The sequence below is a fragment of the Pseudomonas bananamidigenes genome, assembly GCF_001679645.1.
GTDB lineage: Bacteria > Pseudomonadota > Gammaproteobacteria > Pseudomonadales > Pseudomonadaceae > Aquipseudomonas > Aquipseudomonas bananamidigenes.
Genome location: NZ_LRUN01000051.1, coordinates 1 through 54,820, shown reverse-complemented (window position 1 = coordinate 54,820; position 54,820 = coordinate 1). Strand labels below are relative to the sequence as shown.

Genomic DNA, 54,820 nt, shown 5'->3' with positions numbered 1-54,820 from the left:
GAGGCGCCGTTGCCCGAGACGATCAAAGAGGCTGCTTGAATGAGTATTCCGTTCTGGTGTGTGTTTATCAGTGCGTTGTTGATTTACGTGGCGCGCATGCCGGTGGGCAAGGCCATGAAAGAGCAGGGCGGTTACAACAACCATCTGCCGCGTCAGCAGCAGGCGCAGCTTACCGGTTACGGAGCCCGGGCACTGGCGGCGCATCAGAACAGCATCGAAGCATTCATTCTGTTTGCGGTGGGTGTGCTGATGGCGCATACCACTCAGACAGTGGGTTGGCTGATCGATACCCTGGCGATCATCTTCGTGATCGCCCGAATTCTCTATTTGTGGTTTTACCTCGCGGATATCCCCAAGCTGCGCAGTCTGGTGTGGCTGGTCGGCCTGGTGTGCTCGCTGTTGCTGATGGTCAGTCCGACTTTTAGAACCGCACTGCTCTAAGACGGCACTGCCAAAAAATCGCAGGCAAAAGAAAACCCGCACTTGGCGGGTTTTCTTTTTTGGGCTTCCAGAAGCGGCTTATTGCTTCTTGGCAGCTTCGTCCGCAGCGGCTGCGTTCGATTCGGCCTGATCTTTGGCGGCTTCGGCGTTTTCTTTCGCCGCTTCGTTCACTTTATCCTGTGCTTCATTCATTTTCTGCTGAGCTTGTTCAGCATGTTGATTGGCATCTTGAGCTTTGTCCTCGGATTTTTTATCGCAGGCAGCGAGACCGAGGGAAGCGGTCAACATCAAGGCAATAGCTAAAGTCTTACGCATGGGGTGTTTCTCCTTATGGAAAATAACTACTGGCCTTAAGAACGCGACCCCCAAGATTAAGTTCCTCGTTTCCATCAGATATATAAGTTTGTTATCCAATGGAACTTTTGCCGTTCCGGTCACTACCGGAAAGAGCGATTTGGAAGAGTAATTATCACATGGCCGAAAACCCTGTTTTTGAGCGTGCGACCCGCTTTCTTTCGGCACTGCGCCATTGTCAGGTGTTAGGCCTGAAAGTGCACAGCGCCAACAGCGAAGGCCTGACGGTGGTCTTGCCGTACAGCGCGCAAATCGTTGGCAACCCGCTGACCGGCGTGGTTCATGGCGGCGCGATCACGTCGCTGATGGACACCGCATGTGGCATGGCCACCTTGTGTGTTTTGCCCGAATTCGAAGTCTGTCCGACCCTGGATTTGCGCGTTGACTATATGCACGCGGCCGAACCGCACAAGGATGTGTATGGCTTCGCCCAATGCTATCGCGTCACCACGGACGTGATCTTTGCCCGGGGTTTTGCCTACCAGGACGATCCCGGACAGCCGATTGCCCACGTCGTCGGCACTTTCATGCGTATGGGCAAGGGCCTCAAGGGGACCAAAGGCTTTGCTGGTGCGATCAAGGGAGAAAGCCCATGAGTGATGATTTCAAACGGCAACTGCAAGATGCTCACGAGAAGGGTGACTACGCGCCGTTGCTGAAGCTGATTCCCTATGCCGGCCTGATCGGCGTCGAGTGCTCGCGGGTCGGTGATGACTTGCTGTTCAAGCTGCCGGCGAACAAGGACAACATTGGTAACCCTTTATTGCCGGCCATTCATGGCGGGGTGATTGCCGGGTTCATGGAGCTGTCCGCCGCCCTGCACCTGCTGATTTTCACCGGCGCGCCCGGTGTGCCGAAGATCATCGATTTCTCCCTCGATTACCTGCGGGCCGGGCAGTTTCGCGATACCTGGGCCCGGTGCCAGGTCTGCCGTCAGGGGCGGCGGGTGGCCAACGTTGCGGTCACGGCCTGGCAGAGCACCGAAGGCGAGCCGATTGCTACTGCTCGTGCCCACTTCAAGATCGACGAGCCCTTGAAATCCTGAACACCGTCCCCAACTCAATGAGCAACCCGTCGCAGACCATCAGGGTCGCGGCCAATGCCATCTGATTGGAGTTTGATGACCATGAGTGTGGAAACTCAAAAGGAAACCCTGGGCTTCCAGACCGAGGTGAAGCAACTGCTGCACCTCATGATCCATTCGCTGTATTCCAACAAGGAAATCTTCCTTCGCGAATTGATCTCGAACGCCTCTGACGCCGTCGACAAATTGCGCTTCGAAGCCCTGGCCAAGCCTGAGTTGCTCGAAGGTGGCGCTGAACTGAAAATCCGTGTGAGCTTCGACAAGGACGCCAAGACCGTCACCCTCGAAGACAACGGCATCGGCATGAACCGCGACGATGTGATCACCCACCTGGGGACCATCGCCAAATCCGGCACCGCCGATTTCATGAAAAACCTGACGGGCGACCAGAAGAAGGATTCGCACCTGATCGGTCAGTTCGGCGTGGGTTTCTATTCCGCTTTCATCGTTGCCGACCAGGTTGACGTGTACAGCCGTCGCGCCGGCACTGCTGCCAGCGAAGGCGTGCACTGGTCGTCGAAAGGCGAGGGCGAATTCGAAGTCGCCACCATCGACAAGCCGGAACGCGGTACCCGCATCGTCCTGCACCTGAAATCCGGTGAAGTCGAGTTCGCCGATGGCTGGCGTCTGCGCAACATCATCAAGAAGTACTCCGACCACATCGCGCTGCCGATCGAGCTGCCCAAAGAAGTGGCCGCTGCCGAGGGCGAAGACAAGCCAGCCGTTGAATGGGAAACCGTCAACCGCGCCAGCGCCCTGTGGACCCGTCCTCGCACCGAAGTGAAGGACGAGGAATACCAGGAGTTCTACAAGCACATCGCCCACGACTTCGAAAACCCGCTGTCGTGGAGCCACAACAAGGTCGAAGGCAAACTCGAATACAGCTCGCTGCTGTACGTGCCGGCCCGCGCACCGTTCGATCTGTACCAGCGTGAAGCACCGAAAGGCCTGAAGCTTTACGTGCAGCGCGTGTTCGTGATGGATCAGGCCGAGTCGTTCCTGCCGCTGTACCTGCGCTTCATCAAGGGCGTGGTCGATTCCAACGACCTGTCGCTGAACGTGTCGCGGGAAATTCTGCAGAAAGACCCGATCATCGACTCGATGAAGTCGGCGCTGACCAAACGCGTGCTGGACATGCTGGAAAAACTGGCGAAGAACGAGCCTGAGCAATACAAGGGCTTCTGGAAAAACTTCGGTCAGGTCATGAAAGAAGGCCCGGCAGAAGATTTCGCCAACAAGGAAAAAATCGCCGGTCTGCTGCGCTTCGCATCGACCACCGAGGGCGACGGCGAGCAGATCGTCGGTCTGGCCGACTACCTGGCCCGCGCCAAGGAAGGTCAGGACAAGATCTACTACCTCACCGGCGAGACCTACGCGCAGGTCAAGAACAGCCCGCACCTGGAAGTCTTCCGCAAGAAAGGCATCGAAGTGCTGCTGCTGACCGACCGCATCGACGAGTGGCTGATGAGCTACCTGAGCGAATTCGACGGCAAGAACTTTGTCGACGTCGCCCGCGGTGACTTGGACCTGGGCAACTTGGACTCGGAAGAGGACAAGAAAGCCGCAGAGGAAGTCGCCAAGTCGAAGGAAGGTCTGGTCGAGCGCCTGAAAACCGCACTGGGCGAGTCCGTTGCCGAAGTCCGCGTTTCCCATCGCCTGACCGATTCGCCAGCCATTCTGGCCATCGGCGAGCAGGACCTGGGTCTGCAAATGCGTCAGATCCTCGAGGCCAGCGGGCAGAAGGTGCCGGATTCGAAGCCGATCTTCGAATTCAACCCGACTCACCCGCTGATCGAGAAACTCGACAACGAGACCAGCGAAGATCGCTTCAGCGACCTGTCGCACATTCTCTTCGATCAAGCTGCACTGGCGGCTGGCGACAGCCTGAAAGACCCGGCTGCTTACGTGAGCCGTCTGAACAAGCTGCTGGTCGAGCTGTCAGCGTAATCAAGATGCAGAAAAACCCGCTTCGGCGGGTTTTTTCATTCTGGGATTCAATCCATCAGGAGTCAGAAATGAGCCAAGTCACTGTACGTTCCGTGGTCTATCAGATTGACGGCCAGCCTTATGAAGGGCGCCTGGCGTTCGACGCCGAGCACAAAGGGGCGCGCCCGGGCCTGCTGATGGCACCGAACTGGATGGGGGTCAGCGCTGGCGCGGAAGAAATCGCCAGGTCCGTGGCGGCCAAGGGTTATGTCGTGCTGATCGCCGACGTGTACGGACAAGCCGTGCGTCCGCAGAATGCCGATCAGGCTGGCGCGGCGATGATGCCACTGAAGAATGACCGCGCGCTGCTTCGCAAGCGTATGCAGGCAGCCTTCGAACAGTTGCAGAAGCAGGGTGAAGCGGCAGTCGATACCTCGAAACTGGCGGTGTTCGGCTTCTGCTTCGGCGGCTGCTGTGCGCTGGATCTGGCCCGTACCGGTGCGGCGGTGAAGGCCGCTGTGTCGTTCCACGGTACGCTGGATTCGCCGAACCCGGCGGACGCGAAGAACATCAAGGGCTCGGTGCTGGTGCTGCACGGCGCTTCCGATCCTCTGGTGCCGAAAGAGCAACTGCCGGCATTCGAGGAGGAAATGAATGCGGCTGGTGTGGACTGGCAGTTGCTGAGCTACGGCGGCGCGGTGCATTCGTTCACTGACCCGCACGCCAATGTTCCGGGCAAGATGATGTATGACGCGAAGACGCTGCGCGGGCGTTCAAGTCGATGCATGACTTGCTGGAGGAAGTGTTCAAGGGCTGATTCGGTTGAAAGCACTCCCACGCCTGGCGTGGGAGTGTTCGTTTACAACGGTGTCGGCTCGCTGCGGGATTTCGGCAGTTCGATCCGCTCGACTTCCCCCGGCACCGTCGGCCAATCCCCGGCCGCCCATTTGCGCCGGGCCTCATCGATGGCCGCCGGATCGCTCGCGACGAAATTCCAGTTGATCCGCCGGGGCCCATCCAGCGGCGCGCCGCCGAACAGCACGGCATGACTGTCGCTCTCGGCGAACAGACTCATTTCTTCTCCGGCCGGTAACACCACCAGATCGTGGGGTTCCACGTTTTCCCCATTCAACTGCACATCACCGCTCAGCACATACAGAGCCCGCTCTTCATGTTCGTTCGGGATGAGCAGTGTGGTCGCCGTTTGCATCTTCAGTTCGGCGTACAGCGTCGGAGAAAGCACTGGCACCGGCGATTCCAGGCAAAAGCCTGACCCGGCGATCATGCGGATCTGTACGCCGAGGTTATCGCTGACCGGCAATGTCGATGCCGGGTGATGGCTGTAATGGCCAGGGCCCCGTTCGTGCTCCTTGGGCGAAGCGAGCCAGATTTGCAGCCCGTGCATTGTGAAATCTTGTTCCCACAGTGGTCCGGGCGTGCGCTCGACGTGAGCGATTGCCGTGCCGGCGGTCATCCAGCTGACATCACCGGCGTTGACCACCTGATCCGACCCCAGGCTGTCCTTGTGCTGGATCTGTCCTTCGAACAGATAGGTCAAGGTCGACAGACCGATGTGCGGATGCTGTCGGATGTTCATCCCTTTGCCTGTGGGATAAACCGTTTCAAGCATGTGATCGAAAAACACGAAAGGCCCGACGCTGCGGCATTTGGCTGACGGCAGCGGGCGCAGGATCGGCTGCCCTTCGACGTCTTCGGCGCGCGGGCGGATGATCAGAGGTTGGGTGTCCATGGTGCGTTCCAGGCTGGGCGGGTGATGCGCGAAGCATAACCCGCCAATGTCATCGTGGTGATTACTGGCTGTCGAAGCCTTGTGGAGCGTGAGTTTCGATGGTGACTTCGCTGGTGGTCATCAGTTTGTGAATCGGGCAGCGATCAGCAACCCGCAGCAACTCTTCACGCTGGGCATCGGTGAGCACGCCTTTGAGTGTCAGGGTGACGTGCAGGGCGTATTTGCCTTTCTGTTCCTGACTGTTGTCGCGCTTGACCTCTACACCGACGCCTGTGAGCGGGATGTCTTTCTTCTTCGCGTACAGCTTCAGGGTCAGGGCCTTGCATGCGCCGAGGGCGGCGTCGAAATAATCGTGGGGTTCAGGTGCGGAGCCTTCGCCGCCCGCTGTGGTCGGGACATCGGTAAACAGTTCGTGCTCATCGATCTGCACGGTGTGACGGAAACCTTCGGCGGACACGGTATTGACGGTAACGGTCATGTGAACCTCGCAAACGGTAGGAAATGTCATTCGATCAAATAAGACCCTGCAGGTATAGAGCATTCCCGCAGGGGCGCGTTCCACTTTCTTGCCGGCGTTAGGCAGGGCGTCAGGTTATGCCGCAATGTCGAAGAATTCTTGTACCTGTGTATTGCCTGCAGGGTGCTTCAGCGTTTTGCAATCTTCCCGTTGATCGTGCTGCGAACGGCGCTCAAGTCCGGCAAACCATCGCTGAATCGTTAATGCCGAAGGTTCGAAGTATCAAGGCCTTTTGATATCACCTTTTCGTCTTACGCAAATTTTCGCCGGGCCGATACCTTCTAAAGCAGCCAGCTGCAGGGTTGATGCAGCGCTTTTGGAAGGAACCAGAGCAATGAGTATCCGCAGTCTCAATATTGCCCCCCGTGCCGGGTTGGGCTTCGGCCTGTTGGCGTTGATGGTGTTTGCCCTCGGAGCGTTCGCCCTGTTGCAGATGTCGAACATGCGGGCGCAGTCCGATGAGGTCGACAAGAACTGGCTGCCCAGCGTGATGGCCGTGGGCGAAATGAGTCAGGACATGCTGCGTCTGCGTGCGCTGACCATGCGTCTGTTGCTCAATCGCGATCCGCAGGCGCTGGATCAGAATGTCGCCAAGCTCAATGAGCTGCGCGGGGTGTTGAGCGAGGCTCAGCAACGCTACGACATCTTGATCGTGCTGCCCGAAGAGCGAACGTTGTTCGATCGCTTCAAGGTCGCCGAGCACAAGTATCTGGAATTGCAGGCGCAGGTGATGACGTTGTCCGCCCAGGGGAAGGTGGAAGAAGCGGCGACCATTCTCAATACTCAGATGAACCCGTTGGCCGATGAAATCGCTGTCACCCTCAAAGAGCTGGTGGAACTGAACAAGCACAACGCCAACCTCGCCACCGAGGCGGCGCGACTGGTGTTCATCAATTCACGGGTCTGGGTCGGGGTGATGATCGGCATCACGGCGCTGATCACTATCGGCCTGGCGTTGTTGCTGACCCGCAGTATCGTGGTGCCGCTCTCGCAGTCGCTGGGGGTGGCTGAAGTGGTGGCCGGCGGCGATCTGACCGGTGATATCAGCGTCACCGGCAAGGATGAACCGGCCCGTCTGCTGCATGCGTTGAAAAGCATGCAGCACAATTTGCGCGACACCATCCGGCAGATCTCAGAGTCTTCCAGTCAGTTGGCTCGGCCTCGGAAGAACTGAGCTGCGTCACCGAAGATGCCACCCGCGGATTGCATCAGCAGAGCCTGGAGATCGAGCAGGCTGCCACGGCGGTGAATCAGATGACCGCTGCAGTGGAGGAGGTCGCCAGCAATGCCGTGGCGACTTCCGAGGCATCGCGTGAGTCGGACCGCATCGCCCAGCATGGCCGGGAGCAAGTGCAGCAGACCGTATCGTCCATTGAGTTGCTGGCGGATGATGTCACCGCCAACGCCGCGCAGGTGGAGGATCTGGCGCAGAAGGTCTACAGCATCAGCAAAGTGCTGGAGGTGATCCGCTCGATTGCCGAGCAGACCAATCTTCTGGCGTTGAACGCTGCCATCGAGGCGGCCCGTGCGGGCGATGCCGGACGTGGCTTCGCGGTGGTGGCCGATGAAGTCCGGGCATTGGCCCATCGCACCCAGCAATCGACTCAGGAAATCGAACAGATGATCGGTGGCATCCAGCAGGGCACCGATTCGGCGGTCAGTTCGATGCAGCAAAGCAATGTTCGCGCGCGCTCGACCCTTGAGCTGGCGAAGGCTGCCGGCATGGCGCTGGAAGAAATTGCCTCGGCGTTTACCTTGATCAACGAACGCAATCTGGTGATCGCCAGCGCTTCGGAAGAGCAGGCTGCCGTAGCGCGGGAGGTGGATCGTAATCTGATGAACATCCGCGATCTGGCGATGCAGACCTCTGCCGGGGCCAACCAGACCAGCGCCGCGAGTCAGGAGTTGTCGCGACTGGCGGTGGATCTGAACAACATGGTGGCGAAGTTCTCCGTCTGATCAGCGAACGACAGGCGAAAAAAAGCCCCGCGTTTGCGGGGCTTTTCAGTGGGTCAGCTGCCTTTGACCGTCTTGCCGTTGACCGTGCCGTCCTGGAGCATGATGTTGTACTCCTTGCCGTCGGTCTCGACCTGTTGCAGGCGAACCAGCAGGTAATCCCAGTCCTTGGCGAACCACATGACGGTGGTGCGCTTGCTTTGTGTCGGATCACGCACGCGCTCGACCTTCACGGCGTCGATCCTGCCGGCCTTGGTCTCGACCTTCTCGGTACCCAGGACGCGGAAGTCATAGGTATCGACGTCGCTGCCATCGACCACCTGGTAGCTCATGGTCTTCTTGCCGGAGGCGACGTCATGCTGCAGTGCCAGCTGGTAAGTCGATTTGTCGACCATGCCACGATTCAGCGGGACTTTGACCGCATCGCCACGGTCGGTGCCGGTGACGAGTTTGTTGTTCCAGTCGAAGTCCAGATCGGCTTTCTTCGCTTTACCCAGACCGCCGCGTTCGAAGTGGTAGGACTGAGGAAGCAGTGTGTCCTTGTCCAGGGTGAGGGTACTTTCCTCGGACAGGCTGGCGATCATCATCGAAGCCTTGAAGCTGAGCTTCCAGACGCCGTTGGCTTCCTTGGTCAGGCTGCGTTCGGCGGTGCCGCTCATGGGCAGCTGTTTCCAGTCGGCGGTGTAGCTGGCGGAGAACGGTTGAAGGTCTGCCGCCTGGGCGAAAGGCAGGGCGAGCAGAGCGCAAGCGAAGAGCAGGGCGCGACGCATAAAATCTCCTAGTTTCGAATCAAGTGACCGCTGGCCCCGAGTAACTGGCCATCCAGTAAAGCACCTTGTTCGCCGAGGGTAAGCCGTCCTTCGGCAAACCAGCGTACGGCCATCGGGTAGATCAGGTGTTCCTGAACGTGAACCCGCTGCGCCAGACTCTGCGGCGAATCGTGCAACTCTACCGGTATTACTGCCTGTACGACCAGTGGTCCGCCATCGAGTTCCTCGGTGACGAAATGCACGGAACAGCCGTGCTCGGCGTCGCCGGCCTCCAGCGCGCGCTGATGAGTGTGTAACCCTTTGTATTTGGGCAGCAGCGACGGATGGATGTTGAGCAGGCGACCCTGATAGTGCCGGACGAAGTCGGCGCTGAGAATGCGCATGAAACCGGCCAGTACCACGAGTTTCGGATTGAATTCGTCGATCAGTTCGATCAGGGCGGCATCGAAGGCCTCGCGACCTTCAAAACCCTTGTGATCCAGAGAGCGGGTAGCAATACCCGCGTCACGGGCGCGCTGCAGGCCGTAGGCGTCAGCGCGGTTGGAAATCACCGCAGCGATGCGAACCGGGCTGTCGCCGGTCCGCGTGCTGTCGATCAGGGCCTGCAAGTTACTGCCGGTGCCGGACAGCAGCACCACGACATCACAGGTATTAGGCATCAGTGAGCCTTGAGGTTTTTCAGCTCGACCTGGGCAGCGCCTTCGGCGGCGACACCGATCTGGCCGATGACCCAAGGCTGTTCGCCGGCTTCGCGCAGGGTGTTCAGGGCAGTTTCAACGTGCTCCTGAGCCACGCAGATCACCATGCCCACGCCGCAGTTCAGTACGCGGTGCATTTCGGTCTCGTCGACGTTGCCTTTCTCCTGCAGCCAGTCGAAGACGGCCGGGCGGGTCCAGCTGGCCACGTCAACCACCGCTTGTGCGCCTTTTGGCAGGACGCGCGGGATGTTGTCCAGCAGGCCGCCACCGGTGATGTGGGCCATGGCCTTGACGGCGCCGGTGTCCTTGATCAGCTTGAGCAGCGGCTTCACGTAGATGCGGGTCGGGGCCATCAGCAGCTCGGTCAGCGGCTTGCCGTCGAGCTGAACGGTTTCGATGTCGGCGCCGGACACTTCGATGATCTTGCGGATCAGCGAGTAGCCGTTGGAGTGCGGGCCGGACGATGGCAGGGCAATCAGGGCGTCACCGGTGGCGACTTTGGAGCCGTCGATGATGTCAGCCTTTTCCACGACGCCGACGCAGAAGCCGGCCAGGTCGTAGTCTTCGCCTTCGTACATGCCAGGCATTTCAGCGGTTTCGCCGCCGACCAGCGAGCAGCCAGCCAGTTCGCAGCCTGCACCGATGCCGGTGACGACGGTGGCGGCGACATCGACGTTCAGCTTGCCGGTGGCGTAGTAGTCGAGGAAGAACAGCGGCTCGGCACCGCACACCACCAGATCGTTGACGCACATGGCGACCAGGTCCTGGCCGATGCTGTCGTGCTTGTTCAGGTTCAGCGCCAGGCGCAGCTTGGTGCCGACGCCGTCGGTGCCGGAAACCAGCACAGGCTGTTTGTAGCCGGCCGGGATTTCGCAGAGGGCGCCGAAACCGCCCAGGCCGCCCATGACTTCAGGGCGCGCAGTGCGCTTGGCGACGCTCTTGATGCGTTCGACCAATGCTTCACCGGCGTCGATGTCTACACCGGCGTCCTTGTAGCTCAGGGAGGGTTGCTTGCTCATGATCCAGGCCTTTAGGGGAGGGGATTCAGGGGTAACGACCGAGTTCAGCGGGAACACTGAAAGCGGCGGGGCGATTGCCTCACGCGAATTTCGGTGTGCCCGGCTGCTGCCGGTCTGCGAAGGCGCGCGATTTTATCAGGCTTGAGGGGCAGCGGCCATCCTCGCGCCGACGGGCAGGGGCATATCGGCCGAAAAATTTTGCAATTGAAGCTGTGGACGACATCGCGGGTGCCTGTATAAGGAAGCGTCTATCGTTAGGGCTGTGCAAAAACTTGGCGCCTGGGTGTGAATGTTTTGCAACGGCCAGTGGTCACAGGCTTGCTCAATCCGGTTCTTGCGGCCTGTTCCAGCCGCCTTTGTCGACGGGAATTCTCCATGCGTTTGTGTAAATTGCTGTTTGTGGGCTGCTTGTCTCTGGTCAGCCTGGCGAGCCAGGCGGAAAACCTCAAAGGTCTTTATCAGGTGCGCGAGCCGGTCAGCGGCCAGTCGCCGCAAGAGCGTGATCGCGCCACGCAGGCGGCGCTGGATACCCTGGTGCTGCGTCTGACGGGCGACCCGAAGGCGCCGCAGAATCCCGGTCTTGCGCCGATCCGCAAGGATCCGCAGCAGATCATCAGTCAGTTCGGTTTCGATGCCGGACCGCCGGAAGTGTTGAAGGTCGACTTCGACCCGGCGACCACCGAGCAGGCGCTGCGCCGTGCCGGGTTGTCGCTGTGGGGTGCCAGTCGTCCGTCGATTCTGAGCTGGTGGCTGAACGATTCCACTGAAGGTTCGAGCCTGGTGGGGGATGGTCAGGCCAGTGCCGCGCCGCTGCGTCGAGCGGCCCAGCATCGCGGGTTGCCATTACGCCTGCCGCTGGCGGATTTGAGCGAGCAACTGGTGGCCACAGCGCCGACTCTGGAAGGCAATGATTCAGCGCCGTTGCATGCGGCTTCCGAGCGCTATGGCGCGGATGCGCTGCTCGCCGTGCATGCTCGTGAAGAAGGTGGTCAGTGGCAGGCCAAGTGGCATTTGTGGCTGGGGGATCAAAAAGAAGCGGGAAGCGTACAGGGCGCCGATCAGGCTGCGGTTGCCGATGCGGTGATGCTGGCGGTGGCCGAACGCCTGGCGCCGCGTTTTGTTGCCAGGCCGGGTGCCGCGGGGCAGCAGACCCTGGAAGTGCAGGGCATGAACCTGGAACATTACGCGACCTTGCTTCGGATGCTCGAGCCGTTTGGCGTACGTCTTGAAAGCGCCGATGCCGATCGTATCGTCTATCGGGTCAATGGCAGTGCCGATCAGTTGCGGGCGCAGTTGTCGCTGGCGAGGTTACAGGAGTTGCCGGCCGAAACACCGGCTCCTGTGACACCTCAGTCCGGGGTGGCGGGTGCAGCACCTGCTGCGGCCCCGGCGCCGACGGCGCCGTCGCTGCGGTTTCGCTGGTAAGTCTTTCTTATATATAAGCAATGGAGTGTTACATGGCCGATACGCGGCGTTGGTTCTGGCTCGGTGGGGTGCTCCTGCTTTGCACGTTTGTCTGGTTGCTGCATCCGATCCTCATGCCGTTTCTGGTGGCGCTGTTGCTCGCGTATCTGTTCGACCCGCTGGTGGATCGGCTGGAGCGCCTGGGTCTGTCCCGTACCTGGGGCGTGATTGCGGTGTTTGCCTTGTTCACCTTGATTGTCACCGCGCTGTTGCTGGTGCTGGTGCCGATGCTCGCCAAGCAGTTGCTGCGTCTGTATGAGCTGGCGCCACAGATGCTCGACTGGCTGCAGCACACGGCATTGCCTTGGGCGCAGTCGAAGCTGGGGTTGTCGGATGGTTTCTGGAAATTCGACAAGGTCAAGGCGGCGATCAGCGAACACATGGGGCAGACCACCGACATCGTCGGGGTGGTGCTGAGTCAGGCCACGGCTTCAAGTCTTGCGTTGATCGGCTGGCTGGCGAATCTGGTGCTGATTCCGGTGGTGAGCTTCTATTTGCTGCGCGACTGGGACGTGATGATGGCCAAGATCCGCAGCCTGTTGCCGCGGGACCGCGAAGAGCGCGTGGTGGCGCTGGCTGGCGAGTGTCACGAAGTGCTCGGCGCTTTCGTGCGCGGGCAGTTGCTGGTGATGTTGGCGTTGGGCGTGATCTATGCGGCGGGGCTGATGATTGTCGGCCTGGAGCTGGGCCTGTTGATTGGTCTGATCGCCGGACTGGCGGCCATCGTGCCTTATATGGGTTTCGTGATCGGTATTGGCGCGGCGCTGATTGCCGGGTTGTTCCAGTTCGGTGGCGACCTGTACCCGATGCTAGGGATCGTGGCGGTGTTCATGGTCGGTCAGGCTCTGGAGGGAATGGTGCTGACGCCGTTGCTGGTCGGCGATCGAATCGGTCTGCATCCGGTGGCGGTGATTTTCGCGATCCTGGCGGGTGGAGAACTGTTCGGTTTTACCGGTGTGTTGCTGGCGTTGCCGGTGGCGGCGGTAATCATGGTGCTGGTGCGTCACGTCCATGATCTGTACAAGGATTCCGATATGTATAGCGGAGTGGATGATCCGAAGCTGTAATGGGGCAGGGCCGCCCGGTGGATCAGCGGGTTGGCCCGTCCCGTGCAGACGATGCCGGCGCGCAGGTGCCAAAGAAACTGTCATGAAACCAGTGTGTTAACGCAAACCTTTGATTTTGCTTGGAGTCTGTCGCATTGTGCGCTCCGCTTCACGGGTATAAACTTCGCACACTTTACACAGAGGCCACTAACGGTTCCTTGAGAACTGTTCAGTCAGCATGAAACCGATTCAGCTGCCCCTAGGTGTGCGTCTGCGTGACGACGCCACCTTCATCAATTACTACCCAGGCGCCAACGCCGCTGCACTCGGCTATGTCGAGCGCCTTTGCGAAGCCGACGCCGGCTGGACCGAAAGTCTGATCTATCTGTGGGGCAAGCACGGGGTAGGGCGTACGCATCTGTTGCAGGCCGCTTGCCTGCGTTTCGAACAGATGGGCGAGCCGGCGGTGTATCTGCCACTGGCCGAATTGCTGGATCGCGGCATCGAAATTCTCGACAACCTGGAACAATACGAACTGGTCTGCCTGGATGACTTGCAGGTGATTGCCGGCAAACCCGATTGGGAAGAGGCGATGTTCCATCTGTTCAATCGCCTGCGTGACAGCGGTCGGCGGTTGTTGATTGCCGCTTCTACCTCGCCTCGGGAGCTGCCGGTAAAGTTGGCGGACCTGAAATCACGGCTGACCCTGGCGCTGATTTTCCAGATGCGTCCTCTCTCCGATGAAGACAAATTGCGCGCCCTTCAATTGCGCGCATCCCGTCGCGGTCTGCACCTGACCGATGAAGTGGGGCATTTTATTTTGACTCGCGGCACCCGCAGCATGAGCGCGCTTTTTGACCTGCTCGAGCAACTCGATCAGGCCTCCTTGCAGGCTCAGCGCAAGCTGACCATTCCCTTCCTCAAAGAAACCCTGGGCTGGTAAAACCGGGGCTTTCAGCGAGTTTTGGCAAATTTCAGGCGCCAGAAAATCCGCTTTCCTGTGCATTGCGCAGGCCGCGTCTCGATTCAAACAGGCTTAAGCGCTTAGATGTAAACGAGGAACCGGGAAGTCACAAAAAGATCGATTGAATTTGCAAATGAGGCTGATAGCGGGCATAGTCTCGACTTCTTTACAACTAACAGCCACGGTCGTGCCCATGCTAAAGCGCTTCGCACCCCTCGTGCCTCTCGCACTCGTCACCCTGTTGTTCGGTTGCGCTGCTCATTCACCTGTCAATCAAGAGCAGCAACAACAGGTTAAAAATTCTGCTACCGCCCAGTCTTCCGTCATTTACCAGGAAGAGCTGGACACCGAAAAGGAACTGGCTGCCTTCAACGGCAAGAAGCCTTACCAGCTTCCGGTTCTGGCCGACAGTATTCTTGAACGCGGCATGTCCCTGATCGGCACCCGTTACCGTTTTGGCGGCACCTCCGAAGCCGGGTTCGATTGCAGCGGTTTCATCGGCTACCTGTTCCGCGAAGAGGCTGGCATGAATCTGCCGCGTTCCACTCGCGAAATGATCAACGTGGATGCGCCGCTGGTAGCTCGCAGCAACCTCGAACCAGGTGATCTGCTGTTCTTCGCCACCAATGGTCGTCGCGGTCGTGTCAGCCACGCCGGGATCTACCTGGGCGACAACCAGTTCATCCACTCCAGCAGTCGTCGCAGCGGCGGTGTCCGTATCGACAGTCTGGGTGACAGCTACTGGAGCAAGTCCTTCATCGAAGCCAAGCGCGCTTTGGCGAACGCTCCAACCGTGGTTACCGCTCGCAAGTAATCACGCCTTTGTCGCCACGTTCGTGGCGACAAGCGGTACCTCCGGGGTAATAGACATGAACTTTACAAGGTGAAGTTAAAGTCTTACTTGAAGTTTGCCGCGTAGCCGCTAGAATCCTGATCTATATTGATGGCAAACCGCCTGCGTCCCGACGCAGGCGGTTTTGTTTTCTGTCGAATCGGCAGTAAAAGCCGCAGCCAGATCAGGATGTTCTGCTTATGACGATGCCGGCCCGCCTCACCCTGATATTCTTTTCAGCGCTGCTCAGCGCCTGCGCCAGCCGTACTCCGCCGCCAGCCCCTGTGGTTCGCGCGCCGATTGTGTTCGGATCCTCCCAGGCCTTTTCTCCCGCTGCCGAAGACGTGCTGTTCCGTGCGCTCGGACTGGTGGGTACGCCTTATCGCTGGGGTGGCAACACACCCGATTCCGGTTTCGATTGCAGCGGCCTGATCGGTTTCGTGTACCGCGACGCTGCCGGCATCAGCCTGCCGCGTTCGACGCGCGAGATGATCGTCATGCAGGCGCCGAATGTCGGCAAGGAAGGGCTGCAGACCGGTGACCTGATCTTCTTTGCCACCAACGGCGGCTCTCAGGTCAGCCATGCAGGGATTTATGTCGGGGAAGGGCGCTTTGTTCATGCGCCGGCCACGGGGGGTACGGTGAAGCTGGACAGCCTGTCGAAAGCTTATTGGCAGAAAGCCTATCTGAGCGCCAAGCGCGTTTTGCAACCGGAGCATCTGGCGCACAACCCGTAACGCTGCGAACCAAGAAAAACCGTGGGAGCCCATTGGCTCCCACGGTTTTTTTGTTTCAGGGCCACGCTATTTAGCCGCAGAAACTCGCCACACCTTGTTCCCCACATCGTCCGCCACCAGCAATCCACCTTGCTGGTCGATCGCCACGCCGACCGGGCGACCCATGGCGTTCTCGTCCTTGTCGAGAAAGCCGGTCAGAACATCCACTGGCGTTCCGCTCGGCTTGCCGGCCGCAAAGGGCACGAAGATCACCTTGTAACCACTGTGCGGTTTGCGGTTCCACGAACCGTGCTGGCCGATGAACGCACCTTCCTTGAATTGGGCCGGCAGCGTGTTGCCCTCGGCGAAGGACAGGCCCAGTGAGGCCGTGTGTGGCCCGACGGCGTAGTCCGGTGCAATGGCCTTGGCCACCAGGTCCAGGTTTTGCGGTTTCACGCGCACATCGACGTGCTGGCCGTAATAGCTGAAGGGCCAGCCATAGAACCCGCCGTCCTTGACCGAGGTGATGTAGTCCGGCACCAGATCACTGCCGATTTCGTCCCGTTCGTTGACGGCGGTCCACAGTGCGCCACTTTTCGGTTCCCAGGCCAGGCCATTGGGGTTACGGAGGCCAGAGGCGAAGATCCGGTGATTGCCGCTGGCGCGATCCACTTCCCAGATTGCGGCGCGGCCTTCTTCCTGATCCAGGCCGTTTTCGCCGACGTTGCTGTTCGAGCCGACAGTGACGTAAAGCTTGCTGCCGTCCTTGCTGGCGATGACGTTTTTGGTCCAGTGGTGGTTGAGCGGGCCGCCCGGCAGATCCACGATCTTGATCGGCTGGCTCTTGATTTCCGTGGCGCCGGGTTCGTAGTGAAAACGCAGCAAGCGGTCGGTGTCGGCCACGTACAGGTCATTGCCGACCAATGTCATCCCGAACGGCGAATTGAGATTCTGCAGGAACACCGTACGCGTCTCGGCCACGCCGTCGTGATCGGCATCGCGCAGCAGGGTGATGCGGTTCGGGCTCGGTACGCCGGCGCCGGCGCGGCCCATGACTTTCTTCATCACCCAGCCGCGAATGCCTTTGCTGTCCTCTGGTTTCGGCGGGGCATTGGTTTCGGCCACCAGTACGTCGCCATTGGGCAGCACGTATAGCCAGCGCGGGTGATCAAGGTTCTCGGCAAATGCCGCGACCTGAGTGCCTGCCGCCGGCGTCGGTTTTGCGCCGGCCGGCCAGCCGATCGCCGGGGCGATGTTCACCGTCGGGATCAGGGTTTTGTTCGGTTCGGGCAGTTTGGGAGACGGGCCGGTGCCGTCCGAGACTTGCAGGCTGGAGGATTCGCCGCAGGCGCTGAGCCCGCCGGCGAGTGCGATGACGAAAAGGAGGTGGGGCTTGCGCATTGCTGATCTTCCCTATGAATGCATTCCTGATCATAGAGAAGAGCGCGAGCCCGATGGTTCAACTCCTCAGCCGCGAGCTTCCTTGAACAGCACGGCAATGCCGGGGTGATAGTTGCCGGCCTCGCTGCGCAATTTGCGGTAGGCGTAGGGGAAATACCAGGCGACGGCGCAGGTGTGTTCCTTTTGCAGGTCGTCGACCATGTCCTGCAGTTCTTCCGGGCTGGCGCTGTGCTGGGCTTTCTGTGGAGCGACGAACAGGCAGCCGAGCTTGAGATCGCTGGCGTAGCTGATGCGCTTTGCGTCACTGGTGATATCGGCCAGCGCCTGGGTCAGGTGCAGGCTGTTGACCCGCGGCCAGCGCTGGGTCGCCTGGATGTAGGCGCGATCTTCGGCGCCGGCCAGGAACAGGTCGGCCCGGGCATTGCGTTCGCCTTCTTCATTCTGTTTGCGTGTGGCGGTGTCGCGCAGGGTCACCAGTTCGGCCATCCAGGCGGCGGCGGACAGCAGGCCGAGGTTGGCTTTCTCGTCGTGCCAGTAGGGTGTGTCGTTGTCGCCGCGCACGGCGTTGTAGCGGTCGATGCAGTCGAACCAGCGTTCCAGCACCGGGCGCAGGAATTCCAGCCGCGGATTGCTGATGATCATGCCTTGCATGGTGCTCTCCCTTGTTATTGTGATGTGCTCTCTGCAGTCAAAAAGCATGGCTCTTTGATATCACTGCTGACAGTGTGGCACAAGATTGGCGTCAGATAATTGATCGGCGGCAGTTATTTGCCGCGCAGAGCCCTCTTCATTTGACGCTCCACCCCCAACCCTCTAACCTTCGCGGCTTGTTTCAGGTGCTCTGTGACCCCTGTCGACAGAGTGAAACAGGGAAGCCGGTGAGGATTGTCTTCACGCGAAGAGCCATCACGATCCCGGCGCTGCCCCCGCAACGGTAAATGAGTGAAAGCTGCGTTCGATGCCACTGCTGCAAAGCGGGAAGGCGCGCAGCCAGGCGCGAGCCGCTCATGAGCCCGGAGACCGGCCTGATCCATCCAGCGGCATCACGGTGGGCGATGCCAGGCTTGTTGCCGTCTATTCTTGTGCCTGCCCGCCGTTACCCAGCCTCAACGGAGAGCTCCCCCATGACTGATTCCCTCGAACGCGACGAGCGTCACCTGGCGCGCATGCAGCGCAAAAAAGCCGTGATCGACGAGCGCATCGCCAATTCGCCAGACGAATGCGGCCTGGTGCTGGTGCTGACCGGCAACGGCAAAGGCAAAAGCAGCTCGGCGTTCGGCATGCTTGCCCGCGCCATGGGCCACGGTATGCAGTGCGGCGTGGTGCAGTTCATCAAGGGTCGCAACAGCACCGGGGAAGAGCTGTTCTTCCGCCGCTTCCCCGAGCAGGTGCGTTTTCATGTGATGGGCGAAGGCTTCACCTGGGAAACCCAGGACCGCCAGCGCGACATCGCTGCCGCCGAGGCTGCCTGGGAGGTCTCCCGCGAGTTGCTGCGTGATCCGTCGATCGGTCTGGTGGTGCTCGATGAGCTGAACATCGCCCTCAAGCACGGTTACCTCGACCTGGATCGGGTGCTCAGCGATCTGCAGGCCCGCCCGCCGATGCAACACGTGATCGTCACCGGCCGCGCCGCCAAATCGGAAATGATCGAGATGGGCGACACCGTCACCGAAATGGGCATGATCAAGCACGCCTTCCAGGCCGGTATCAAAGCGCAGAAAGGCGTCGAACTTTGAATCAGCCTCGTCACTGTCCGGCGGTCCTGATCGCCGCGCCGGCCTCCGGCCAGGGCAAGACCACCGTCACCGCCGCGCTGGCCCGCCTGCACCGCAATCAGGGGCGCAAGGTCCGGGTGTTCAAGTGCGGGCCGGATTTTCTCGATCCGATGATCCTCGAGCGCGCCAGCGGTGCACCGGTCTATCAACTGGACATGTGGATGGTCGGCGAGCAGGAAAGCCGTCGCCTGTTGTGGAAAGCCGCCGCCGAGGCCGATCTGATCCTGATCGAAGGTGTGATGGGCTTGTTCGATGGCACACCGTCGAGCGCCGATCTGGCCCGGCATTTCGGTGTTCCCGTGCTCGGCGTGATCGACGGCACCGCCATGGCCCAGACGTTCGGTGCACTGGCCCTGGGCCTGGCGCGCTATCAGCCGGATTTGCCGTTCGCCGGCGTGCTGGCCAATCGCGTCGGCACCGTGCGCCATGCGCAATTGCTCGAAGGCAGTCTCACTGAAGGTTTGCGCTGGTACGGCGCGCTGTCCCGGGAAACCGGGATCGAGTTGCCAAGCCGCCATCTCGGCCTGGTGCAGGCCAGCGAACTCAATGACCTCGATGTGCGGCTCGACGCCGCCGCCGAAGCGCTGGCCGGCACGTGCGAGGTCGCGCTGCCGCCGGCCGTCGAATTCGCCGCGCCTGAAATCGTGAAGACCGAAAGACTGCTCGAAGGAGTGCGCATTGCTGTCGCCCGTGACGAAGCCTTCGCTTTCACTTATGGCGCCAGTCTCGATCTGTTGCGGGCGATGGGCGCGCAGTTGAATTTCTTCTCGCCGATCCACGACACGGCGTTGCCCGAGGCCGACAGTCTGTATCTGCCTGGCGGTTATCCTGAACTGCACCACGTTGCCTTGGCGCAAAACACCGAAATGCTCGAAGCCATCCGCGCGCATCACGCCGCCGGCAAACCCTTGCTCGCCGAGTGTGGCGGCATGCTCTATCTGCTGGATTCGCTGACCGATGTCGAAGGCACCCGCGCCGAGCTGGTCGGTTTGCTCAAGGGGGATGCGGTGATGCAAAAGCGTCTGGCGGCACTGGCGTTGCAGTCCGTTGAACTGCCGGAAGGCCTGCTGCGCGGTCACACCTATCACCATTCCCTGACCACCACCGAACTGACACCGATTGCCCGAGGCCACAGCCCCAACGGTGGGCGCGGGGCGGAAGCGGTGTATCGCGAAGGAAGGATGACAGCCTCCTACGTGCACTTTTATTTCCCGTCGAATCCGTCGGCGATCGCTGCGCTGTTGGTGCCATGACCGACAACGCATTCACTGAGCCCGAGCGCGCAGCGGTTTACCGCGCCATCGCCGAACGCCGCGATATGCGCCACTTCATCGGCGGCACGGTCGAGCCCCGATTACTGCGCCGATTGCTTGAGGCCGCGCATCAGGCACCGAGCGTCGGCCTGATGCAGCCGTGGCGCTTCATCCGCATCAGCGACCGCGCCTTGCGTGGTCAGATCCGCAATCTTGTAGAGGAAGAACGCGTGCGCACCGCCGAGGCCCTTGGCGAGCGCAGTGACGAGTTCATGAAACTCAAGGTCGAAGGCATCAATGACTGCGCCGAAGTGCTGGTTGCTGCCTTGATGGACGACCGCGAACGGCACATTTTCGGCCGCCGCACACTGCCGGAAATGGACATGGCGTCGCTGTCCTGCGCGATCCAGAACCTGTGGCTGGCGGCGCGTGCCGAAGGCCTGGGCATGGGCTGGGTGTCGCTGTTCGAACCGCAGGCGCTGGCCGATCTGCTGCAACTGCCGGCCGGAGCCAAGCCGCTGGCGGTGCTTTGCCTGGGGCCGGTCGAGGCATTCTATCCGGCGCCGATGCTGGTACTCGACGGCTGGGCGCAGGAGCGTCCGCTCAGTGAACTGCTGTATGAAAATGTTTGGGGAGTGAATCAATGAGTGTGGCGTTGCTGAGTGTCGCCGCGGTCGCGCTGGACGCGCTGCTGGGTGAACCGAAGCGCTGGCATCCGCTGGTGGCGTTCGGCAATTTCGCCGGGCGCATCGAGCAACGATTCAACACCGGCGGGCGCGGCTGGCGCAGCCATGGCGTCACCGCGTGGGTGATTGCCGTGCTGCCGCTGACCCTGCTCGCCACGGCATTGTCCTGGGCGCCGTATGTGGGCTGGATCGTCGAGATCGTTGCGCTTTACTGCGCCCTCGGCATGCGCAGCCTCGGTGAGCACGTCGAGCCGGTGGCCAAGGCCCTGCGCAGCGATGATCTGGAGGAGGCGCGCAAGCGTGTGGGTTACCTGGTCAGCCGTCAGACCAGTGAGCTGGACCGCACCGCTGTCGCCCGCGCCGCCACCGAGTCGGTGCTGGAAAACGGCAGTGATGCAGTGTTCGCCGCGATCTTCTGGTTTGTCGTGGCCGGTGCGCCGGGCGTGGTGCTCTATCGCTTGAGCAACACCCTCGACGCAATGTGGGGTTATCGCAACGAACGTTTCGAGCGTTTCGGCTGGGCCGCGGCAAAAATCGACGATGTCCTCAATTACATGCCTGCGCGTCTGGTGGCGTTGACCTATGCGCTGCTGGGCAAGACCCGGCTCGCGCTGAAATGCTGGCGTACCCAGGGCCCGAAATGGGACAGCCCGAACGCCGGTCCAGTGATGGCTGCCGGCGCAGGTGCCTTGGGCGTCGAGCTGGGCGGCCCGGCGATCTATCACGGAGAGCTGCACGAGCGTCCGCAATTGGGCGAAGGTGCGCCGGCGGATGCCGATTCCATTGATCGCGGCTGGCAATTGGTTCAGCGCGGGGTATGGTTATGGCTGCTGATTCTCTGCGTGGGGGCTGAATTCTATGCTTGAGCACGGTGGCCGGCTGCGCAGGGCGGCGCGCGAATACGGCATCGCGGAAGAAGACTGGCTCGACCTGTCCACCGGACTGGCGCCGTGGCCGTTCCCGGTGCCGGAGATTCCGTTGCGGGCCTGGGCCCGTTTGCCGGAAACCGATGACGGTCTGGAGCAGGCGGCGTGTGACTACTACGGTGCTGCGCAGGTATTGCCGGTGGCCGGTTCGCAGATGGCCATCCAGTTGCTGCCGCGATTGCGCCGGGCCGGCAAGGTTGGCGTGCTGTCGCCGTGTTATGCCGAGCATGCCGAGGCCTGGCGGCGCAGCGGTTATATCGTTCGCGAAGTGTTGGAGCAGGAAGTCGAGTTTTTCCTCGACAGCCTCGACGTGCTGGTGGTGGTCAACCCGAACAATCCGACGGGCCTGAGCCTGACCCCGGCGCGTCTGCTCGACTGGCACGCGCGGCTGGCCCAGCGCGGTGGCTGGCTGGTGGTCGATGAAGCGTTCATGGACAACACGCCGCAACTGAGTCTGGCGCCGCATACCCATCAGGTCGGGCTGATCGTGTTGCGTTCGTTCGGCAAGTTCTTCGGGCTGGCCGGTGTTCGACTCGGATTCGTGCTGGCCGAGCGCAAGTTGCTCAGGTTGCTGGCCGAGCAGGTGGGGCCCTGGGCTGTCAGCGGGCCGACCCGGGTGCTGGGGCAGGCGTGCCTGCAAGACACTGAAGGCCACACCCGCCAGCGGATCCGCAGCGACGAAGCCAGCGAGCGCTTGGCGGCGCTCCTCGAGCGCCATGGCTTCAAGCCTCAGGGCGGCTGCGCGCTGTTTCAGTGGCTGATCACCGAGCATGCTTACGCACTGCATGAATTCATGGCCCGGCGCGGCATCCTGCTGCGTCTCTTCACGCACAACAGCAGCCTGCGTTTCGGCCTGCCGGCCAATGCCGCCGATGAGGTGCGTCTTGAACAGGCCCTGCAAGCTTTCGCCGTGGACCGCTCGATGGAAAAGACACCCGCATGACCACTTTAATGGTGCAGGGCACCACCTCCGACGCCGGCAAAAGTACGCTGGTGACCGCGCTGTGCCGCTGGGCCACCCGTCAGGGCGTCGCCGTGGTGCCATTCAAACCGCAGAACATGGCGCTCAACAGCGCGGTGACCGCCGACGGCGGCGAGATCGGCCGGGCGCAAGCGGTGCAGGCGCAGGCCTGCGGTCTTGAACCGCACACCGACATGAACCCGGTGCTGCTCAAGCCCAACAGCGACACCGGCGCCCAGGTCATCATCCATGGGCGTGCAGTCACCAGCATGAACGCTGTCGCCTATCACGACTACAAAGCCATCGCCATGCAGGCCGTGCTGGCCTCTCACGAGCGCTTGAGCGCTGCGTATCCGCTGGTGATGGTCGAGGGCGCGGGCTCGCCGGCAGAAATCAATCTGCGCGCCGGCGACATCGCCAACATGGGCTTCGCTGAAGCGGTGGATTGCCCGGTGCTGCTGATCGCCGACATCAACCGTGGCGGCGTATTTGCCCATCTGGTGGGCACGCTGGAATTGCTGTCGCCGAGCGAGCAGGCGCGGGTGAAGGGCTTTGTCATCAATCGCTTTCGTGGCGACATCGCTTTGCTGCAACCGGGCCTCGGCTGGCTGGAGCAGCGCACCGGCAAACCGGTGGTGGGCGTGCTGCCTTACGTGATGGATCTGCATCTGGAAGCCGAGGACGGCATCGACCGGCGTCAGACCGACAAGGTCGAGCAAGTCCTGAAAGTGGTGGTGCCGGTGCTGCCGCGCATCAGCAACCACACCGATTTCGATCCGCTGCGGCTGCATCCGCAAGTGGACCTGCAATTCATCGGCCCCGGGCAGACGATTCCGCCAGCCGATCTGATCATCCTGCCGGGCTCGAAAAGCGTGCGCAGCGATCTGGCCTGTCTGCGTGCCAATGGCTGGGAAACCGCCATTCGTCGTCATCTGCGTTATGGCGGCAAGCTGCTGGGGATTTGCGGCGGCCTGCAAATGCTCGGCGAGCAGGTGCATGATCCGCTGGGCCTTGAAGGCGCGCCAGGTTCCAGCACAGGTTTCGGTCTGCTGGCATTTGAAACGCAGCTTGAAGCCGAGAAGCAGTTGCGCAATGTGCGCGGGCGTCTGGCGCTGGAAGATGCCGAGGTCAGCGGTTATGAAATTCATGCCGGTGTGACGACGGGGCCAGCGCTGGAAAATGCCGCTGTCCATCTGGATGACGGTCGCTGTGATGGAGCGCAAAGTTTCGACGGGCAGATTTTCGGCACCTATCTGCATGGTCTGTTCGAATCGCCGGCTGCCAGTGCGGCACTGTTGCGCTGGGCCGGTTTGAACGATGTGCAGGAGGTGGATTACCACGGCCTGCGCGAGCGCGATATCGAGCGGCTGGCGGATCTGGTGGAAAAGCATCTGGATACCGATTTTTTGCGTCAACTCTGTGGAATGTGATTTGCCCATGCCGTCCTCATCGCGAGCAGTGAAATGCGTTCTATTGTGGGAGCGAGCCTGCTCGCGAAGACGGTCGTTGTAGCACCCGATATTTATAGGATGTATTCATGCTCCAATTGATCCTGGGTGGCGCCCGCTCCGGCAAAAGTCGCCTGGCCGAGAAACTCGCCACTGACAGCGCGCTGGCCGTGACGTACATCGCCACCAGCCAGCCGCTGGACGGTGAGATGAATGAACGCGTCGCCCATCACCGGGCGCGACGTCCCGCCGAATGGGCATTGATCGAAGAGCCGCTGGAACTGGCTCGAGTGCTGCGCGAAACCGCCCGCACCGAGCGTTGCCTGCTGGTGGATTGCCTGACGCTGTGGCTGACCAATCTGCTGATGCTCGAAGACGCCGAACGTCTCGCCGCCGAACGCGAAGCCCTGCTTGAATGCCTGGCATCGCTGCCGGGTGAAATCATTTTTGTCAGCAACGAGACCGGAATGGGTGTCGTGCCGCTGGGCGAATTGACTCGCCGCTACGTCGATGAAGCCGGTTGGCTGCATCAAGCTCTGGCCGAGCGTTGTCAGCGAGTCGTCCTGACCGTCGCCGGCCTGCCCCTGACCTTGAAAGGACCTGCGTTATGACCCAAGCCTGGTGGCTGAACCCGTGCAAACCGGTGGATACGTACGCTGTTAAAAACGCGGCGGCGCGTCAGCAGCAATTGACCAAACCTGCCGGCTCTCTCGGGCAGCTCGAATCGGTGGCAGTGCAACTGGCCGGGTTACAGGGCCGGATCAAGCCGACACTCGATCAGGTCTGGATCGCGATTTTTGCTGGCGACCACGGTGTTGTGGCCGAAGGGGTTTCGGCGTTTCCGCAGGAAGTCACCGGGCAGATGCTGCTGAACTTTGTCAGCGGCGGCGCGGCGATCAGCGTGCTGGCGCGGCAGCTCGGCGCACAGCTTGAGGTCGTGGATCTGGGCACCGTGACCTCGTCGCTGAACCTGCCGGGCGTGCGTCACTTGAATATTGGCCCGGGCACGGCGAATTTCGCCAAGGGGCCGGCAATGACCCCGGCTCAGGGCGAACTCGCTTTGCAGGCCGGCCGCGACAGCGTGTTGCGGGCGAAGGCAGCCGGCGCGCAATTGTTCATCGGTGGCGAAATGGGCATCGGCAACACCACGGCCGCCAGTGCGCTGGCCTGTGCGCTGCTCGATTGCCCGGTCGCCCATTTGACCGGCCCTGGCACCGGGCTGAATGCCGAAGGCGTCAGCCACAAGGCGCAGGTGATCGAGCGGGCGCTGGCGTTGCACGCTTCGCAACGTGAGGATGTGTTACAGACTCTGTGCAATCTCGGCGGCTTTGAGATTGCGGCTTTGGTCGGTGCGTATCTGGCGTGCGCTCAGGAAGGTGTGGCGGTGTTGGTGGACGGTTTCATCTGCACCGTCGCGGCGCTGGTGGCGGTGCGGCTGAATCCGGCCTGTCGTGAATGGCTGCTGTTCGGTCATCGCGGAGCCGAGCCGGGCCATCGTCATGTGCTGGAAACCCTTGGCGCCGAGCCGCTGTTGGAGCTGGGCCTGCGCCTGGGCGAGGGCAGTGGCGCCGCGCTGGCGGTGCCGTTGCTGCGTCTGGCCTGTGATCTGCACGGGCAGATGGCGACCTTCGCCGAAGCGGCGGTGGCGGACCGCCCGGCATGACGCTGCGTCTGGACCTGCTGCGCCACGGTGAAACCGAACTCGGCGGCGGCCTGCGCGGCAGCCTCGACGATGCCTTGACCGAACAGGGTTGGGCACAGATGCGCGAGGCGGTGATCGGGCAGGGGCCCTGGCATCGGCTGGTCAGTTCGCCGTTGCAGCGGTGCGCGCGTTTCGCCGAAGAGCTCGGCAGGCAATTGAGTTTGCCGGTCTCGCAAGACAAGGACCTGCAAGAGCTGCATTTCGGTAGCTGGGAAGGGCAGAGCGCAGCGGCGCTGATGGAGACCGATGCCGAAGCGCTCGGGCTGTTCTGGGCTGATCCGTATGGGTTCACCCCGCCTCGGGGCGAGCCGGTTGCCGAGTTTTCGGCGCGGGTGCTGGCGGCCATCACGCGTTTGCATGCGGCGCATGCGGGGGAGCGGCTGTTGCTGGTCAGTCACGGCGGCGTCATGCGCCTGTTGCTGGCCCGCGCCCGTGGCTTGCCCCGCGAGCAGTTACTGAATGTCGAAGTCGCTCATGGCGCGCTGTTTTCACTGGTTGTCGAAGCGGATGGTTCGCTCAAGGAAGTGTGCTGACATGCTGCCCCTGTGGATCGCTTTGCAGTTTCTCAGCAGCCTGCCGATTCGTCTGCCGGGCATGCCGGCGCCTGAAGAACTCGGTCGCTCGCTGCTGTTCTATCCGCTGGTGGGCTTGCTGTTCGGCCTGATTCTCTGGGCGTTGAACATCGCTCTGGCCGGCGCTCCCTTGCTGTTGCATGCTGCGTTGCTGCTGACGGTGTGGGTGCTGCTCAGCGGCGCCCTGCACCTTGACGGCCTGGCGGACAGCGCCGATGCGTGGCTCGGTGGTTTTGGTGATCGTGAGCGAACCCTGACGATCATGAAGGATCCACGCAGCGGGCCGATCGCAGTGGTGACGCTGGTGCTGGTCCTGCTGCTCAAGTTCGCGGCATTGCTGGCGTTGATCGAAAAACAGCAAGGCATGGCGCTGATCATCGTGCCGCTGTTGGGGCGGGCGGCGCTGCTTGGGCTGTTTCTCACCACGACCTATGTGCGGGCCGGCGGGTTGGGGCAGGCGCTGGCCGATCATTTGCCGCGCAAGGCAGGCTGGCGGGTGCTGCTGGGCAGTGCACTGGCGTGTGTGCCGATCGCCGGTTTCAAGGCTGTCGTTGCACTGTCGCTGGCGGTCGTCGTGTTCATCTGGTTGCGGAATCTGATGGTGCGGCGGCTGGGTGGAACCACGGGGGATACGGCGGGAGCGTTACTGGAATTGCTGGAGATGGCCGTGCTCGTCGGGCTGGCTTTGTGTTGATCTGTAACTTGATTTAACAGACTCGCGGGTATATACACGCATCATGCTTCCTTCTCAGTGTTTGTGCACCAACCTGCGTCGCGCCGCCCGTGGCGTCAGCAGGCATTACGACGGCGCTCTCGACGGCTTCGGGATCAACGTTGCCCAGTATTCTCTGCTGTGCAATCTGCAGCGTCTGGATCAACCGAGCATTTCCGAACTGGCTGAAGCCATGGGGCTGGATCGCAGCACCCTCGGGCGCAATCTGCGGGTGCTGGAGGGCGAGGGGCTGGTGGCGCTGGCCGAGGGCGAAGACATGCGCAACCGCATCGTCCGGCTCACCGAAACCGGTGTACAACGCCTGGCAGCAGCCCTGCCGGCCTGGGAAGCGGCGCAACAGCGGTTGATCGACCGTCTCGGCGCCGAAAAGCGTGAAACCTTGCTGCGGCTATTGGATGAACTGGCCTGAGGGTCGGTTTTTCCGAATCTAAGCGGGTATATACCCGCGACTGGAGAATAACAATGAGTTCGATGTGGCGTACGTGCGGTTGGGTGTTGCTGGGGAGTGCGCTGATTCTGGCGTTGTCATTGGGCGTTCGGCACGGCTTCGGCCTGTTCCTGTCGCCGATGAGCGCCCAGTTCGGTTGGGGGCGTGAAGTGTTTGCCTTTGCCATCGCGTTGCAAAACCTGATCTGGGGCCTGGCGCAACCCTTCACCGGCGCACTGGCTGACCGCTTCGGCGCGGCGAAAGTGGTGCTGATCGGTGGTGTGCTCTACGCCTTGGGCCTGGTGTTCATGGGCCTGTCGGAAACGGCGTTGGGCCTGTCCCTGAGCGCTGGTTTGCTGATCGGTATCGGTTTGTCTGGCACTTCCTTCTCGGTGATTCTGGGCGTGGTCGGCCGTGCTGTGCCGCCGGAAAAACGCAGCATGGGCATGGGCATCGCAAGTGCTGCCGGTTCTTTCGGCCAGTTCGCGATGCTGCCGGGCACCCTGGGGCTGATCGGCTGGCTGGGCTGGTCGGCGGCGTTGCTGGCGCTGGGCCTGCTGGTGGTGCTGATCGTGCCGCTGGTGAGTATGCTCAAGGATAAGCCGCTGCCGGTGCTCGGGCATGAACAAACCCTGTCCGAAGCCTTGCGTGAAGCCTGCTCGCATTCCGGGTTCTGGCTGCTGGCGTTCGGTTTCTTCGTCTGCGGTTTCCAGGTGGTGTTCATCGGCGTGCACTTGCCGGCGTATCTGGTCGATCAGCATCTGCCGGCCACCGTCGGCACCACGGTGCTGGCCTTGATCGGGCTGTTCAACATCTTCGGCACCTATACCGCCGGCTGGCTCGGCGGGCGCATGTCCAAGCCACGTCTTTTGACTGGCCTTTATCTGCTGCGGGCGGTGGTGATCGTGCTGTTCCTCTGGCTGCCGGTGACGACGACCACGGCGTATCTGTTCGGCATGGCGATGGGTTTCCTGTGGCTGTCGACCGTGCCGTTGACCAACGGTACGGTGGCGACCTTGTTTGGCGTGCGAAACCTGTCCATGCTCGGCGGGATCGTGTTCCTGTTCCATCAGCTCGGCTCGTTCCTCGGCGGCTGGCTGGGCGGGGTGGTGTATGACCGGACCGGGAGTTATGACTTGATCTGGCAAGTGGCGATTCTCTTGAGCCTGTTGGCGGCCGCGCTGAACTGGCCGGTGCGCGAGCGTCCGGTCGAGCGTCTGCAGGCCCGTGCGAGCGCGGCATGATGCGAATCTGGCCGCGAATCGCCATCACCGCACTCGGCGCTGCCTTCCTGGCGCTGGTGTGGTGGGGCTGGCATCAGGGTGGCCTGGCGCTGATGCAGTTGGGCATGGGCGCTTGCGTGTAGGCTTGGAGGGCGAGTAACGTCGGGTTCTGATGACTGCTCAAGGAGGCCCGACATGCTCAAGCGCTGGTGTGCTGTTCCCGCGTTGCTGATGGCGTTGACCGGACTGGCCCGGGCCGCGGACTGCCCGGAATTGCTGCAAGGCTCGCTGCCCAAATTGCGGGCCAAGGAATCCATCGACCTGTGCCAGCGCTACGCCGACAAGCCGCTGGTGGTCATCAACACCGCCAGCTTCTGTGGTTTCGCTCCGCAGTTCGAAGGCCTCGAAGCGCTCAATCAGCGCTACAAGGGCCAAGGGCTGGAAATGCTTGGCGTGCCCTCCAATGACTTCAAGCAGGAGTCCAGGGACAGCGCCGAGACCGCCAAGGTCTGCTACGCCAACTACGGCGTGACGTTCACCATGACCGAGCCGCAGAAGGTTCGTGGCGACGATGCCACCCACCTGTTCCAGGTCCTGGCCGCGCAAAGCAGCGCGCCGAAATGGAATTTCTACAAATATGTGGTCGATCGCCAGGGCAAGGTAATCGCCAATTTCTCCAGCCTGACCAAGCCGGATGATCCGGAGTTTCTTGCGGCCATCGAAAAAGCCATTGCGTCTAAACCGCTGAAACCCTGATCGATGCCTACTAAAAAGCCCCGCCTCTACAAAGAGAGCGGGGCTTTTTGGTGGGCGAGGGCTCAGAGGGTAAAGCGCTCAGCCTCGTCGTGCAGCATCAGAAGCGGTAGGTCGCACCGACACCGAAACCGTTTGCCGAGTTTTCATACTTGGCATCGTAGCTCTGGCCACGATTGTTTTCGTTGCGGACTTTGACCGATTCTTCCTGCAGGTACGAGTAGGCGACGTCGATGGTCAGGTCTTCGGTTGGGCTCCAGCCGGCACCGATGCTGAAGATGGTCCGGTCACCGGTAGGAATGCGCGGCGAACGGTCGACGTTGTTGGTCGGTGCCTGGTCGAAGGTCAGACCGGTACGCAGTACCCATTCCTTGTTCAACTGGTAGGAAGTACCGATGGCGTAAGCCCAGCTGTCATGCCAGTTCTGATCTTCGGTGATCTCGCCGAACTGGCCGGCCAGCAGCGGCTGTACACCGGAGTTCTTGACGGTGATCTTTTCCAGCTGGCTCCAGCGGGTCCAGGTGGTACCGGCGTAGACGTTCCAGCGATCGTTGATCTCTTGGGTGACCGAGAAGTCCACGGATTCAGGCGTGGTGATCTTCAGCGAAGCGTCGTACTTCTGGCTGGCGCCCAGGCCGACGGCGGCCAGTGCGCCGTAGTTGACCTTGGTGTTGCCTTCGAGCTTGTAGTCGACCTTGGAGTGGTAGGTCAGGCCCAGGCGTGTGGTGTCGGTCGCTTGAACCAGCACACCGACGTTGTAGCCCAGCGCGGTGTCGTCACCCTTGATCTTGACCTTGCCGTCCGGCAGGGCCTGAGTGATCGACAGGTTGGACTCCAGCGAGCCATCGATACGGTTGATGGTCGGACCGAAACCAACCGAAACCACGTCGTTGAACTTGTAGCTGACGGTTGGCTGGAAGGTGATGACCTGGACTTTGGACTTGCTGCCGAAGTAACGGCCGGCAAAGCCTTTTTCATAGTCGGTAATCAGGCCGAAGGGTACATACACACCCAGGCCGAATGCCCAATGCTCGTCGATCGGCTTGACGTAGTAGCCCATAGGTACGGAGGTGAAGGGCACCATGTCGCCTTTATTGCTGCCGCCGTTAGGGCTGGAGCTGGCGTGGCTGATATCGGTCTTGGCATCGAGGAATGCAACACCACCGGTGACTTGTTCGCGTGTCAGGCGCGACATGCCGGCAGGGTTGCCGTATACAGTGCTTGCGTCGTCGGCAGAAGAAGATCGCCCGGCGTAACCAGTCCCCATGCCGCTGATGCTGTGTTCGTTGATGGCAAAGCCAGCGGCGAAAATCTGCGTGGATGCCAGGGAAACGGCGAGGCTGATGGTGGTTTTGAGCATTACTTTTTTCATTATTAGAACTCCTGGTGATCACCGGGGCGAAAATTACCAACATTTTCGTTCCAGCGCTATAGTCCGTATTGCTTGAGTTAGAGCGGTTTTGTAGGACAATCCGACCAGATTCGCGACCTGTTGGGCGATCTTCCGGAACCGGCCGGTCAGCAAGCGACCTGATTCAGCGGTGAAACACAGGTTTGCCAGGCACAGGTGAAGTCGCGCAGGCGGCCCTGGGGCTGGAAGGTCTGACGCCAGATGCGCGCCATGGCGAGCAGGTCGTCGGACTCGGGGAGGGTGGGGCTCTGTTCTTCCACCAGCAGCCAGGCGATGGCGGTGGCGTAACGCAGATTGACGGTCAATTCGAGGTGCGGACTGCTGAGAAACGCATGTTGGCTGGCAAGGCCGCGAACCAGGCTGGCGCGCTCCGGATCCAGCGCCAGGTAATGGTCCCAGAGTGCCTGATGGCGTTGCTCGGCGATCCGGTACAGACCATGGCCGCGGCGGTCGTGCAGAGCGGAACCCAGGGCGGACTGGCTGGCGGCGATGCCCAGCAGCAGGGATTCGGCGGTGGCGCAGTGACGTCCCAGATAGATCAGTGTCGGACGGATCACATAGCGGCACAGTTCGCTGGCAGCGATACCCATAAAACCCTCGGTTCTTGTTATTGGGCGGCGAGGCCTGAAGGGGAGCTTGGCAGCTGTGAATCGAATCAGGCCCGCCGAAAGCGGATCAAGCCGCTTGAGTTGAAGTGTAGTGTCATATTCACGACGTAAAGGCCTGTTTTTAAAATATTACCGGCGTCCAGTTATATCCCTTATACCGGTTGGTGCTTAACCGTGATCGATAAAAAGAGAAACATCGGGCAATAAAAAGCCCCGCATTTTCGGCGGGGCTTTTGCTTTTGCAGCCATTTCGGCCTCTCAGGCAATCAACGCCTGGCGGGTGCGGTCGATCACGGCCTGCAGCGGTTCAGCGCTGGAGTACTGATCGGGATACAGGCGCTCGCTGTGGCGGGCGATCCCGTGTTCATTGACCACGGTGAAGCTGAAGCAGCCTTTGCGAGCGGCCATGATCAGGCAGTTCATTGGAGCAAAAGCGTTGGTCAGGGTGCGAATGGCATCCTCGGTCTGGATTTGAGTAGACATAGTTATCAGGTGTTCCTACAAATGACACGGATAAGAACCGTGCAACGTTAAAACGTTCCAGTAACGCAGACCACCATGGGTCGAACGAAGAACCTGACTGGAACAAGGCAGCCAGATTGAAGCGCTGAAAAGTTGGCGCGCTTGGGCTGGCAGGTAGGTACTTAGGAGGACAGGCAACACATCGAGGGCAGAGGTTCCGGGCCCGGGGTGAAGATCCTGATCAATTTGCAGGTTGGTTCGGTCAGAGTAACGAGTCCTTGCAACATCCTTTGATTCATTTCAAAGGCTGTGTCGTTGCAGGCGTTACCTGGAAACCATCGAGAGGTCGGGCCCGTTTTATCGGTGGCTTCTCGACGAGAAGACTGACCGTGGGGGTTGTTCGACCGGAATTGACTTTCAGCTTGGTACTAACGGCGCAGATGGTAACGGAGCACATTGAAAAAGGCAAACCTGAATTTCAGAGTGAGCGCAAGCCATTTTCTTCAGGCTCTGGTGTTGCTCCGAATTGGTTCAGTCTTTGACCGCTGGTCGACTCGCAGGATTGGCGAGGCAGACGCATCGTAGCCGCCAGTTCCCCTCCCGGATGTTGAAACGACCCGAAAAAGCGCACCGATATAACCGCGTAACAGGTACTTGTGCACATTAGTTGCGCGGACGGTAACGCCACTGTCACATCATTCCTGAACCTGATGGCTGCCCGTATCGAAAGTTTAAGTCAATGAAAAACATCGCTTTTTTTTACTGGTGAAAAAATCGTCAGTTTGACTGCGAGCCCCATTCCACAAGGCTTTGCGACGTATCGGGAGGGGTTGTCCACTGAGTTATCCACAGCTTCTGTGGATTGTCCCTGGCGCTTGCTCTAGGACGGGCGTGCCGGGTTTTTTTCGACTTTACCTGTGCGAAAAAGAGAGTAGAGTGGCGCGCCTTCCGATTTGTCCCACAGTGCTTTATGAAGTTTCGCTCAGCTCCAGAATCTGTTACTTCCCGACCCCTGCATGTTACTGCTCCTAAGCGATTTTCCGTACGTGTGGCCGAATGGCTGCTCGACAGCCCGCGCCTGAGCGAAAGCCGCAACGCCAAGCATCTTGCCGGTCGGCTGCTCAAGCAACCGGCCCGGGAGGGTGTGGTTGTGGCGCAAAGCCGCCTCGGTCAGTTGATGTGCCGTGAGTGCGGCAACGCCCGCGATCGCCGTATCGGTCAGGATCTGCTGCGTCAGGCCGCCCGTGCGGGTGACCGGCGTGCGCAGCAGGAACTCGGCCTGATCGAAGACTGAGCTGTCCAAGACCTGACGCCTTGGTTAACCTTCAGGCTTTATCGGATCGGCGGAGATGACTATGGCGATGGACTTGACCAGCATCTTGCTCGGGTTGGCAGGCGCGGCCTTGCCGCTGCTGGCACTGGTCTGGCAACTGCAGCGCCGGGCCGGTCAGGGCGAATCGCAAGTCGCGTTGCTCGAAGAGCGACTGGCCATGGCGCAAATGGCACAGGACGGCCTCAACGCCCAGCTCGAAGCCTGTCGTGATGAAATCGCCGACCTCGGTCAGGCCAACGCCGCGAAACAGGCGGATCTTGCCGCCGTGCGCCGTGAGGTGGAACTGTTGCAGATCGAGCGCGACGACGCTCGCGACGCGGCCCACGCCTGGAACCTCGAACGCGCCAACAAGGACACCGAGCTGCGCCGTCTGGACGCCCGGGCGGCTTCGCTGGCCGCCGAACTGCGCGAGCAGCAGGAAAGCCATCAGCAGCGCCTGGATGATCTGCAAGGTTCCCGCGACGAATTGCGCGCCCAGTTTGCCGAACTGGCAGGCAAAATCTTCGACGAGCGTGAACAGCGCTTTGCCGAAACCAGTCAGCAGCGACTCGGGCAATTGCTCGATCCGTTGAAAGAACGTATCCAGTCTTTCGAAAAGCGCGTCGAGGAAAGTTATCAGGCCGAAGCCCGCGAGCGCTTCTCCCTGGCCAGGGAGCTGGAGCGACTGCAACAACTGAACCTGCGCCTGAGCGATGAAGCGACCAACCTGACCCGCGCCCTCAAAGGGCAGAAAACCCAGGGCAACTGGGGCGAGCTGATTCTTGAACGGGTGCTGGAGCATGCCGGGCTGGAGAAAGGCCGCGAGTACCAGACCCAGGTCAATCTCAAAGGTCCGGACGGCGAGCGCTTCCAGCCGGACGTGATCATTTATCTGCCGGGCGACAAGCAGGTGGTGGTCGACTCCAAGGTCAGTCTAACCGCGTATCAGCAATACGTTGCTGCGGACGACGATGCCATCAGCCAGATCGCCATGAAACAGCACGTGCTGTCGCTGCGCAGCCACGTCAAAGGTCTGGCCGGCAAGGACTACAAGCGTCTGGAAGGGTTGCACAGCCTCGATTTCGTCTTGTTGTTCGTGCCGATCGAGGCTGCATTTTCGGCGGCGTTGCAGGCCGAGCCGACGCTGTTCCAGGAGGCTTTCGACCGCAATATCGTGATTGTCAGCCCGACCACGCTGCTCGCCACTTTGCGGGTCATCGACAGTCTGTGGAAGCAGGAGCGCCAGAGTCAGAACGCCCGGGAGATCGCCGAGCGGGCCGGATGGCTGTACGACAAGTTCGTGCTGTTCATTCAGGATCTGGACGAAGTCGGCAATCGTCTGCAGCAACTGGACAAAGCCTACAGCGCAGCGCGAAACAAGCTGACGGAAGGGCGCGGCAATCTGGTCAGTCGCAGCGAGCAGCTCAAAATGCTTGGTGCACGAGCGAGCAAGAGCCTGCCGACGGATCTGCTGGAGCGCGCAATGACCGATGCCGACGGCCTGGTCGAACTGCCTGAATAACCGCCTTTCTAAAGTGGCAGATAGCGACTCAACAACGCCCGCAGCGCGGCCGGTTTTACTGGCTTGGCCAGATAATCCAGGCCTGCGGCGTGCACCAGTGCCACGGTTTCCGGATGCCCGTCGGCGCTGATCACCACGCCGGGCACCGGCTCGCCCAGTCGTGTGCGCAACCAGGCCATCAGGTCGGTGCCGGTTTCGCCGTGATCAAGGTGAAAATCCACCAGCGCCAGTTGCGGCCGCACGCCATCGTCGAGCAGTGCCGCGCATTCCTCGCGGTTGCGCGCCGTCCACACCTGACAGCCCCAGCGCGTCAGCAAGCTGTTCATGCCGATCAGAATGCTGTCTTCGTTGTCGATGCACAGCACCTTTGCGCCGCTGTGCAGTTTGCCGTTGAGTTCGATCGTCGCACCTGGCTGTGCGGCCTGCATCCGCGCCAGCGGCACCCGCACACTGAACACACTGCCGCGCCCCGGCCATGAACGTACGCGCAGAGTATGCCCGAGCACCCGGCACAAGCCGTCGGCGATGGCCAGGCCCAGTCCCAGACCTTTTTCGGCGCGGGTCTGATGACTGTCGAGGCGTTTGAATTCTTCGAAAATCACCTGCTGCTTGTCTTCCGGAATCCCTGGCCCGCGATCCCAGACTTCCAGGCAGAGCTCGCCCTGACGTCGACGTACGCCCAGCAGGACCGGCCCTTTGGCGTAGCGGAAGGCGTTGGTCAGGAAGTTCTGCAGGATCCGCCGCAGCAACTTGATGTCACTGTCGATGCGCAAGTGACTGCCGCGCACCCGGAAACTCAGGCCCTGTTCCTGAGCCAGCGCCGTGAATTCCGCCCCCAGGGTGTCGAACAACTCATTGACCGCAAACGGCTTGCGATCCGGGTTGATCTTGCCGTTTTCCAGGCGGGAAATGTCCAGCAGGTCGCTGATCAGGTCTTCCGCCGAGCGCAGTGAGCTGTCCAGATGCTGCACCAGTTTCTGCGCTTCGCCGCTCAGTCCGTCTTCTTGATGGGAGAGGGCGGCGGAGAACAGCCGCGCGGCATTCAGCGGTTGCATCAAGTCATGGCTGACAGCGGCCAGAAAGCGGGTTTTCGACTGGTTGGCCGCCTCGGCATTGCCTTTGGCTTCCGTCAGCGCGAGGTTGAGTTGCGACAGCTCCTGAGTCCGCTCGCTGACCCGTTGCTCCAGCCCTTCGTTGGCCTCGGTCAGTGCCTGTTCGGCTTCGCGGAACGCGGTGATGTCGGTGAAACTCATGACGAAACCGCCGCCGGGCATCGGGTTGCCGATCAGCTCGATCACCCGGCCGTTGGGGAACAATCGCTCGGAGGTATGGGCGCGACCCTGACGCATCCAGTGCAGGCGTCGGGCGACGTGGACTTCCGCCTCGCCGGGGCCGCACAAGCCGCGCTCGGCGTTGTAGCGAATGATGTCGGCAATCGGCCGGCCGACGCTGATCAAGCCGTCCGGATAATTGAACAGCTCCAGATATCGGCGGTTCCAGGCCACCAGCTTCAGCGACTGGTCGACCACGCTGATGCCCTGGGTGATGTTCTCGATGGCGCCTTGCAGCAGGGCACGGTTGAACTGCAGCACTTCAGAGGCTTCGTCGGCGATCCGGACCACGTCCTCCAACTGCATTTCCCGACCTTCGATGGCGGCTTTTACGACGGCTCGCGTCGAAGAAGCACCGAGGACACCGGCCAACAAGCGTTCCGTGTGGGCGATCCACGCGCTGTCGGCATTCTGATTCGGGTTGAAGCCTTTGCCCTGACGGTAGGCGAAGCGGATGAAGCTTTGTCGTGCACGTTCTTCACCGACAAACCGCGCCGCCAGTTGCAGCAAATCGTCGATCTGCACCGCCAGCATCGAACGCGCACTGGGCCGCGCGCTGATTTCCTGGCCGATGAAGCGGCCCGCCTGCCAGTGTTCCGATACTCGCGTGCGCGACAGCACCGAAACCCAGGCGAACAGGGTGAAGTTGCCGGCCAGTGACAGCACCACGCCTTGGGTCAATGGGCTGATCGGCAGGTTCAGCGGATTGCTGTGCAGCCAGGCCAGGCCGGGGAACGTGTCCAGTGACCAGCCGAGGCTGTGGGCGGCAATCGGCAGAATCAGCGTGTAGAACCAGAGGAAGGTGCCGGCGGCGAGGCCGGCGAACACACCGCGACGGTTGGCCTGTTTCCAGTACAGCGCGCCGAGCATGGCCGGTGCCAGTTGAGTCACGGCGGCGAAGGCGATCTGGCCGATGGTCGCCAGGCTTGCGGTGGAGCCCAGCAAGCGATAGCTGACATAAGCCAGCAACAGAATGACCACGATGCTGACCCGGCGAACCGAGAGCATCCACTGCCGGAACACTTCGAACGGTCGCTCGGCATTGTTGCGGCGCAGCAGCCACGGCAGCAGCATGTCGTTGGACACCATGGTCGACAGCGCCACACTCGCCACGATCACCATGCCGGTGGCTGCCGAGGCGCCGCCAATGAACGCCAGCATCGCCAGCGCCGGATGAGCCTGGGCCAGCGGCAGGCTGATGACGAAGGAGTCCGGGATGACGGAGCTGGGCAGCATCATCTGACCGGCCAGCGCGATCGGGACTACAAACAATGCCGCCAACGCGAGGTAGGCCGGAAACACCCACTTGGCCAGACGCAGATCCTGCGGGTCGATGTTTTCCACCACGGTGACGTGAAACTGCCGGGGCAGGCAGATGATCGCCATCATCGCCACGCCGGTCTGCACCACCATCGAGGGCCAATTGATGGTTTCTTTCCAGTATTCCTCAAGGCGCGGGGCGAGCATCGCCTGATTGAACAGGTCGTCGAAGCCGTCATACAGGCCGAAGGTGACGAAGGCGCCGACGGCAAGGAACGCGAACAGTTTCACCAGTGACTCGAAGGCAATCGCCAGCACCATGCCCCGGTGGTGCTCGGTGGCATCAAGGTTGCGCGTACCGAAAACGATGGTGAACAGCGCCAGCACCAGCGACACGATCAGTGCCGTGTCCTGGGCGCGGGTGCCCATGGCATCGGCGCCGGCACCGATCAACAGGTTTACACCCAGGACGATGCCTTTGAGTTGCAAGGCGATATAAGGCAGGACGCCAACCAGACAGATCAGTGCGACCACCACCGCCAGCGTTTGGGATTTGCCGTAGCGGGCGGCGATGAAGTCGGCGATGGAGGTGATGTTCTCCTGCTTGCTGATCATCACCATTTTCTGCAGGACCCACGGCGCGCCCAGCAACAGCAGGATCGGCCCCAGGTAGATCGGCAGGAATGACCACAGCTGTTCGGCCGCCTGACCGACCGCGCCAAAGAATGTCCAGCTGGTGCAGTAGACCGCCAGCGACAGGCTGTACACCCAGGCACGCATCCGCGGCGGCAACGGCGCACTGCGGCGGTCGCCGTAGAAGGCGATGGCGAACATGATGGCCATATAGGCCAGGGCGACGGCGGCGATCAGCCCGGTGGACAACGACATGGAGCACTCCCGACAAAATACGACCGGACTTGCGCCCGGTCAGACAGTCTCGCATGCGCGCGACGGTTAGTCAGTGTCGACCAAGGTCGTGGCGTGGCGGGGTGTCGCAGGCGCAGAACCGGGCGGTTCCGTGGTCAGTCCGGCTTGAGCGCGATGTCGATCAAGCGGTGAAGTTCTTCGACTTCGAGCGGTGCTGCCGAAAAGAGAATGCGGAACACCACCGGGGACACCACCAGATTGATCAGCCGGTCCACGCTCGGCGCCGGTTCCTCGGGGTGGCGCTCGATGATGGTCTGCAACTGCGTGCCGATGATCGTCACGCAATAACCTGGCGTCGCGCTCGCCTGCACGTCGCGCATCATGTTACGTCCGGGTTCCGAACTCATTTCGTCGAGATATTGTTCGGCCCACGCACGGAGATCGCTGCGCAGGCTGCCGGTTTCAGCCGGCTCGCTGTCAGGGCGCATGCGGGCGAGGGCGACGTCAGCCAGCAAGGCGGCCAGATCTCCCCAGCGTCGATAAATCGTCGATGGCGTCACGCCCGCACGCGCCGCGATTTGCGGGACGGTCACCGTTGAGCGCTCCTGTTCTTGCAGAAGTGCGCGGACTGCCGAATGAATCGACTCTTGTACCCGTGCGCTGCGGCCTCCGGGGCGTAAACCTTCTTTAATAGCCATAGGGCAGACCTTAACACAAAGAATTTGCTTTAAGCGCAAGCCGGGCGCACACTCCGCAAAAGCAAAAAAATAGCTTTTAAAGGAGTGCGCCTATGACCAGCCTTGCTTCCAACCGTTCCAGCCTGTGGTTTCTGGCGATTACCTTACTCAGTTTTCTTGCCGCTTCCACAGCGCCGACGCCTTTGTATCACCTGTATCAGGATCACCTGCATTTTTCGGCAGCGGTGCTGACCCTGATTTTCGGCGTTTATGCGCTGAGTCTTCTGGCCGCACTGCTGACAGTCGGTTCCCTGTCAGACCACCTGGGACGCAAACCGGTGATTTTTACCGCGGTTGTCCTGAATGCCTTGGCGATGTTGTTGTTCATTTATGCTGACAGTGTCGGCTGGCTGATCGGTGCGCGGGTACTGCAAGGATTTGCCACCGGCATGGCCACCGCCGTGTTGAGCGCGACGTTGCTGGACACTGACCGTCAACAGGGGCCACTGATCAACAGCGTGGCGCCGTTGCTCGGCATGGCATTGGGGGCGATGGGCTGCGGTCTGCTGGCGGAGTTCGCGCCCGCGCCATTGCAATTGACCTTTTGGGTATTGTTCGCGCTGTTCGTGGCTCAGGGCATCTATGTCTGGCGCTTGCCGGAAAGTGTCTCGCCGCAGGCCGGAGCGTGGGCCTCGCTGCGGCCGACCTTGCACGTGCCGGTTCAGGCACGCTCGACACTGTGGCGAGTGCTGCCGTTGAACACCGCGACCTGGGCGCTCGGCGGTTTTTATGCCTCGCTGGCGCCATCGCTGGTGCGTACGGCGACCGGATCCACTTCCAATCTGATCGGCGGCGCAACTGTGGCGGCCCTGACCGTGACCGGTGCGTTGATGATTTTCACCCTGCGCAATCGTCCTGCTTCCAGAGCCCTGCAGCTCGGCGCAAGCCTGTTGCCGGCGGGTGTCGTATTGATGCTGCTGGGCGTGCACAGCGCCAGTCTGTCGTTGTTTTTCTTCGGTACGCTGGTCGCCGGCTGTGGATTCGGCTCGGGATTTCTCGGAGCGGTGCGCAGTCTGGTGCCGCTGGCACTGCCTCATGAGCGTGCCGGGTTGATGTCGGCATTTTATGTGCTGAGCTACCTGGCGTTCTGCCTGCCCGCACTGTTGGCAGGGCACTTCACCCACAGCCTTGGCCTGCTGGCGACCACCGATGTGTATGGTGCAGTGCTGATCGTGCTGGCAGTCGGCGCGCTACTGATGAGTTTTCGTGTAAAAGCGGCCAGGACTTGCAGCGCGCCATAGACCTGCGGATTCGGTTAGCCTTGGTCAGCCCATTCTTCTTACGGAACGATCCATGAAGATTATCCGCAGCAAGTCCTTCACCGCCGAGCGTGCCTGGGGCGCGCTCGACATCGCCAACATGAATGGCATCACCACACGTCTGCACTGGACCGACCAGCCATACAAATGGCACGTCAACGACGGCGAGGAAGTGTTTGTAGTGCTTGATGGGCAGGTGCTCATGCACTACCGCGAAGGGAGTGAAGAAAGGCAGGTGCAGCTCGATGTCGGAGACATCTTCTACGCATCCGTCGGTACCGAACATGTTGCTCACCCGCAAGGCGTCGCGCGGATTCTGGTGATCGAAACCGAAGGTAGCGTTTAACTATTTATCTATTGGATAGATAACAGTTAGAGAAATTACCCGTTATATAGATATTCGATTCGGTTCTACCATGGACTCAACCTCACCCGAGGACAGGAGTTCATGATGATTTGCCCCAACAGTGCCAAACCCGGCATCAAGCCCTTCAGCCAGCTTCAGCATCCCCGCGAAGTCATCCGTCAATTCACGCCGAACTGGTTCGCCGCGACCATGGGTACCGGTGTGCTGGCGTTGGCGTTGGCGCAATTGCCCTTCGCCATCGCGGGACTGCACGCGGTGGCCGAAGGATTGTGGATGTTCAACATTCTGTTGTTCGCGCTGTTTACCGCTGCCTACGCTGCGCGCTGGATGCTGTTTTTCGACGAGGCGCGGCGGATTTTCGGCCATTCCACGGTTTCGATGTTCTTCGGCACCATTCCCATGGGGCTGGCGACCATCATCAACGGTTTTCTGCTGTTCGGCCTGCCGCGCTGGGGCGAAGGTGTGATTCATCTGGCCGAAGTGCTGTGGTGGCTGGATGTGGCGATGTCGCTGGCCTGCGGTGTGCTGATTCCCTACATGATGTTCACCCGTCAGGAACACAGCATCGATCAGATGACCGCCGTCTGGCTGTTGCCGGTGGTGGCGGCGGAAGTCGCGGCGGCCAGCGGCGGACTGCTCGCACCGCACCTGGCCGACGCGCATTCGCAACTGGTGGTGCTGACAACCAGCTACGTGCTCTGGGCGTTTTCCCTGCCGGTGGCGTTCAGCATTCTGACCATCCTGCTGTTGCGCATGGCGCTGCACAAACTGCCTCATGAAAGCATGGCCGCATCCAGCTGGCTTGCTTTGGGTCCCATCGGTACCGGTGCCCTGGGGATGTTGCTGCTGGGCGGCGATGCGCCGGTGATCTTCGCGGCCAGCGGCTTGCCCGGAATGGGTGAAATCGCCTCGGGTCTGGGCCTGGTGGCCGGGATCACGCTCTGGGGCTTTGGCCTGTGGTGGATGTTGATGGCGCTGCTGATTACCGTGCGCTACCTGCGTGACGGCATCCCGTTCAACCTCGGCTGGTGGGGATTTATCTTCCCGTTGGGCGTGTATTCGCTGGCGACCCTGAAACTGGGCAGCACCTTGAACCTGACGTTTTTCAGCGTGGCCGGTTCTGTGCTGGTGACGTTGTTGGCAGCCATGTGGCTGATCGTCGGCAAGCGCACCCTGCAAGGTGCCTGGCGTGGCGAGCTGTTCGTCTCACCGTGCATTGCAGGTTTGAAGAAATAACCTGAAAAGTTTAGGTAAGGTGTGGCCTGGATCGCGGATCGACATTCCAATAAGCGTATCCAGGCCACTCGCTACCCAACATCAGGGACACACGGAAGATGAGTCACCCCTCACAGTTCAACCTGCTGCGTACCCGGCGCTTCCTGCCGTTCTTCATCACTCAGTCGCTCGGCGCGTTCAACGACAACGTGTTCAAGCAGTCGCTGATCCTCGCCATTCTCTACCGGCTGACCATCGAAGGTGACCGCTCGATCTGGGTCAATCTGTGTGCGCTGCTGTTCATTCTGCCGTTTTTCCTGTTCTCGGCGCTGGCCGGGCAGTTCGGGGAAAAATTCGCCAAGGATGCGCTGATCCGTCTGATCAAACTTGCAGAAATCGCCATCATGGCCGTGGGATCCGTGGGCTTTCTGTTCGATCACCTGTCGCTGATGCTGGTGGCACTGTTCGCCATGGGCACGCACTCGGCGCTGTTCGGTCCGGTGAAGTACTCGATCCTGCCGCAGGCACTGCATGAGGATGAACTGGTCGGCGGCAACGGTCTGGTGGAAATGGGCACGTTTCTGGCGATCCTGGCCGGCACCATCGGCGCCGGGATCATCATGTCTTCGTCGCACTATGCGCCGTTGGTGTCCTGCGCGATTGTCGGCATCGCGGTACTGGGTTACCTCGCCAGCCGCGGCATTCCCCGGGCGGCGGCCGCTTCGCCGGAAATGCGCTTGAACTGGAATATTTTCAGCCAGTCCTGGGCCACGCTGAAACTCGGGTTGGGCCAGACGCCGGCGGTGTCGCGCTCGATTGTCGGCAACTCGTGGTTCTGGTTTGTCGGGGCGATCTATCTGACGCAGATTCCGGCTTACGCCAAAGAATGGATGCACGGCGACGAAACCGTGGTGACCCTGATCCTCACCGTGTTTTCAGTCGGTATTGCCGTGGGTTCGATGCTTTGCGAGAAGCTGTCCGGGCGCAAGGTCGAAATCGGTCTGGTGCCGTTCGGCTCGTTTGGCCTGACGGTTTTCGGATTGCTGCTTTGGTGGCATTCCGGCGAAATTCCTGAGAGCACCGTTGGCCATAGCTGGACAGAAATCCTCGGCTTTGGCCACACCTGGGCCGTGCTGGTCGACATCCTCGGCCTGGGCATCTTTGGCGGTTTCTACATCGTGCCGCTGTATGCGCTGATCCAGTCGCGCACCGCCGAGAACGAGCGGGCGCGGGTGATTGCGGCCAACAACATTCTCAACGCGCTGTTCATGGTGATTTCGGCCATCGTCTCCATCCTGTTGCTGAGTGTGGTCAAACTGTCGATTCCGCAACTGTTCCTGGCTGTGTCGTTGCTCAACATCGGCGTCAACGCCTACATCTTCAAGATCGTTCCCGAGTTCAGCATGCGCTTCATGATCTGGCTGCTCAGCCATTCCATGTACCGCGTCGAGCATCGCAACCTTGAAGCGATTCCCGACGAGGGTGCGGCGTTGCTGGTGTGCAACCACGTATCGTTCGTCGATGCCTTGCTGATTGGCGGTGCGGTGCGTCGGCCGATTCGCTTTGTCATGTACTACAAGATCTACAACCTGCCGGTACTGAACTTCATCTTCCGCACGGCGGGGGCCATTCCGATTGCCGGACGCCAGGAAGACATTCAGATCTACGAAAAAGCCTTCACCCGTATCGCCCGGTATCTGAAGGACGGTGAGCTGGTGTGCATCTTCCCCGAAGGCAAGTTGACCGCCGACGGCGAGATCAACGAGTTCAAGGGCGGGCTGACGCGGATTCTCGAAGAGACACCGGTGCCGGTGATTCCGCTGGCGTTGCAGGGGTTGTGGGGGAGTTTCTTCAGTCGCGATCCCAATAAGGGACTGTTTCATCGCTTATGGTCGCGGGTGACGCTGGTGGCGGGCTCGCCAGTTGCCGTTGAAGCGGCGCAACCTGCGGAGTTGCAAGCGTTGGTCGGGGAGTTGCGCGGGACAGTCAGGTAGTTGGTGTGGGGTGAAGCCGCCATCCCCGAAGGATGGCGGCAATGGCTCAGGCGCTGACCTTGAGCCCGATCAACCCGGTGATGATCAGCGCAACGCTGACCAGCCGGATCAGCGCCATCGACTCACCGAACAGAATGATCCCGGCAATCACCGTGCCCACGGCACCGACGCCCGTCCAGATCGCATAGGCCGTGCCCAGCGGCAGTTCCTTCATCGCCAGCCCCAGCAAACCAACACTGATGGCCATGGCGGCAACGGTCAGGGCGGTGGGCAATGGACGACTGAAGCCATCGGTGTATTTCAGGCCGACGGCCCAGCCGACTTCGAACAGACCGGCGAAAAACAGAATGATCCAGGACATGAAAACCTCCATCGATTGACGGGGCCGTCCCCGGATTGAAAACTCGATTGAGCCGCAGGGTCGTCCCCGCGTGGCGCACATGGTACCTAAAAATGTGCGCCGGGGACCCGGTCAGTCTGCGGGCTGCTGAGTCAAAGCTTCACGATCTTCCTTCTCGCTCATGCGCCGGAACCAGGTCGATAGCAGCGCCCCGGAAATGTTGTGCCACACACTGAACAGCGCGCTCGGCACCGCCGCCAAAGGCGAAAAGTGTGCACTGGCCAACGCGGCACCCAGCCCCGAGTTCTGCATGCCGACCTCCAGCGCCAGAGATTTGCGCTGGGCCAGTGGCAAACCAAACAGGCGCCCGGTGAAGTAACCCAGCAAATAGCCGAAGCTGTTGTGCAACATCACCACGGCCATGATCAGCAGGCCGGATTCGGCGATTTTCGCCTGACTGGCGGCGACCACCGCGGCGACGATGATCACGATGCTGACCACGGACACCAGTGGGAGTACGTCTACCGCATGCCGGACCTTGTCGCCGAGCAGGCGTTGCGCCACCACCCCGAGAATGATCGGCAACAACACCACTTGCAGGATCGACCAGAACAATTCCATGAACGAAACCGGCAGCCAGGCAGAGGCCAGCAGCCAGATCAGCGCCGGTGTCAGCAACGGGGCGAGGAGGGTGGTAACGGCGGCGATGGCCACCGACAGCGCCAGATCGCCCCGGGCCAGCCAGGTCATGACGTTCGACGAAGTGCCGCTCGGGCAGCACCCGACCAGAATCACCCCGACGGCGATTTCCGGCGGCAGGTGAAAGACCTGGCACAGCAACCATGCCATGCCCGGCATGATCACGAAATGTGCGACCACGCCCAGGGCCACACGCCACGGATGGCGGGCAACGGCGGCGAAATCGTCGAGTTTGAGGGTCAGGCCCATGCCGAACATCACCAGCCCGAGCAGTGGCACGATCGCCCCCTTGAGGTTGAGGAACCATGCCGGTTGCAGAAATGCGAACACGGCGAAGATCAGAACCCAGTAAGCGAAGGTGTTGCCAACAAAACGACTCAGTGCAGCCAGTGCGCGCATGGTCTGTTCCTTATTATGTGAAAACGCCACAAAACGAACTGTGGGAGCGAGCTTGCTTGCGAAAGCATTGTGTCATTCAACTTATATAGTGCCTGACACGGCGCCTTCGCGAGCAAGCTCGCTCCCACAGGTGAAACTCGCAGGCTTTAGATCCCCTGCGGCGTCTCTTCACCACCCAATGCTTCGACCAGCGCCGGCAGGAAATCACCGAAGGTCAGCATCATCAGCGTGAAGCTGGCATCCAGTTGGCCGAGGGCTTCGTCGCCGCCGTCCTGTTCCGCCTGATCCTGCAACAGATCTTCGAACTTCAGGCGTTTGACGGTCATCTTGTCGTCGAGCATGAACGACAGTTTGTCCTGCCAGGCCAACGACAGTTGAGTCACCACTTTGCCGGTGCTCAGGTGCAGCTGGATTTCTTCGCTGGTCAGGTCCTGACGCTTGCAACGCACGATACCGCCATCTTCGTGGGTGTCGCGCAGCTCGCACTCGTCCAGAACGAAGAAGTCAGGGGCGGCTTGCTGGGTGGTAACCCATTCGGTCATCACGGCAGTCGGCGCGGTTTTCACGGTCAGCGGACGAACCGGCAAGGTGCCGATCACTTCCCGCAGGGTGGAGAGCAAGTCTTCAGCGCGTTTCGGGCTGGCCGAGTTGACCAGGATCAGGCCCTGTTTCGGCGCGATGGCGGCGAAGGTCGAGGAGCGGCGGATGAAGGCGCGCGGCAGGAACGCCTGGATGATTTCATCCTTGATCTGATCGCGTTCCTTCTTGTAGACCTTGCGCATCTGCGCGGCCTCGATCTCCTCGACCTTTTCCTTGACCGCGTCACGCACGACGCTGCCCGGCAGGATGCGTTCTTCTTTGCGGGCAGCCACCAGCAGGAAGTCACCGCTGACGTGCACCAATGGAGCGTCCTCGCCCTTGCCGAACGGTGCGACGAAACCGTAGGTGGTCAACTCCTGGCTTGCACATGGACGCGCCAGTTTGGTGGCCAGTGCGGTTTCCAGCGCCTCGGCATCGACAGGCAGGTCTTGGGTCAGGCGATAGATAAGCAGGTTCTTGAACCACATGGGGTGAGTCTCTCCTTTATACAAAGGGGGGCATTATTGTCTTCGCCGGGTCAGAGGCCAACCCTTCTCTAAGCCTTTGGAAGGCCTGAGAAAATTAATTAAAAAAGTGCTTGCCAGAGGGTGGGTCGCTCCGTAGAATGCGCGCCACACCGAAGCGAAGGGTGATTAGCTCAGCTGGGAGAGCGTCTGCCTTACAAGCAGAATGTCGGCGGTTCGATCCCGTCATCACCCACCATTCGTTTCAAGTGTTTAGCGCAGCGGTAGTTCAGTCGGTTAGAATACCGGCCTGTCACGCCGGGGGTCGCGGGTTCGAGTCCCGTCCGCTGCGCCATATTCGGTAACCTGGAACACTGAACGCCAGGTCACCACGGAAGAAACCCGCCAAGGCGGGTTTTTTTCTGCCTCGAGTTGTACAGGCGGAATGTGTGGCTTCACCGGTTTTCGGATTTTTTTGAAAAAAACTTCAATTAAATCAACACGTTACGAAAACTTGTGGCATAATGCATCCCGCAACGAAGCGAAGGGTGATTAGCTCAGCTGGGAGAGCGTCTGCCTTACAAGCAGAATGTCGGCGGTTCGATCCCGTCATCACCCACCATTCGTTTCAAGCGTTTCGCGCAGCGGTAGTTCAGTCGGTTAGAATACCGGCCTGTCACGCCGGGGGTCGCGGGTTCGAGTCCCGTCCGCTGCGCCATATTCGGTAATCTGGAACACTGAACGCCAGGTCACCACGGAAAGCCCGCCCAGTGCGGGCTTTTTGCTGTCCGGGATTTGGCTTTTGCCAGCCATGAACATTGGAAAGCGACCTTTGACGGTCGCTTTTTTCGTTTCCGGCGCTGCTATTGCCCTGCGTTGCGGCTGTGTCGGTAATCGCTGACCGCTTCGTATACCGCTTTACGCAGGCGATTGATCCCGCCAATCGGGCGATGGGCCTCGATACCGAACCAGGGATTGAACGACAGGTTGTCGCATTGCAGGTTCAGCGCCGGGGTATCGAAGTCCTGTGGCGGCAGGGTGATTCTGGCCACTGTCCGGAACGGACTGTCCTGTTCGCGCCACTCGATGCTGGTGTCTTCGATCGGCATGTACTTGTTCGCGTCCTGGCGCTGGATCTGCAGCACGAAACACGCGGGCACCCGATCCGTGGACAGTTGCTGATTCAGTGCGCTGCGCAGGAAATTCGGCAGATCCCGGTTTTGTTTCGGCAGCGTGTAGGCCGGGCAGTTGTCCGGATCCGGCATGACCCGATACTTGGCATTGGCCTCTCCGAACTTGTAGGGCGATACCGAAAAGTAGGTTGTACGCGTCGGACTCTCTGGCGGCGGGGAAAGCGTTGCCAGCGCAATGAATAAATGTCTGATCTGCCAGGTTCGCGGGTCCCAGCCCGGAAAGAACGCCATGACCTTCTTGCCTTCAGCCTGCGCCGCCACATTCTGACGATATTCAGCGACATCGCTGACGAAGAAATTCGGATGGCTGAACATCACGAAATCCTGCTCGTGCAGGTCCTGACGGTCACCCAGCAACTGTTTGCCCGGCACATCGAGCAATTTGATCGCCATGCCCCGGGCATCGCGGATGCTGTCGAACTGCGGGTAGGCGTTGCCGTTGGACAGGCGCATCGTCGCCTGCCAGAACTTGCCGGGTTCGCTGAAAACGCCACGTCGCAGATCCTGGGCCAGATCCGGCAGCACCTGCACCTCTGCCTTCACACAACCGTGAGCCTTGGCATGGGCGTCACGCAGGTAGCGCGTACTTTCCCGGTGCTGATCGACAATTCGCACAGCGGTCTGGATCACGTCCTGCGTCATGGCCGCTTCGCCTTCCGGAATCTGCTCCAGTGCCGATACCGGTCCCCGGTGCTGCCAGGCAAACCAGGCAGCCGCCAAAGCCCAGCCAATCAGGCCGGCCACCAACAAAAACAGCAGGGTTTTACCCAGCAACCGACCCAGCCACAACCAGAACCGAGCCAGCAACGATGGCTTCTTGAACGAATTGAAGATCATGGCAGTTGCGCCTCCAGCGGGCCGCCCAGCACTTTCAGATATTCCAGCAGCGCCCAGCGCTCCTCAGGCTGCAACAATCGCCCGATGACTCCGTTGCCGCGTTCACCGGCGCGGAACTCATGGCCACTGTTGTGGTTACCGGTGATGCGCGTGTCGAACAGGAAAGCGTTGGTAAAGGCTTCGGTGCGATAACCCAGATGCCGCGGGTCGTATTCCAGAGTACCTTTATAAAAAGTGGTGGAGCGTTCATCCTGCGGCGACAGCAGTTGGTACAGGCTTGGCACCGAGCCGTTGTGCAGGAAGGGCGGGGTGGCCCACACACCGGCGAGCGGACGAGCCTTGTAGGCGACTTTCTCGCGGACGCCGATTGGCAGGCCGAACCCGTCGAGCTGCGGTTTTTCTGCCGGTGTCACGCCCGCTTCACGGTAGGCACGGTTTTCCACGAATGCCGTGACATAAGCCAGGCCCTTGGCCACGGACAACTGGCTCAGATTCAACGGTTCTTTGGGCGTGGGATGCAGTTTCACGTCCATTTGCTCCAGCTCCGCCGGACTCCATTGCAGCGCCGTCAGATCGAATCGGTGATTGGCGATGTTGTTGGCTGCGTTCGGATCGGTGCCGATCACATCGACGGGTAGCATGGTCAGATGCTTGACCCAGCGTTCGCCTTCTTGCGTGACTCGCGGAACATGGCAACCGGCGCAGTTCTCGGTAAACAGTGCGCGCCCTTTGGCGGCCAGTGGTTTGTCGACTGCACCCAGCACATCTTCCGGCCAGGCGGGCGGCTGAAGTGTTTGCAGGGTTTCTTCGATCTTGTGCAGATCGCGCACGCGTACGCTCGACGCATAACGTTCATCACCCTGCAGCGGCTGGCCGTTGGCATCGAAGAAATTCAGGGTGGCGCCAACCCCCAGCGCCTCGCCGATATTGCGGGCCATCGGTTGCTGCGCCGAACCGTTCCACTGCACCCAGTCGAACGTCCACATGTCCCATAGTTGCGGGTAATCCACCGGGGCGTTGGCTACGCGGTAATTGCTTGGGGAAATCGCGTCACCGAAGGTGGCATTGGCGATTCGTCCGAAGGCATCGGTGCGGCCAGGGCCTTCCTCGGTGGGGTAGAGTCCGCGATGAGTGTCGTTCCATGCCACCTTCAGGAAGGTGTTCAGCGAGCTTTTGAAGTCTTTGCGCAGTTGTTCGTGGCGCGCATCATAGTCGTTGCCCAATACGTTTCGGGCGAAACGTTCGAATTTCCAGGGGTTGTAGTAAGTGGAAGCCAGACTGGCGACCAACGCCTGTCCGAAACTGCCTCCACGCAATGTAGGAACGCTGGAAGGCAGCACATGTTGAGCCGAGCCCCCATCAATGCGCACGGCCTGACCCTTCAAGTGCAATTCGCCGGTGTGACAGGCCGCGCAAGTGATGTCCAGATAGTGCTCGGTGCTGCCCGGGTTCTGATGTCGGGTAAAGCCCACCGGCAGATTCCCGGGGTTGTCCGATGTCGCTTTCTGCTGCGGGTCGATCAGAAAGCCGAAGCGCGCGAGATAGTCGGGGGACGCGAAACGTTGCTGCGAGAACGGTAGTTCCAGGGCCTGAAACCACTCATAACGCAGGCCTTTGACCTGGGTGCCTTGCGGCGTGAAGTAATAGGTCTGACGCTGTTCGTCACTCCATTGCTGGAGGTAGTGCACCTGTTTTACAGGCGTGGGGAAAGGCAATTTCGGATTGGCGACATAGTAGAGAACCACCGCCAGGAGCAGTCCCAGCAGTATCGCAATCAGCGTCAGCACACGGAATAAGAAGCGCAAGATGAACATCCTTGTCGAGTTTTTTGCGCTGTTATGCCTGAGCCGGCCATGTGGGGCAAGTGGCCATTACTGTGGGGGGGCGTGGGAAGCGTCATCGGTTACTGTCGGCCCAAGATGACAGAAGCTTCATCCTGCCTTTGCCAAAATGCTTTTTAATCCCTGAACTTATCGGAAGATTCCTGCTCTCATGCCGGTAGCCATTGGTCGTGGCGGCCTGATAAGCTCGCGGCTTTACTCGATTGCCCTTTCGGCGCATGAACAAGGAAATAGCATGAAACAGCATCGGTTGGCGGCGGCGGTTGCCCTGGTTAGCCTGGTACTCGCGGGTTGTGACTCGCAGACCAGCGTGGAGCTGAAAACCCCGGCGCAAAAAGCTTCCTACGGTATCGGCCTGAACATGGGCAAGAGCCTTGCTCAGGAAGGCATGGATGATCTGGACTCCAAAGCGGTAGCCCAGGGCATCGAAGATGCCGTCGGCAAGAAAGAACAGAAGCTGAAAGATGAAGAACTGGTCGAAGCCTTCGCCGCACTGCAAAAGCGTGCCGAAGAGCGTATGGCCAAGATGAGCGAAGAGTCGGCAGCCGCCGGCAAGAAATTCCTCGAAGAAAACGGCAAGAAAGCCGGCGTGATCACCACCGCTTCCGGTCTGCAGTACGAAGTGGTCAAGAAAGCCGACGGTCCGCAGCCCAAGCCTACCGACGTAGTGACCGTTCACTACACCGGAAAGCTGACCAACGGCACCGTATTCGACAGCTCCGTCGAGCGCGGCAGCCCGATCGATCTGCCGGTCAGCGGTGTGATTCCGGGTTGGGTCGAAGGTTTGCAATTGATGCACGTTGGCGAGAAGTACAAGCTGTACATCCCTAGCGATCTGGCTTACGGCGCTCAATCGCCAAGCCCGGCCATCCCGGCCAACTCGGTTCTGGTTTTCGACCTGGAACTGCTGGCCATCAAGGACCCAGCCAAAGAAGACGCCGCTGCCAAGTAATTGGCCCCGGTTTCGACGACAACGCCTCGCTAATGCGGGGCGTTGTTGCATCTGGTCGACGCCCGGCGTAAACAGAGCGAACCGACAGGCACCATGACAGTCCTAGACTGTGTAGCTACCCGCGCTAGACGCCCTGAGCTGCCAAGTCAATGAAATATTGGGCTTTTTTATGTGAGTAAAAAACGCCCGATCTGAGCGCAGCCCTTATGGAGCGGGGCTCTCAGCGTTTAAATGCAGCTCTGTTCACAAGGTTATCCACAATTTGTGTGGATAACATTTCAACGGGAGAAATAGATGAAAGCTCCATGGAATTTCGCCCGGTTCCTGCCGCTGGCCGGACGACTCCTGGCACGAGGCCGTTTGCCGACCCTGTTGTTCGCCGTGGCCAGCAAAGGCGCTGCACAAGGCAATCGGCTTGGAAAATTGAAAGATGACCTGCGTCTGCTCCAGGCGTTATGTCTGGCGTACTGGCGTGGTGAGTATCGTGCGATCAGTCCCAAAGCCATTGTTTCGGTGGTGGCGGGGTTGATGTATTTCCTCAGCCCGGTGGATGCGATTCCGGATTTCATTCCTGTTTTCGGCATGCTCGATGACATTGCCGTCCTCGCCTGGCTGATGAAAACCCTCGACGACGAGCTCAGTGCTTTCCGTTTGTGGCGTCAGCGTCAGGCACCGGAAAAGCTCAGGGTTGTCGAGCGTCTGCCCGACACACCCGAGCAACTTCAGCTTCAGGGCCCGAAAAAGTCCTGAATCGCGACAGCCTCTTGTACAGATAGATACCCCCCGCGACCTTGGCCGCTGTTAGGATTACACTTCTAGGGAAAAGTGCCGACTCGCTAAGTGTTGTTGTCCCACGGGGTAGTCATGGATATTCAGATCATTGCACGCGATGGCGAGCCCGAGTATGCGGTTCTGCCATGGGCTCAGTATCAGGCTCTACTGAAAGCGGCAGGCATCAACGAAGCACCGTCGCAAACGGCTCCAGCGCCGCTCGCGGCCACACCGGACCAGATTCTTCCTGGTCTGGATCAGTTACGCAGTTTGCGCGAAGGGAAGGGCATCGCCATCGAGGCGCTGGCCCGCACGGTAGGCATCAGCCCGTCTTATCTGGCCATGATCGAAAGCGGAGAGCGTCTGCCCGACGCTGCGATTCGCCGCAGTCTGGCCTGGGAATTGACGGTGCCAGGGTGGAGGGAACAATCGTGAGCGTACGCATCAGTCGTCAACATTGGGACGGATTGCTGGGGGAGCTGGACCAGGCGCGCAGGCAGCGCCATCTTCTGACTTATCGAGCCTTGCTCGAGCGTCTGCAATTGCCCACGCCGGCGATGCAGACCCTGACCGCTGCACTGGAGCATCTCGCCGCGCTGGATGCGAAAGCCGAGCAGCCATTGCGCAGTTCCCTGGTGATCAGCCAGGGCGCCAGTCGCCTGCCACGCACCGGTTTCTTTGAATGTGTCGAGCGCCTGGGGCGTTTTTCCGGGCCGTCCGATGGTGTTGCCGCCGCTTCCTGGCATGCCTCGGAAGTGGTGCGGGTTTTTGAGTACGAGTACCCGGAATCGGCGGAGGCCTGAGTGTTTTTACGACTCAAGGCGCGGGCAGCTTACTGGCTCGCCCGCAGGCTGTTTCACTGGTCGTGGTTTGTCCGTCAGCCCCGAGGCTGGCGCTGGCTCGAAGGACAGTTTGCGCGTATGGCCAACCTGGGCGATGTCGGCGCGCAAAGCTTTTACGGGCACATCCTGACATTTCGTGGAGTCGGGCTGGGAGCGCGTGAGGAAGGCGTCCGGCTGCTGCGACTGGCAGCGCTGGCCGGGGATGGCAAAGCGGCGTATCAGGTCGGCGCCATCAGTCTGGCGGGCACACCGGGTAAAGCGCCTGATCCCCTGGAAGCAGCTCGCTGGTGGACCATGGCCGCCAAGGCCGGGCATCCATTGGCCGAGTTGAAGTTGAAAGAGCTGGCCGCCGGGGTCTCTTCTCGGTAAGCCATGTGTTCCGTGAGCGGGGCGTGAGGGAGACCTCCCGCCCCGTTTTTGCGTCTGTCCTTCGAAAAAATCAATTACAGACTTCTCCTACAGTCGTCGCCTACTCGCCTGACTTCTTTTCTGATTGATCCCCCGCAAAGTCCTTCGCCTGATTTCTGCGCGAGGGAACGCCCATGTTCGACCCGGTTTTTCATTTCTTTTTGCGCATGGGAATACGCTGATGGAAGCCACCACTCGCATCGAGCAAGCACTCGACAGCTTTCCCCGCACCCTTGATCTCTATCGCGAACAGCTCAGGCACTGGTTCAGCCGCTCGACCGACAGCATCAGCCATGGGGCGGATCTGCCGTCGTTGATGGGAATGGAGCGGATCATACGCTTCGGCGAACACACCACGGTGGTCGCCCTGGACGACAAACGTTTCTCTTCGGCTGTCGTGCAATGCCCGAAAAACGGGCCGATGGAAATCGAGAGCAAGTTCGAGTCGGTGTATGACATTCCCTTGGGCGACATCGTTGTCGATGTGATGGCGGTGGATGGTGGCGAGGTGAAGTCCGTCACGCTCGATGCTCGGGGCAAGGGGCTGTTCACCGGCGAGGCGGGCAAGTTCTATCGGGTGGTGGTGCACGGCGTGGCCAGCGAGAAGCAGATCGATGCACTTTTCGAGTCCTACGATGGCCTGACCCGACAGCTGGATGGCTGGTTGCGCAGCGAGTGGCAGGGCTTCAGGCCACAGTGGTCGCAGTCGGTGGCGACGGCGGCGGGTAATGGCCTGCTGGCCGGGAGCTGGGCGGCGATCGAGGGCGTATGGGACAGCATCGGGTTGCTGTCGGAGATTCTCAAGGATCCTCCCGCGTTTGCCGATCGGCTGGGCGAAAGCGCGACGGCGTTGGCCGAGTTCGCGGCCTCTATGCCGGAGAAAATGGAGCAGCTCCAACTGCTCGTCAGTGACGAGGCAGTGCTCTGTCTGTTGCTGCGCACGGCCAGCCTTTGGCTCGAAATGTTGCCACCCGGCGAGGTCGCAGGGAAAACCGCCGAAGCGGTATCGATGGTCGTGATGCAATTGCTGATCGATGTATTGATCGGCGTTGTATTGACCTTCGTCGGCGCCGGGACAGGGATTGCGTATCTGACCTTGCGCCTGGTCGATCACGGCGCTCAGCTGTTGTCGGCGGTCTCGCGTCTGGTGAAGGCGATGTTTGGCATTGTCAGCACCTTCATCGGCTACGTGAACCAGTACAAATCCGTCGCCGCACGAGGTATCGCAGCCGGCGTGAAGAAGGGCCGCATGCAATTGCGTTGGGATGCCAAACGCAACGCTTCCCTGAAAAAAGACCAGCATCACGACGACAAGCCTGATCAGGCGAAAAACCCCAACGGCGACAGCGCCGATTGCGTCCCCCGCACCTGCACCAACGGCTGCCCGGTGTCGATGGTCACTGGCGAAGAGCTGCTGACCCTGACCGATGGCGTGCTCGACGGGCTGCTGCCGTTCGAGTTCACCCGCCTGTACCGCACCAGCGCGGCGGAAATCGATGTCGGGCTGGGATTTGGCTGGAGTCATTCGCTGGCCCATCGGCTGGAGGTCGAGGGCGACGTTGTGGTCTGGATCGACCATGAAAACCGGCGCACGCGGTTTCCGCTGCCGAGTGTCGAGCGCCCGGCGATTCACAACAGCCTGTCGCGGGCGGCGATCTTTCTCGGGGATGAACCTGAGGAACTGATCGTTGCGCTGGCGGGGAATGCGGCGCGGTTCTATCACTTTCGGGCTGGGCGTCTGACGGCGATCAGC

Annotated in this window: 56 protein-coding genes, 4 tRNA genes, 1 pseudogene and 1 riboswitch (1 of these 62 cut by a window edge); of the genes and pseudogenes, 43 read left to right on the top strand and 18 right to left on the bottom strand. The window is 60.7% G+C overall.

What is annotated here, in order from left to right:
- Both BBF94_RS18680 and BBF94_RS18675 read left to right on the top strand, forming a co-directional pair.
- On the top strand, window positions 1–39 hold the final stretch of the coding sequence (locus BBF94_RS18680) for a DUF599 domain-containing protein (RefSeq protein WP_065260461.1). 699 nt of this gene lie to the left of the window's left edge; 39 of the gene's 738 nt are visible here — the last part of the coding sequence; its start codon lies off the left edge, out of view; its stop codon occupies window positions 37–39.
- The gene (locus tag BBF94_RS18675) at window positions 40–441 is read left to right on the top strand and encodes an MAPEG family protein (RefSeq protein ID WP_065260460.1); all 402 of its coding nucleotides are present in this window, start codon (window positions 40–42) and stop codon (window positions 439–441) included.
- A 78-nt stretch (window positions 442–519) separates the two neighbouring features.
- Here BBF94_RS18675 and BBF94_RS18670 read toward each other — a convergent pair whose 3' ends face one another.
- On the bottom strand, window positions 520–756 hold the full coding sequence (locus BBF94_RS18670) for a hypothetical protein (RefSeq protein WP_065260459.1): 237 nt from the start codon (window positions 754–756) through the stop codon (window positions 520–522).
- 158 nt (window positions 757–914) lie between these two features.
- On the opposite strand from BBF94_RS18670, the gene BBF94_RS18665 reads away from it, so the two are divergent.
- From BBF94_RS18665 to BBF94_RS27275, 4 genes and pseudogenes are all read left to right on the top strand, one after another.
- Entirely contained in the window at window positions 915–1,391 is a 477-nt protein-coding gene (locus BBF94_RS18665; RefSeq protein WP_065260458.1) for a PaaI family thioesterase, read from the top strand.
- Window positions 1,388–1,840 (top strand): PaaI family thioesterase, encoded by a 453-nt coding sequence (locus BBF94_RS18660; protein ID WP_065260457.1) that lies wholly within the window; start codon window positions 1,388–1,390, stop codon window positions 1,838–1,840. Before BBF94_RS18665 ends, BBF94_RS18660 begins: the two co-directional genes overlap by 4 nt.
- A gap of 81 nt (window positions 1,841–1,921) precedes the next feature.
- On the top strand, window positions 1,922–3,826 hold the full coding sequence (gene htpG, locus BBF94_RS18655) for a molecular chaperone HtpG (RefSeq protein WP_065260468.1): 1,905 nt from the start codon (window positions 1,922–1,924) through the stop codon (window positions 3,824–3,826).
- Between the two features lie 68 nt (window positions 3,827–3,894).
- Window positions 3,895–4,622, top strand: a pseudogene (locus tag BBF94_RS27275) (dienelactone hydrolase family protein).
- 42 nt (window positions 4,623–4,664) lie between these two features.
- On the opposite strand, the gene BBF94_RS18645 reads toward BBF94_RS27275, so the two are convergent.
- Both BBF94_RS18645 and BBF94_RS18640 read right to left on the bottom strand, forming a co-directional pair.
- Complete coding sequence (locus tag BBF94_RS18645) at window positions 4,665–5,555, bottom strand: pirin family protein (protein WP_065260455.1); 891 nt, start codon at window positions 5,553–5,555, stop codon at window positions 4,665–4,667.
- A 61-nt stretch (window positions 5,556–5,616) separates the two neighbouring features.
- Window positions 5,617–6,033 carry an OsmC family protein gene (locus BBF94_RS18640; protein WP_065260454.1) on the bottom strand — a complete coding sequence of 139 codons (417 nt, stop codon included), beginning with the start codon at window positions 6,031–6,033 and terminating at the stop codon, window positions 5,617–5,619.
- Window positions 6,034–6,406: 373 nt separating this feature from the next.
- On the opposite strand from BBF94_RS18640, the gene BBF94_RS28465 reads away from it, so the two are divergent.
- Both BBF94_RS28465 and BBF94_RS28460 read left to right on the top strand, forming a co-directional pair.
- The gene (locus BBF94_RS28465; protein ID WP_404820958.1) at window positions 6,407–7,246 is read left to right on the top strand and encodes an MCP four helix bundle domain-containing protein; all 840 of its coding nucleotides are present in this window, start codon (window positions 6,407–6,409) and stop codon (window positions 7,244–7,246) included.
- Window positions 7,247–7,326: 80 nt separating this feature from the next.
- Window positions 7,327–8,031 (top strand): methyl-accepting chemotaxis protein, encoded by a 705-nt coding sequence (locus BBF94_RS28460; RefSeq protein WP_404820957.1) that lies wholly within the window; start codon window positions 7,327–7,329, stop codon window positions 8,029–8,031.
- A 53-nt stretch (window positions 8,032–8,084) separates the two neighbouring features.
- On the opposite strand, the gene BBF94_RS18630 is transcribed toward BBF94_RS28460, so the two are convergent.
- The 3 genes from BBF94_RS18630 to purM are packed head-to-tail and all read right to left on the bottom strand — an operon-like array spanning window position 8,085 to window position 10,515.
- The gene (locus tag BBF94_RS18630) at window positions 8,085–8,798 is read right to left on the bottom strand and encodes a DUF3108 domain-containing protein (RefSeq protein ID WP_065260453.1); all 714 of its coding nucleotides are present in this window, start codon (window positions 8,796–8,798) and stop codon (window positions 8,085–8,087) included.
- A gap of 8 nt (window positions 8,799–8,806) precedes the next feature.
- Window positions 8,807–9,457, bottom strand: a complete 651-nt coding sequence (gene purN / locus BBF94_RS18625; protein ID WP_065260452.1) for a phosphoribosylglycinamide formyltransferase — start codon at window positions 9,455–9,457, stop codon at window positions 8,807–8,809.
- Window positions 9,457–10,515, bottom strand: coding sequence for a phosphoribosylformylglycinamidine cyclo-ligase (gene purM, locus BBF94_RS18620; RefSeq protein WP_065260451.1), 1,059 nt, complete (start codon window positions 10,513–10,515; stop codon window positions 9,457–9,459). Before purM ends, purN begins: the two co-directional genes overlap by 1 nt.
- Window positions 10,516–10,890: 375 nt before the next feature.
- On the opposite strand from purM, the gene BBF94_RS18615 reads away from it, so the two are divergent.
- The 5 genes from BBF94_RS18615 to BBF94_RS18595 all read left to right on the top strand — a co-directional run bounded on the left by BBF94_RS18615 (window position 10,891) and on the right by BBF94_RS18595 (window position 15,558).
- Complete coding sequence (locus tag BBF94_RS18615; protein ID WP_065260450.1) at window positions 10,891–11,940, top strand: DUF2066 domain-containing protein; 1,050 nt, start codon at window positions 10,891–10,893, stop codon at window positions 11,938–11,940.
- Window positions 11,941–11,972: 32 nt separating this feature from the next.
- Entirely contained in the window at window positions 11,973–13,046 is a 1,074-nt protein-coding gene (locus BBF94_RS18610) for an AI-2E family transporter (protein WP_065260449.1), read from the top strand.
- A 217-nt stretch (window positions 13,047–13,263) separates the two neighbouring features.
- A complete protein-coding gene (hda, locus tag BBF94_RS18605) occupies window positions 13,264–13,968 on the top strand; it encodes a DnaA regulatory inactivator Hda (protein ID WP_065260448.1) in 705 nt (234 codons plus the stop codon).
- 214 nt (window positions 13,969–14,182) lie between these two features.
- Window positions 14,183–14,803, top strand: a complete 621-nt coding sequence (locus tag BBF94_RS18600; protein WP_065260447.1) for a C40 family peptidase — start codon at window positions 14,183–14,185, stop codon at window positions 14,801–14,803.
- 218 nt (window positions 14,804–15,021) lie between these two features.
- Entirely contained in the window at window positions 15,022–15,558 is a 537-nt protein-coding gene (locus BBF94_RS18595; protein WP_065260446.1) for a C40 family peptidase, read from the top strand.
- A gap of 66 nt (window positions 15,559–15,624) precedes the next feature.
- Here the strand turns inward: BBF94_RS18595 and BBF94_RS18590 are convergent, their stop codons facing one another.
- Window positions 15,625–16,938 carry a PQQ-dependent sugar dehydrogenase gene (locus tag BBF94_RS18590; RefSeq protein ID WP_065260445.1) on the bottom strand — a complete coding sequence of 438 codons (1,314 nt, stop codon included), beginning with the start codon at window positions 16,936–16,938 and terminating at the stop codon, window positions 15,625–15,627.
- A 66-nt stretch (window positions 16,939–17,004) separates the two neighbouring features.
- The gene (locus BBF94_RS18585; protein ID WP_065260444.1) at window positions 17,005–17,589 is read right to left on the bottom strand and encodes a hypothetical protein; all 585 of its coding nucleotides are present in this window, start codon (window positions 17,587–17,589) and stop codon (window positions 17,005–17,007) included.
- Window positions 17,590–17,755: 166 nt separating this feature from the next.
- Window positions 17,756–17,981: riboswitch (cobalamin riboswitch) on the top strand.
- Window positions 17,982–18,062: 81 nt separating this feature from the next.
- On the opposite strand from BBF94_RS18585, the gene cobO reads away from it, so the two are divergent.
- The 14 genes from cobO (at window position 18,063) to BBF94_RS18520 (ending at window position 29,400) form a co-directional block, all read left to right on the top strand.
- The gene (gene cobO / locus BBF94_RS18580) at window positions 18,063–18,674 is read left to right on the top strand and encodes a cob(I)yrinic acid a,c-diamide adenosyltransferase (RefSeq protein WP_065260443.1); all 612 of its coding nucleotides are present in this window, start codon (window positions 18,063–18,065) and stop codon (window positions 18,672–18,674) included.
- Window positions 18,671–19,966: a cobyrinate a,c-diamide synthase gene (locus tag BBF94_RS18575; protein ID WP_065260442.1), complete on the top strand. Its 1,296-nt coding sequence runs from the start codon at window positions 18,671–18,673 to the stop codon at window positions 19,964–19,966. The genes cobO and BBF94_RS18575 overlap by 4 nt, the downstream gene beginning before the upstream one ends.
- Window positions 19,963–20,613 carry a 5,6-dimethylbenzimidazole synthase gene (gene bluB / locus BBF94_RS18570; RefSeq protein WP_065260441.1) on the top strand — a complete coding sequence of 217 codons (651 nt, stop codon included), beginning with the start codon at window positions 19,963–19,965 and terminating at the stop codon, window positions 20,611–20,613. The genes BBF94_RS18575 and bluB overlap by 4 nt, the downstream gene beginning before the upstream one ends.
- On the top strand, window positions 20,610–21,518 hold the full coding sequence (cbiB, locus tag BBF94_RS18565) for an adenosylcobinamide-phosphate synthase CbiB (protein WP_065260440.1): 909 nt from the start codon (window positions 20,610–20,612) through the stop codon (window positions 21,516–21,518). Before bluB ends, cbiB begins: the two co-directional genes overlap by 4 nt.
- On the top strand, window positions 21,511–22,521 hold the full coding sequence (gene cobD / locus BBF94_RS18560; RefSeq protein WP_065260439.1) for a threonine-phosphate decarboxylase CobD: 1,011 nt from the start codon (window positions 21,511–21,513) through the stop codon (window positions 22,519–22,521). Before cbiB ends, cobD begins: the two co-directional genes overlap by 8 nt.
- A complete protein-coding gene (locus BBF94_RS18555; RefSeq protein WP_065260438.1) occupies window positions 22,518–23,969 on the top strand; it encodes a cobyric acid synthase in 1,452 nt (483 codons plus the stop codon). The genes cobD and BBF94_RS18555 overlap by 4 nt, the downstream gene beginning before the upstream one ends.
- Before the next feature lie 107 nt (window positions 23,970–24,076).
- On the top strand, window positions 24,077–24,598 hold the full coding sequence (gene cobU, locus BBF94_RS18550; RefSeq protein ID WP_065260437.1) for a bifunctional adenosylcobinamide kinase/adenosylcobinamide-phosphate guanylyltransferase: 522 nt from the start codon (window positions 24,077–24,079) through the stop codon (window positions 24,596–24,598).
- Window positions 24,595–25,650 (top strand): nicotinate-nucleotide--dimethylbenzimidazole phosphoribosyltransferase, encoded by a 1,056-nt coding sequence (gene cobT, locus BBF94_RS18545; RefSeq protein ID WP_065260436.1) that lies wholly within the window; start codon window positions 24,595–24,597, stop codon window positions 25,648–25,650. The genes cobU and cobT overlap by 4 nt, the downstream gene beginning before the upstream one ends.
- Window positions 25,647–26,222, top strand: a complete 576-nt coding sequence (cobC, locus tag BBF94_RS18540; RefSeq protein ID WP_065260435.1) for an alpha-ribazole phosphatase family protein — start codon at window positions 25,647–25,649, stop codon at window positions 26,220–26,222. Before cobT ends, cobC begins: the two co-directional genes overlap by 4 nt.
- Window position 26,223: 1 nt before the next feature.
- The gene (locus BBF94_RS18535; RefSeq protein ID WP_065260434.1) at window positions 26,224–26,955 is read left to right on the top strand and encodes an adenosylcobinamide-GDP ribazoletransferase; all 732 of its coding nucleotides are present in this window, start codon (window positions 26,224–26,226) and stop codon (window positions 26,953–26,955) included.
- 43 nt (window positions 26,956–26,998) lie between these two features.
- The gene (locus BBF94_RS18530; RefSeq protein WP_065260433.1) at window positions 26,999–27,403 is read left to right on the top strand and encodes a MarR family winged helix-turn-helix transcriptional regulator; all 405 of its coding nucleotides are present in this window, start codon (window positions 26,999–27,001) and stop codon (window positions 27,401–27,403) included.
- 53 nt (window positions 27,404–27,456) lie between these two features.
- Window positions 27,457–28,665 (top strand): MFS transporter, encoded by a 1,209-nt coding sequence (locus BBF94_RS18525; RefSeq protein WP_065260432.1) that lies wholly within the window; start codon window positions 27,457–27,459, stop codon window positions 28,663–28,665.
- Window positions 28,662–28,787, top strand: a complete 126-nt coding sequence (locus tag BBF94_RS28245) for a hypothetical protein (protein ID WP_263970167.1) — start codon at window positions 28,662–28,664, stop codon at window positions 28,785–28,787. Before BBF94_RS18525 ends, BBF94_RS28245 begins: the two co-directional genes overlap by 4 nt.
- A gap of 52 nt (window positions 28,788–28,839) precedes the next feature.
- Window positions 28,840–29,400 carry a glutathione peroxidase gene (locus BBF94_RS18520; RefSeq protein ID WP_065260431.1) on the top strand — a complete coding sequence of 187 codons (561 nt, stop codon included), beginning with the start codon at window positions 28,840–28,842 and terminating at the stop codon, window positions 29,398–29,400.
- Between the two features lie 97 nt (window positions 29,401–29,497).
- Here the strand turns inward: BBF94_RS18520 and BBF94_RS18515 are convergent, their stop codons facing one another.
- From BBF94_RS18515 to BBF94_RS18505, 3 genes are all read right to left on the bottom strand, one after another.
- Entirely contained in the window at window positions 29,498–30,769 is a 1,272-nt protein-coding gene (locus BBF94_RS18515; RefSeq protein ID WP_065260430.1) for an OmpP1/FadL family transporter, read from the bottom strand.
- A 146-nt stretch (window positions 30,770–30,915) separates the two neighbouring features.
- Complete coding sequence (locus BBF94_RS18510; protein WP_065260429.1) at window positions 30,916–31,398, bottom strand: hypothetical protein; 483 nt, start codon at window positions 31,396–31,398, stop codon at window positions 30,916–30,918.
- A gap of 276 nt (window positions 31,399–31,674) precedes the next feature.
- Window positions 31,675–31,899 (bottom strand): hypothetical protein, encoded by a 225-nt coding sequence (locus tag BBF94_RS18505; RefSeq protein ID WP_065260428.1) that lies wholly within the window; start codon window positions 31,897–31,899, stop codon window positions 31,675–31,677.
- Between the two features lie 949 nt (window positions 31,900–32,848).
- On the opposite strand from BBF94_RS18505, the gene BBF94_RS18500 reads away from it, so the two are divergent.
- Entirely contained in the window at window positions 32,849–33,172 is a 324-nt protein-coding gene (locus tag BBF94_RS18500; RefSeq protein ID WP_065260427.1) for an SEL1-like repeat protein, read from the top strand.
- Between the two features lie 175 nt (window positions 33,173–33,347).
- Window positions 33,348–34,712: a DNA recombination protein RmuC gene (rmuC, locus tag BBF94_RS18495; RefSeq protein WP_176704473.1), complete on the top strand. Its 1,365-nt coding sequence runs from the start codon at window positions 33,348–33,350 to the stop codon at window positions 34,710–34,712.
- 8 nt (window positions 34,713–34,720) lie between these two features.
- Here rmuC and BBF94_RS18490 read toward each other — a convergent pair whose 3' ends face one another.
- Window positions 34,721–38,191, bottom strand: a complete 3,471-nt coding sequence (locus tag BBF94_RS18490; RefSeq protein ID WP_065260425.1) for a hybrid sensor histidine kinase/response regulator — start codon at window positions 38,189–38,191, stop codon at window positions 34,721–34,723.
- Window positions 38,192–38,325: 134 nt separating this feature from the next.
- Window positions 38,326–38,868: a TetR/AcrR family transcriptional regulator gene (locus BBF94_RS18485; RefSeq protein ID WP_065260424.1), complete on the bottom strand. Its 543-nt coding sequence runs from the start codon at window positions 38,866–38,868 to the stop codon at window positions 38,326–38,328.
- 92 nt (window positions 38,869–38,960) lie between these two features.
- Here BBF94_RS18485 and BBF94_RS18480 point away from each other — a divergent pair, with 92 nt between their 5' ends.
- The 4 genes from BBF94_RS18480 (at window position 38,961) to BBF94_RS18465 (ending at window position 43,742) form a co-directional block, all read left to right on the top strand.
- Window positions 38,961–40,148 (top strand): MFS transporter, encoded by a 1,188-nt coding sequence (locus BBF94_RS18480; protein WP_065260423.1) that lies wholly within the window; start codon window positions 38,961–38,963, stop codon window positions 40,146–40,148.
- 52 nt (window positions 40,149–40,200) lie between these two features.
- Entirely contained in the window at window positions 40,201–40,512 is a 312-nt protein-coding gene (locus BBF94_RS18475) for a cupin domain-containing protein (protein ID WP_065260422.1), read from the top strand.
- 105 nt (window positions 40,513–40,617) lie between these two features.
- On the top strand, window positions 40,618–41,769 hold the full coding sequence (locus BBF94_RS18470; RefSeq protein WP_065260421.1) for a TDT family transporter: 1,152 nt from the start codon (window positions 40,618–40,620) through the stop codon (window positions 41,767–41,769).
- A 98-nt stretch (window positions 41,770–41,867) separates the two neighbouring features.
- Window positions 41,868–43,742, top strand: a complete 1,875-nt coding sequence (locus BBF94_RS18465; protein WP_065260420.1) for an MFS transporter — start codon at window positions 41,868–41,870, stop codon at window positions 43,740–43,742.
- A gap of 46 nt (window positions 43,743–43,788) precedes the next feature.
- On the opposite strand, the gene sugE is transcribed toward BBF94_RS18465, so the two are convergent.
- The 3 genes from sugE to rdgC all read right to left on the bottom strand — a co-directional run bounded on the left by sugE (window position 43,789) and on the right by rdgC (window position 46,247).
- Window positions 43,789–44,103 carry a quaternary ammonium compound efflux SMR transporter SugE gene (gene sugE, locus BBF94_RS18460; RefSeq protein WP_065260419.1) on the bottom strand — a complete coding sequence of 105 codons (315 nt, stop codon included), beginning with the start codon at window positions 44,101–44,103 and terminating at the stop codon, window positions 43,789–43,791.
- Between the two features lie 111 nt (window positions 44,104–44,214).
- Complete coding sequence (locus BBF94_RS18455) at window positions 44,215–45,180, bottom strand: bile acid:sodium symporter family protein (RefSeq protein WP_065260418.1); 966 nt, start codon at window positions 45,178–45,180, stop codon at window positions 44,215–44,217.
- Window positions 45,181–45,326: 146 nt separating this feature from the next.
- A complete protein-coding gene (gene rdgC / locus BBF94_RS18450) occupies window positions 45,327–46,247 on the bottom strand; it encodes a recombination-associated protein RdgC (RefSeq protein WP_065260417.1) in 921 nt (306 codons plus the stop codon).
- A gap of 159 nt (window positions 46,248–46,406) precedes the next feature.
- Between rdgC and BBF94_RS18445 the strand changes: the two genes are divergently transcribed.
- From BBF94_RS18445 to BBF94_RS18430, 4 genes are all read left to right on the top strand, one after another.
- Window positions 46,407–46,482: transfer RNA gene (locus tag BBF94_RS18445), tRNA-Val, on the top strand.
- Between the two features lie 19 nt (window positions 46,483–46,501).
- Window positions 46,502–46,578, top strand: a tRNA-Asp gene (locus tag BBF94_RS18440).
- A 191-nt stretch (window positions 46,579–46,769) separates the two neighbouring features.
- Window positions 46,770–46,845 (top strand) — tRNA-Val (locus BBF94_RS18435).
- Window positions 46,846–46,864: 19 nt separating this feature from the next.
- Window positions 46,865–46,941, top strand: a tRNA-Asp gene (locus BBF94_RS18430).
- A gap of 145 nt (window positions 46,942–47,086) precedes the next feature.
- Here BBF94_RS18430 and BBF94_RS18425 read toward each other — a convergent pair.
- Together BBF94_RS18425 and BBF94_RS18420 are read right to left on the bottom strand one after the other, a co-directional pair.
- The gene (locus tag BBF94_RS18425) at window positions 47,087–48,253 is read right to left on the bottom strand and encodes a catalase family protein (RefSeq protein WP_065260416.1); all 1,167 of its coding nucleotides are present in this window, start codon (window positions 48,251–48,253) and stop codon (window positions 47,087–47,089) included.
- Window positions 48,250–50,058, bottom strand: a complete 1,809-nt coding sequence (locus BBF94_RS18420; protein ID WP_065260467.1) for a di-heme-cytochrome C peroxidase — start codon at window positions 50,056–50,058, stop codon at window positions 48,250–48,252. The genes BBF94_RS18425 and BBF94_RS18420 overlap by 4 nt, the downstream gene beginning before the upstream one ends.
- Window positions 50,059–50,329: 271 nt before the next feature.
- Here BBF94_RS18420 and BBF94_RS18415 point away from each other — a divergent pair, with 271 nt between their 5' ends.
- The 6 genes from BBF94_RS18415 to BBF94_RS18390 all read left to right on the top strand — a co-directional run.
- A complete protein-coding gene (locus tag BBF94_RS18415) occupies window positions 50,330–51,046 on the top strand; it encodes an FKBP-type peptidyl-prolyl cis-trans isomerase (RefSeq protein WP_065260415.1) in 717 nt (238 codons plus the stop codon).
- Between the two features lie 294 nt (window positions 51,047–51,340).
- Window positions 51,341–51,796: a YkvA family protein gene (locus BBF94_RS18410; RefSeq protein ID WP_065260414.1), complete on the top strand. Its 456-nt coding sequence runs from the start codon at window positions 51,341–51,343 to the stop codon at window positions 51,794–51,796.
- A 114-nt stretch (window positions 51,797–51,910) separates the two neighbouring features.
- Window positions 51,911–52,252, top strand: coding sequence for a helix-turn-helix domain-containing protein (locus BBF94_RS18405; RefSeq protein ID WP_065260413.1), 342 nt, complete (start codon window positions 51,911–51,913; stop codon window positions 52,250–52,252).
- Window positions 52,249–52,620, top strand: a complete 372-nt coding sequence (locus BBF94_RS18400) for a hypothetical protein (RefSeq protein WP_003223109.1) — start codon at window positions 52,249–52,251, stop codon at window positions 52,618–52,620. Before BBF94_RS18405 ends, BBF94_RS18400 begins: the two co-directional genes overlap by 4 nt.
- The gene (locus BBF94_RS18395; RefSeq protein WP_065260412.1) at window positions 52,621–53,028 is read left to right on the top strand and encodes an SEL1-like repeat protein; all 408 of its coding nucleotides are present in this window, start codon (window positions 52,621–52,623) and stop codon (window positions 53,026–53,028) included. It abuts the gene before it with no gap.
- Window positions 53,029–53,248: 220 nt separating this feature from the next.
- Window positions 53,249–54,820: DUF6531 domain-containing protein (locus BBF94_RS18390; RefSeq protein ID WP_225875072.1), on the top strand; the 1,572-nt coding region annotated here is incomplete at its 3' end.

Excerpts from the sequence above, each read along its gene's own strand:
- BBF94_RS18675 (WP_065260460.1), top strand. The coding sequence starts at position 40 with ATGAGTATTCCGTTCTGGTGTGTGTTTATCAGTGCGTTGTTGATTTAC.
- BBF94_RS18670 (WP_065260459.1), bottom strand. The coding sequence starts at position 756 with ATGCGTAAGACTTTAGCTATTGCCTTGATGTTGACCGCTTCCCTCGGT.
- BBF94_RS18665 (WP_065260458.1), top strand. The coding sequence starts at position 915 with ATGGCCGAAAACCCTGTTTTTGAGCGTGCGACCCGCTTTCTTTCGGCA.
- BBF94_RS18660 (WP_065260457.1), top strand. The coding sequence starts at position 1,388 with ATGAGTGATGATTTCAAACGGCAACTGCAAGATGCTCACGAGAAGGGT.
- htpG (WP_065260468.1), top strand. The coding sequence starts at position 1,922 with ATGAGTGTGGAAACTCAAAAGGAAACCCTGGGCTTCCAGACCGAGGTG.
- BBF94_RS18645 (WP_065260455.1), bottom strand. The coding sequence starts at position 5,555 with ATGGACACCCAACCTCTGATCATCCGCCCGCGCGCCGAAGACGTCGAA.
- BBF94_RS18640 (WP_065260454.1), bottom strand. The coding sequence starts at position 6,033 with ATGACCGTTACCGTCAATACCGTGTCCGCCGAAGGTTTCCGTCACACC.
- BBF94_RS28465 (WP_404820958.1), top strand. The coding sequence starts at position 6,407 with ATGAGTATCCGCAGTCTCAATATTGCCCCCCGTGCCGGGTTGGGCTTC.
- BBF94_RS28460 (WP_404820957.1), top strand. The coding sequence starts at position 7,327 with ATGACCGCTGCAGTGGAGGAGGTCGCCAGCAATGCCGTGGCGACTTCC.
- BBF94_RS18630 (WP_065260453.1), bottom strand. The coding sequence starts at position 8,798 with ATGCGTCGCGCCCTGCTCTTCGCTTGCGCTCTGCTCGCCCTGCCTTTC.
- purN (WP_065260452.1), bottom strand. The coding sequence starts at position 9,457 with ATGCCTAATACCTGTGATGTCGTGGTGCTGCTGTCCGGCACCGGCAGT.
- purM (WP_065260451.1), bottom strand. The coding sequence starts at position 10,515 with ATGAGCAAGCAACCCTCCCTGAGCTACAAGGACGCCGGTGTAGACATC.
- BBF94_RS18615 (WP_065260450.1), top strand. The coding sequence starts at position 10,891 with ATGCGTTTGTGTAAATTGCTGTTTGTGGGCTGCTTGTCTCTGGTCAGC.
- BBF94_RS18610 (WP_065260449.1), top strand. The coding sequence starts at position 11,973 with ATGGCCGATACGCGGCGTTGGTTCTGGCTCGGTGGGGTGCTCCTGCTT.
- hda (WP_065260448.1), top strand. The coding sequence starts at position 13,264 with ATGAAACCGATTCAGCTGCCCCTAGGTGTGCGTCTGCGTGACGACGCC.
- BBF94_RS18600 (WP_065260447.1), top strand. The coding sequence starts at position 14,183 with ATGCTAAAGCGCTTCGCACCCCTCGTGCCTCTCGCACTCGTCACCCTG.
- BBF94_RS18595 (WP_065260446.1), top strand. The coding sequence starts at position 15,022 with ATGACGATGCCGGCCCGCCTCACCCTGATATTCTTTTCAGCGCTGCTC.
- BBF94_RS18590 (WP_065260445.1), bottom strand. The coding sequence starts at position 16,938 with ATGCGCAAGCCCCACCTCCTTTTCGTCATCGCACTCGCCGGCGGGCTC.
- BBF94_RS18585 (WP_065260444.1), bottom strand. The coding sequence starts at position 17,589 with ATGCAAGGCATGATCATCAGCAATCCGCGGCTGGAATTCCTGCGCCCG.
- cobO (WP_065260443.1), top strand. The coding sequence starts at position 18,063 with ATGACTGATTCCCTCGAACGCGACGAGCGTCACCTGGCGCGCATGCAG.
- bluB (WP_065260441.1), top strand. The coding sequence starts at position 19,963 with ATGACCGACAACGCATTCACTGAGCCCGAGCGCGCAGCGGTTTACCGC.
- cbiB (WP_065260440.1), top strand. The coding sequence starts at position 20,610 with ATGAGTGTGGCGTTGCTGAGTGTCGCCGCGGTCGCGCTGGACGCGCTG.
- cobD (WP_065260439.1), top strand. The coding sequence starts at position 21,511 with ATGCTTGAGCACGGTGGCCGGCTGCGCAGGGCGGCGCGCGAATACGGC.
- BBF94_RS18555 (WP_065260438.1), top strand. The coding sequence starts at position 22,518 with ATGACCACTTTAATGGTGCAGGGCACCACCTCCGACGCCGGCAAAAGT.
- cobU (WP_065260437.1), top strand. The coding sequence starts at position 24,077 with ATGCTCCAATTGATCCTGGGTGGCGCCCGCTCCGGCAAAAGTCGCCTG.
- cobT (WP_065260436.1), top strand. The coding sequence starts at position 24,595 with ATGACCCAAGCCTGGTGGCTGAACCCGTGCAAACCGGTGGATACGTAC.
- cobC (WP_065260435.1), top strand. The coding sequence starts at position 25,647 with ATGACGCTGCGTCTGGACCTGCTGCGCCACGGTGAAACCGAACTCGGC.
- BBF94_RS18535 (WP_065260434.1), top strand. The coding sequence starts at position 26,224 with ATGCTGCCCCTGTGGATCGCTTTGCAGTTTCTCAGCAGCCTGCCGATT.
- BBF94_RS18530 (WP_065260433.1), top strand. The coding sequence starts at position 26,999 with ATGCTTCCTTCTCAGTGTTTGTGCACCAACCTGCGTCGCGCCGCCCGT.
- BBF94_RS18525 (WP_065260432.1), top strand. The coding sequence starts at position 27,457 with ATGAGTTCGATGTGGCGTACGTGCGGTTGGGTGTTGCTGGGGAGTGCG.
- BBF94_RS28245 (WP_263970167.1), top strand. The coding sequence starts at position 28,662 with ATGATGCGAATCTGGCCGCGAATCGCCATCACCGCACTCGGCGCTGCC.
- BBF94_RS18520 (WP_065260431.1), top strand. The coding sequence starts at position 28,840 with ATGCTCAAGCGCTGGTGTGCTGTTCCCGCGTTGCTGATGGCGTTGACC.
- BBF94_RS18515 (WP_065260430.1), bottom strand. The coding sequence starts at position 30,769 with ATGAAAAAAGTAATGCTCAAAACCACCATCAGCCTCGCCGTTTCCCTG.
- BBF94_RS18510 (WP_065260429.1), bottom strand. The coding sequence starts at position 31,398 with ATGGGTATCGCTGCCAGCGAACTGTGCCGCTATGTGATCCGTCCGACA.
- BBF94_RS18505 (WP_065260428.1), bottom strand. The coding sequence starts at position 31,899 with ATGTCTACTCAAATCCAGACCGAGGATGCCATTCGCACCCTGACCAAC.
- BBF94_RS18500 (WP_065260427.1), top strand. The coding sequence starts at position 32,849 with ATGAAGTTTCGCTCAGCTCCAGAATCTGTTACTTCCCGACCCCTGCAT.
- BBF94_RS18490 (WP_065260425.1), bottom strand. The coding sequence starts at position 38,191 with ATGTCGTTGTCCACCGGGCTGATCGCCGCCGTCGCCCTGGCCTATATG.
- BBF94_RS18485 (WP_065260424.1), bottom strand. The coding sequence starts at position 38,868 with ATGGCTATTAAAGAAGGTTTACGCCCCGGAGGCCGCAGCGCACGGGTA.
- BBF94_RS18480 (WP_065260423.1), top strand. The coding sequence starts at position 38,961 with ATGACCAGCCTTGCTTCCAACCGTTCCAGCCTGTGGTTTCTGGCGATT.
- BBF94_RS18475 (WP_065260422.1), top strand. The coding sequence starts at position 40,201 with ATGAAGATTATCCGCAGCAAGTCCTTCACCGCCGAGCGTGCCTGGGGC.
- BBF94_RS18470 (WP_065260421.1), top strand. The coding sequence starts at position 40,618 with ATGATTTGCCCCAACAGTGCCAAACCCGGCATCAAGCCCTTCAGCCAG.
- BBF94_RS18465 (WP_065260420.1), top strand. The coding sequence starts at position 41,868 with ATGAGTCACCCCTCACAGTTCAACCTGCTGCGTACCCGGCGCTTCCTG.
- sugE (WP_065260419.1), bottom strand. The coding sequence starts at position 44,103 with ATGTCCTGGATCATTCTGTTTTTCGCCGGTCTGTTCGAAGTCGGCTGG.
- BBF94_RS18455 (WP_065260418.1), bottom strand. The coding sequence starts at position 45,180 with ATGCGCGCACTGGCTGCACTGAGTCGTTTTGTTGGCAACACCTTCGCT.
- rdgC (WP_065260417.1), bottom strand. The coding sequence starts at position 46,247 with ATGTGGTTCAAGAACCTGCTTATCTATCGCCTGACCCAAGACCTGCCT.
- BBF94_RS18425 (WP_065260416.1), bottom strand. The coding sequence starts at position 48,253 with ATGATCTTCAATTCGTTCAAGAAGCCATCGTTGCTGGCTCGGTTCTGG.
- BBF94_RS18415 (WP_065260415.1), top strand. The coding sequence starts at position 50,330 with ATGAAACAGCATCGGTTGGCGGCGGCGGTTGCCCTGGTTAGCCTGGTA.
- BBF94_RS18410 (WP_065260414.1), top strand. The coding sequence starts at position 51,341 with ATGAAAGCTCCATGGAATTTCGCCCGGTTCCTGCCGCTGGCCGGACGA.
- BBF94_RS18405 (WP_065260413.1), top strand. The coding sequence starts at position 51,911 with ATGGATATTCAGATCATTGCACGCGATGGCGAGCCCGAGTATGCGGTT.